General features: G+C 61.3%; 28 protein-coding genes, 1 tRNA gene and 1 pseudogene. 8 read left to right on the plus strand and 22 right to left on the minus strand.

Annotation, left to right across the window (positions count from 1 at the left end; all coding sequences use genetic code 11):
- Positions 1 to 689 precede the first annotated feature (689 nt).
- Complete coding sequence (locus AC0QUY_RS37510; RefSeq protein WP_161850254.1) at positions 690 to 1,232, minus strand: disulfide bond formation protein B; 543 nt, start codon at positions 1,230 to 1,232, stop codon at positions 690 to 692.
- A gap of 170 nt (positions 1,233 to 1,402) precedes the next feature.
- On the opposite strand from AC0QUY_RS37510, the gene AC0QUY_RS37515 reads away from it, so the two are divergent.
- A tRNA-Leu gene (locus AC0QUY_RS37515) sits at positions 1,403 to 1,487 on the plus strand.
- Between the two features lie 234 nt (positions 1,488 to 1,721).
- On the opposite strand, the gene AC0QUY_RS37520 is transcribed toward AC0QUY_RS37515, so the two are convergent.
- On the minus strand, positions 1,722 to 1,910 hold the full coding sequence (locus AC0QUY_RS37520) for a hypothetical protein (protein WP_475391012.1): 189 nt from the start codon (positions 1,908 to 1,910) through the stop codon (positions 1,722 to 1,724).
- A 336-nt stretch (positions 1,911 to 2,246) separates the two neighbouring features.
- Here AC0QUY_RS37520 and AC0QUY_RS37525 point away from each other — a divergent pair, with 336 nt between their 5' ends.
- Positions 2,247 to 3,881: an FAD-binding oxidoreductase gene (locus AC0QUY_RS37525; RefSeq protein ID WP_475391014.1), complete on the plus strand. Its 1,635-nt coding sequence runs from the start codon at positions 2,247 to 2,249 to the stop codon at positions 3,879 to 3,881.
- Between the two features lie 166 nt (positions 3,882 to 4,047).
- Here the strand turns inward: AC0QUY_RS37525 and ald are convergent, their stop codons facing one another.
- The 10 genes from ald to AC0QUY_RS37575 form a co-directional block, all read right to left on the minus strand.
- The gene (gene ald / locus AC0QUY_RS37530) at positions 4,048 to 5,160 is read right to left on the minus strand and encodes an alanine dehydrogenase (protein WP_475391016.1); all 1,113 of its coding nucleotides are present in this window, start codon (positions 5,158 to 5,160) and stop codon (positions 4,048 to 4,050) included.
- 385 nt (positions 5,161 to 5,545) lie between these two features.
- A complete protein-coding gene (locus tag AC0QUY_RS37535) occupies positions 5,546 to 7,003 on the minus strand; it encodes an aldehyde dehydrogenase family protein (RefSeq protein WP_475391018.1) in 1,458 nt (485 codons plus the stop codon).
- Positions 7,000 to 8,277: an NAD(P)/FAD-dependent oxidoreductase gene (locus AC0QUY_RS37540; protein WP_475391019.1), complete on the minus strand. Its 1,278-nt coding sequence runs from the start codon at positions 8,275 to 8,277 to the stop codon at positions 7,000 to 7,002. Before AC0QUY_RS37540 ends, AC0QUY_RS37535 begins: the two co-directional genes overlap by 4 nt.
- Before the next feature lie 72 nt (positions 8,278 to 8,349).
- Positions 8,350 to 9,519 carry an alanine racemase gene (locus tag AC0QUY_RS37545; protein WP_475391021.1) on the minus strand — a complete coding sequence of 390 codons (1,170 nt, stop codon included), beginning with the start codon at positions 9,517 to 9,519 and terminating at the stop codon, positions 8,350 to 8,352.
- Positions 9,520 to 9,546: 27 nt separating this feature from the next.
- Positions 9,547 to 10,419 (minus strand): GNAT family N-acetyltransferase, encoded by an 873-nt coding sequence (locus tag AC0QUY_RS37550; RefSeq protein WP_161850258.1) that lies wholly within the window; start codon positions 10,417 to 10,419, stop codon positions 9,547 to 9,549.
- Positions 10,420 to 10,600: 181 nt separating this feature from the next.
- The gene (locus AC0QUY_RS37555) at positions 10,601 to 11,911 is read right to left on the minus strand and encodes an NAD(P)/FAD-dependent oxidoreductase (protein ID WP_475391023.1); all 1,311 of its coding nucleotides are present in this window, start codon (positions 11,909 to 11,911) and stop codon (positions 10,601 to 10,603) included.
- A gap of 63 nt (positions 11,912 to 11,974) precedes the next feature.
- Positions 11,975 to 12,853 (minus strand): ABC transporter permease, encoded by an 879-nt coding sequence (locus AC0QUY_RS37560; RefSeq protein WP_475391025.1) that lies wholly within the window; start codon positions 12,851 to 12,853, stop codon positions 11,975 to 11,977.
- Positions 12,854 to 12,891: 38 nt separating this feature from the next.
- Positions 12,892 to 13,842, minus strand: coding sequence for an ABC transporter permease (locus AC0QUY_RS37565; protein ID WP_475391027.1), 951 nt, complete (start codon positions 13,840 to 13,842; stop codon positions 12,892 to 12,894).
- A gap of 72 nt (positions 13,843 to 13,914) precedes the next feature.
- Entirely contained in the window at positions 13,915 to 15,582 is a 1,668-nt protein-coding gene (locus tag AC0QUY_RS37570; protein ID WP_161850262.1) for a peptide ABC transporter substrate-binding protein, read from the minus strand.
- Entirely contained in the window at positions 15,579 to 17,270 is a 1,692-nt protein-coding gene (locus AC0QUY_RS37575) for an ABC transporter ATP-binding protein (protein ID WP_475391029.1), read from the minus strand. The genes AC0QUY_RS37570 and AC0QUY_RS37575 overlap by 4 nt, the downstream gene beginning before the upstream one ends.
- Positions 17,271 to 17,948: 678 nt before the next feature.
- Here AC0QUY_RS37575 and AC0QUY_RS37580 point away from each other — a divergent pair.
- Both AC0QUY_RS37580 and AC0QUY_RS37585 read left to right on the plus strand, forming a co-directional pair.
- Complete coding sequence (locus tag AC0QUY_RS37580; protein ID WP_161850263.1) at positions 17,949 to 19,274, plus strand: NAD(P)/FAD-dependent oxidoreductase; 1,326 nt, start codon at positions 17,949 to 17,951, stop codon at positions 19,272 to 19,274.
- A 115-nt stretch (positions 19,275 to 19,389) separates the two neighbouring features.
- On the plus strand, positions 19,390 to 19,866 hold the full coding sequence (locus AC0QUY_RS37585) for an Lrp/AsnC family transcriptional regulator (protein ID WP_161850264.1): 477 nt from the start codon (positions 19,390 to 19,392) through the stop codon (positions 19,864 to 19,866).
- 13 nt (positions 19,867 to 19,879) lie between these two features.
- Here AC0QUY_RS37585 and AC0QUY_RS37590 read toward each other — a convergent pair whose 3' ends face one another.
- A complete protein-coding gene (locus tag AC0QUY_RS37590) occupies positions 19,880 to 21,256 on the minus strand; it encodes an aminotransferase class III-fold pyridoxal phosphate-dependent enzyme (protein ID WP_475391031.1) in 1,377 nt (458 codons plus the stop codon).
- A gap of 341 nt (positions 21,257 to 21,597) precedes the next feature.
- On the opposite strand from AC0QUY_RS37590, the gene AC0QUY_RS37595 reads away from it, so the two are divergent.
- Positions 21,598 to 22,287 (plus strand): haloacid dehalogenase type II, encoded by a 690-nt coding sequence (locus AC0QUY_RS37595; RefSeq protein WP_475391033.1) that lies wholly within the window; start codon positions 21,598 to 21,600, stop codon positions 22,285 to 22,287.
- 134 nt (positions 22,288 to 22,421) lie between these two features.
- On the opposite strand, the gene AC0QUY_RS37600 is transcribed toward AC0QUY_RS37595, so the two are convergent.
- The 3 genes from AC0QUY_RS37600 to AC0QUY_RS37610 form a co-directional block, all read right to left on the minus strand.
- Positions 22,422 to 23,879, minus strand: coding sequence for an NAD-dependent succinate-semialdehyde dehydrogenase (locus tag AC0QUY_RS37600; protein ID WP_475391035.1), 1,458 nt, complete (start codon positions 23,877 to 23,879; stop codon positions 22,422 to 22,424).
- A 212-nt stretch (positions 23,880 to 24,091) separates the two neighbouring features.
- Positions 24,092 to 24,448 carry a cupin domain-containing protein gene (locus AC0QUY_RS37605; protein WP_475391036.1) on the minus strand — a complete coding sequence of 119 codons (357 nt, stop codon included), beginning with the start codon at positions 24,446 to 24,448 and terminating at the stop codon, positions 24,092 to 24,094.
- A gap of 12 nt (positions 24,449 to 24,460) precedes the next feature.
- Entirely contained in the window at positions 24,461 to 25,384 is a 924-nt protein-coding gene (locus AC0QUY_RS37610; RefSeq protein WP_475391037.1) for a 2-hydroxyacid dehydrogenase, read from the minus strand.
- Positions 25,385 to 25,779: 395 nt separating this feature from the next.
- Between AC0QUY_RS37610 and AC0QUY_RS37615 the strand changes: the two genes are divergently transcribed.
- Positions 25,780 to 26,658, plus strand: a complete 879-nt coding sequence (locus tag AC0QUY_RS37615) for a GNAT family N-acetyltransferase (protein ID WP_161850270.1) — start codon at positions 25,780 to 25,782, stop codon at positions 26,656 to 26,658.
- A 508-nt stretch (positions 26,659 to 27,166) separates the two neighbouring features.
- A complete protein-coding gene (locus AC0QUY_RS37620; protein ID WP_475391048.1) occupies positions 27,167 to 32,671 on the plus strand; it encodes a trifunctional serine/threonine-protein kinase/ATP-binding protein/sensor histidine kinase in 5,505 nt (1,834 codons plus the stop codon).
- Between the two features lie 70 nt (positions 32,672 to 32,741).
- Here the strand turns inward: AC0QUY_RS37620 and arfA are convergent, their stop codons facing one another.
- The 6 genes from arfA to AC0QUY_RS37650 form a co-directional block, all read right to left on the minus strand.
- On the minus strand, positions 32,742 to 34,286 hold the full coding sequence (gene arfA / locus AC0QUY_RS37625) for an arabinosylfuranosidase ArfA (RefSeq protein WP_475391039.1): 1,545 nt from the start codon (positions 34,284 to 34,286) through the stop codon (positions 32,742 to 32,744).
- Entirely contained in the window at positions 34,283 to 35,146 is an 864-nt protein-coding gene (locus tag AC0QUY_RS37630) for an ABC transporter ATP-binding protein (protein ID WP_475391041.1), read from the minus strand. The genes arfA and AC0QUY_RS37630 overlap by 4 nt, the downstream gene beginning before the upstream one ends.
- Positions 35,143 to 36,174: an ABC transporter ATP-binding protein gene (locus AC0QUY_RS37635; protein WP_475391042.1), complete on the minus strand. Its 1,032-nt coding sequence runs from the start codon at positions 36,172 to 36,174 to the stop codon at positions 35,143 to 35,145. The genes AC0QUY_RS37630 and AC0QUY_RS37635 overlap by 4 nt, the downstream gene beginning before the upstream one ends.
- Positions 36,174 to 37,037 (minus strand): ABC transporter permease, encoded by an 864-nt coding sequence (locus tag AC0QUY_RS37640; RefSeq protein ID WP_161850275.1) that lies wholly within the window; start codon positions 37,035 to 37,037, stop codon positions 36,174 to 36,176. The genes AC0QUY_RS37635 and AC0QUY_RS37640 overlap by 1 nt, the downstream gene beginning before the upstream one ends.
- Positions 37,037 to 38,041 carry an ABC transporter permease gene (locus AC0QUY_RS37645; protein ID WP_475391044.1) on the minus strand — a complete coding sequence of 335 codons (1,005 nt, stop codon included), beginning with the start codon at positions 38,039 to 38,041 and terminating at the stop codon, positions 37,037 to 37,039. Before AC0QUY_RS37645 ends, AC0QUY_RS37640 begins: the two co-directional genes overlap by 1 nt.
- 187 nt (positions 38,042 to 38,228) lie before the next feature.
- Complete coding sequence (locus AC0QUY_RS37650) at positions 38,229 to 40,130, minus strand: ABC transporter substrate-binding protein (protein WP_475391046.1); 1,902 nt, start codon at positions 40,128 to 40,130, stop codon at positions 38,229 to 38,231.
- 461 nt (positions 40,131 to 40,591) lie between these two features.
- Here AC0QUY_RS37650 and AC0QUY_RS37655 point away from each other — a divergent pair.
- Positions 40,592 to 40,892: pseudogene (locus AC0QUY_RS37655) on the plus strand (IS630 family transposase); the annotation flags it as partial.

Below are 40,892 nucleotides of genomic sequence, written 5' to 3' on the forward strand. Positions count from 1 at the left end.
GACACAGGCTCGGTCGCCTTTGGGCGCAACGGGCTCAGTTCCAGCAACGGGCGGTTGGTGCGCAACCGCCCGTTCGCACATTCTGACAGATTTCCTGGACACAAGGGCGCAGGGAAGACCGGGTGCTTGCTGCACCCGAGGTCTCGTGTGCCGTTGCGCATAGAGAAAAACGCACACGAGCATACAGGTACAGCGGGAGCATTCCGGCCTTCCCTGCGCAATGGCTTTACGGCTTACTTCGTGCTCTTCCCGGAGAACGGCTCTTTTGCCTCCGTCGCCCTTGAGAAGCTTCGCTTCTTAAGAACTTAACGCCAGCACCGCGGCGTCCGAACCACACGACTTCGCCGTACGCCTCACGTCACGTACGTCGTCGTGACATCAGCGTCCACCGCATCTCACCGCGCGTTCGTGACGATGGCCAACGCCCCTCATCTGCCGTGAGACAAGCGGAGTTATGCCGGTGATTTGCTCTCGAAGTTAAGCGGAATATTTTTGCTTCCCGGGCTTGACACGATTTCTGAAAATCAGAATTGAGTTGCCCGACAAGTCGATTTTTCAGCTCACTGCATCCACGTCGTCATTGCGAGCGGAGCGAAGCAATCCATAGCGCCGGCTGCTGAAGCATGGATTGCTTCGCGGAGCCCGTCATCGGGCGCGCGCGACCAGTTGGCTTTGCTCACCCTACGAAGCTACGAAGCTGTCCGCTTCGCCGCGACGATGCCCCACAGGGCGATCAGCGCCATCAACATCGAGATCAGAACGTTGTAGCCGGCGAGCGAGAGCCCGAGGAAACGCCACTGCACCTCGTCGCAGCGGATCACTTTCACCGTATCGAGCCGCTGCAGCAGCGTGCCGGCGTTGCCGAGATCGGCCAGGGGGCCGGAGCAATCGGTCGGGCCCTGCCAGAATTGCCATTCGACGCCGGCGTGATAGCCGCCGAGCCAGGCATTGGCCAGCGCCGCGAGCAGAAGCGCCGCGAAGCCGGCCACCACTACCTGCCGCGGCGCCCCGCGCGAGGCGGCAAACGCCACCAGGAGGCCGAGCGGGACCGCCAGATAATAGGCATAGCGCTGTTCGAGACAGAGCGGACAGGGGCGGATATCCAGCACGAGCTCGAAGAACCAGGCCCCCGCCAGCGTTGCGGCGGCGACCACGGCCACCGCCAGCGCCGCAATGACCGCCGGATCGGCGGCACGGCGCACGGGCGGTGAATGGGTGGCGGCTGATGTCACGGACGTTCTCCGGAGCACAATTAGTGCTCAAACAGGCAACAGCGTCCTATCCCGCCGCTAGCGGCCTGTCGAGACAGGTCAATGTCACATCCGCGCGGGTTGACCCGCAAGCGCCGCCCGCTATATTCCGCCGGCTTCGCCGCACCGGCCCCTTCGGCCCGCGACCGAAGGCCCCTGTGGCGGAACTGGTAGACGCGCTCGACTCAAAATCGAGTTCCGCAAGGAGTGCTGGTTCGATTCCGGCCAGGGGCACCAGAACGAAAATAGCAATAATAACAATAGTTTAATCGATTGGTTCGATTCCGAATTTCCCGGGAAACTTTTCGCGATACATTGAAAACACAAGCAAAAATTCGCTCCAGCTGTCCGTTTTGTTGGCATTTTTGTTGGTATCGCGAAACCAAACGTTCGCCGGAGGATTTGGATATTCCGAACAAGGGGCCGGCATGCCCCGTTCACCACTTTTCGCGTGACGTTCGGACGTCAACCTCAAATGACCAACCCCCGAGGTGGCTGGCCATAGAGGAACGCGAACGCGTTCACGATTGCTTCGATGCTGATCAGGCTTTCTTCCCGGCTGGCTGCGTCGGGGAAGCGTTTGAAGATTTTGTCCCCGGCGATTGCGCCATCGACGATGACATGACCGACGTGGATTCCATCCTCGGCGTATTCCTTCATGGCCTGCGCGAGCGTTCGAAGCCCCTTCGCTGAGTTGAGCGCGGCATAGTTCGGCCTGCCGCGAAGCGATGCGCAGTAAAGAGGATCGTGCCTCTTTTCTTTGGCGGCACGCGAGGGATTGCCTCCCGGCCGAACAGAAAAGCCGCCAAAGCAAACGATACGCCAGGCTACAGAAGAGAGGTGTGGCGTAGCGTGGCGGAGAGAGTGTCAGTCAATCCCCGTTGACATCTAAGCAGTCTTACATTCCAGCACGTGGCTACCTACGGTCCTGGCTACCGGAGTCGGCGACCTGGCGAACTGGCGACGCCACTTCGGCCGCTAGACTGGCTAGCCCCGATGGATTGCTCGACAACTCATCGACTGCTCCTGGGAAGTACGGCCCCGCATTGGAGACCTTGGACGAGGTTGCAATGGCGCAAACTGCCGACAATCCTGGCATTTCGGCATTGGCGTCTTCGAAACCGCCACCGAACGGCAAGCAATGCCGTGCAAACCCGCAAAGATGACCCGATGCCAATCGGGAGCCGAAGCATGTCCCAGTCAGTACACGTTCGGGCCTTTCGCAACCTTCTGGGCGGCGGGGGCGTTGTTGACGACCCAGAGCGGATCGCTGCCTACACAACGGATCAACGCCAGCTCTTCACGGGATCGACGTTTGCCGTGCTGAAGCCGGCGACGACGAAGCAGGTCGCCGATATCGTGCGGTTGGCAGCGCACCTGGGCATCGGAATCGTTCCGCAGGGCGGCAACACCAGCTACTGCGGCGGCGCGACGCCGGATGCCTCCGGACGGCAGATCATCGTAAGCCTGGAGCGGATGGACAAGATCCGCGAAATCGACCCGGTCTCCATGACCATCGCTGTCGATGCCGGCGCCATCCTGAAGAACGTACAGGACACCGCGGCGGACGTCGGACTTCTATTGCCGCTCAGCCTCGGCGCGGAAGGCAGTTGCCGGATCGGCGGCAACATCGGCACGAACGCCGGCGGACTGTCCGTCATCAGGTACGGGATGACCCGCGATCTGCTCCTCGGAATCGAGGCAGTGCTTTCGGATGGCACCGTGGTCTCCGACATGCGCAAGCTGCGGAAGAACAATACCGGCTACGACGTCAAACAGTGTTTCGTTGGAAGCGAGGGTACTCTCGGCATCGTCACTGGCGCAGTGTTGCGTCTCGCGCCCTTGCCGACTCGCCGCGCGACCGCATGGCTGATGCTTGCGAGGGACGCAGCGCTCGCTGAGCTTCTTGCACTGGTCCGTCGCGAATCCACTGACCTGCTGACCACGTTCGAATTTATGACGGCCCGATCGATCGCGCTCGCGACCGCAGCCATGACCGACCCGCCCGGCCTTCGCGCCGGCTCCGGGTGCGCCGTCCTCGTCGAGTTCGCCTCTTCCTCACGCCATCTCGATCTCGACGAACTGATGCAAGCCGTTCTCGCGGAGGCGATCGAGGCCGGATGGATCGAGGACGCGTTCCTGGCGCAGAGCGGATCACAGCGGACCGCGATGTGGCAGGTCCGCGAGGCTATCCCCGAGGGCGAGAAGCGCCGAAACGGATCGGTCAAGCACGACATTTCCGTACCGCTTTCTTCCATTCGGCGCTTTCTGGATTTAGCAGACACACAGGTGCGGTCGTATGACGCCGACCTTGAGCTGTCCGTCTATGGACACATCGGCGACGGCAATCTGCACTACAACGTGCTCGTTCCTCCCGACGCCGACCGTATGGAGTTCACCAGGCGGATCGAAAGCAGCCTGTCGCTGCAACTCTACGACACGGCCGCGGCGCTCGGCGGCACGTTCAGCGCAGAGCACGGCGTCGGTCGGTTCAAGAAGCACCTTCTGGAGCGGTACGGCGATGTCGGCCGCATCGCCGCGATGCACCGTATCAAGACCGCCTTTGATCCTGCGGATATCATGAACGCCGGCGCGATCGTTCGCCCTTTGGGGAAGGATTTCACCTCCTGAACGATCTGGCGGCCAGCTAGCGGATGCTTTCCCCCAGGCCAATCGGTACATCTCCGGCCGAGGCACCCCGATGATCCAAATCGCCTTGTGCTTGAAAAAAGAGCCACTCCGAAGGAGTGGCTCAAGTCGGGGAGGAAACGTCCCCGTAGGGACTGCTGCAATCGGATCAGGCCGCAACCTGTTCGATTGATGAACATGGCAGGCCGAGACTCTCCGCCACGGCCTTGGAGGTTAGCCGCCCGCGATGGACGTTCAGCCCCGCACGCAGATGAGGGTTTTCGAGCATGGCTGCGAATCCCTTGTTGGCGAGGGCCAACCCAAATGGCAGCGTGGCGTTATTCAATGCCTGACTCGATGTCAGCGGCACAGCTCCCGGCATGTTGGCGACGCAATAATGGATGACGCCATCCACCTCGTAAGTCGGATCGGCGTGCGTCGTAGGACGCGATGTCTCGAAGCAGCCCCCCTGGTCGATAGCTACGTCCACGATCACGGCTCCCTTGCGCATCGAGCCCAACATGCCGCGGCTGACAAGTTTCGGCGCGCTAGCACCTGGAACGAGCACTGCGCCAATGACGACGTCTGCGGCAAATACCTCGTTCTCGAGGACGTCTATCGTCGAGAACCTGGTACGAACACGCCCTCCGAACAACTCATCCAGTTCACGAAGCCGCGGTATCGAGCGGTCGAGAATCGTGACCTCGGCGCCCAGGCCTACCGCCATGCGTGCTGCATGCGTACCGACGACCCCGCCTCCGAGCACCACGACCCTCGCCGGTTGAACGCCCGGAACGCCGCCCATCAAGAGGCCTCGCCCACCGGCATGTCGCCTGAGGGCCGCACCGGCAGCTTCGATCGCCAGCCGACCCGCGACCTCGCTCATGGGCGCAAGCAACGGAAGTCCGCCCTGTGCATCAGTCACGGTTTCGTAGGCAACCGCCGTGCATCCGGACGTCAGCAGACCCTTTGCCTGTTCTGGGTCGGGTGCCAGATGGAGATAGGTGAACAGGATCTGGTTCTCTCGGAGCAGCGTCCATTCTGAAGGCTGGGGCTCCTTTACCTTCACGATCATGTCGCTCGATGCAAATACGTCGCGCGCTGAGTCCAGAATCGTTGCGCCAGCCCTGCGATAGTCGTCGTCCGTCGCGCCGACGCCGGCGCCTGCGTCGGTCTCGACGATAACGCCATGGCCTGCCACCACATATTCCCTGACAGCTCCAGGCGTTAGGCCTACGCGATATTCATGCGTCTTGATTTCCTTGGGCACACCAATTTTCACCGGCAACCTCCTTCGGGCAAGCTTGCGAAGCGGAACGCGAAATCGTGCAGAGCTTCAGCAACACCTAATGAGACAGCGCATGATCCAAGGACATTGCAATATCCATTTGACGACCTTAACGCTGACTACAAGGTATCTCGGGTCCGGCCGCATTGCGCAGTCGAAGTGAAGCAAAGTTCGGCACGATGTTGCATTGAAGATGCGTTAGAAGAAGTAATGTGCCGTGGGCCGCACGCTCTCGCAGCCATCGCATTTGCCCGGCCGCGGACATCCCTTCTTGATCTTCTGATTTCGGCGACGCCGGATCAGGCGCTGAAGGCACTACGCAATCTGCTGGAACGTGCCGCCAAATGCGGCACACGAAGACTTCATGCACTGTGGCGTTTCAGCGATAGAATCCGAGAACAGCCTTCGTCTCGAGATATTCCTCCATACCCTCCAAGCCGTATTCCCGGCCGTTGCCGGAACGCTTGTATCCGCCAAAAGGTGCATTGGGGTCCCAGTCGGGATGATTGAGATGTACTTGACCCGACCGGATCTGCCCCGCGACCGCCCGCACTGTCTCCATGTCCGTGCCCTGCACATGCGCCCCGAGCCCGTACACGGTATCGTTGGCAATCTCGATCGCCTCCTCCACTGTGTCGTAGGGAATGATCGACAGCACAGGGCCGAAGATCTCCTCCTGCGCGATCCTCATGTCACGATGGACGTTCGAAAAGATCGTCGGCCGCGCATAGAGCCCGATCCGCAGGTTGTCCGGCCGACCTCGCCCGCCGATGACGAGCTTGGCGCCTTCCTCCAGGCCGACACCGATCATGGCCTGAACTCGCTCGAACTGTGCCCGGTTGGCGATCGGACCATGGGTCGTGCTTTCCGCCACGGGATCGCCGACCACCATTTCGGAAGTAGCCGCCGCAGCGAGAACCTCGACCTCCGCCATCTGTGAGCGGGACACAAGCATGCGCGTCGGCGCGCTACAGGATTGGCCGAGATTGCGGAAGGCGGCGGCGACGCCGAGCGGGACAGCACGACTCAAATCGCCATCCGGCAAAATGATGTTCGGCGACTTGCCGCCGAGTTCCTGGGCGACGCGCTTGACGGTGGGCGCCGCCGCTTGCGCGACGAGGACCCCCGCCCGCGTCGAGCCGGTGATCGAGATCATGTCGACTTGCGGATGCGACGCCAGAGCGGCGCCCACGATTGGGCCTGTCCCGTTGACGAGGTTGAATACGCCGGGCGGACAGCCGGCGTCGTCCATCACCTCGGCGAACAGCAAGGCACTCAGCGGCGACAGCTCGCTGGGCTTCAACACCACAGTGCAACCGGCCGCGAGCGCCGGACCGACCTTGGCCGTGATCTGATAAAGAGGCCAGTTCCACGGCGTGATGAGGCCGCAGACGCCGATCGCCTCGTGCATGATTGCGGTGCTGCCGCGCGGGGTGATGAACGGATAGGTCGCGAGATTGTCGCGGGCGACACGGATATGTTCGGCGGCCAGCGGCACTTGGGCCTGGCGCGCGTAGGTGATGGCGGCTCCCATCTCGCATGTGAGTGCCTGCGCAAACATCTCCAGCCGCGCGAGCAGCAAACCATGGATGCGATCGAGCAGCGCCGCCCTCTCAGCGGGTGGCGCAATGGACCAACCGGCGAAGGCTTGTCTGGCGGCGGCGACGGCGCAGTCCACATCGTCGGCATCGCCGAGAGCGACTTCGGCGATCGGCTGCTCGGTGGCCGGATTAACGACGCTCGCCGCGGCCGATCCGATCGGCTTCCGCCATTCTCCGTCGATGTAGAATTTGCCGACGAAGCCGGCTTCCGACAGGTATCGAACCGGCGACATCATTGGAAGCGGTCCTTGATCCGGTAGTAGGCGCCAACCAGGGGGAGGAACCAGGGAGGACCGAGATGACCCGGAATGGCCGGCCAGGCAAAGTCTTTCCAGGGATTGAGCTCGGCGCGCCCATCCATGACCTCGGCCATGATCGTCCCCATCAGGGTCGACATCTGGGTGCCGTGGCCGCTGTAGCCCATGGAATAGTAGATGCCGTTGCGTTCGCCGGCGCGCGGCAGTCGGTCCCGCGTCATGTCGACCATTCCGCCCCAGCAGTAATCGATCCGCACGCTGCGAAGCTCGGGAAAGACATCGTGCAGCGCGGCCTGAAGGATCGCGCCGCTTTTTTCGTCTGACGCCGGATTGGAGATCGCGAAGCGCGCGCGTCCACCGAACAGCAGCCGGTTATCGGGCGTTGTTCGGAAGTAGTTGACCAGGTTCTTGGTATCGACCGCCATTCGGCGACGTGGAAGAAGCCGAGCGAGTGTTGCGCTCGGCAAGGGCTCGGTCACGATCAGGAAGGCCCCGACCGGCACAATCCGGCGTCGAATCCAACCCAGCGGTCCTGTCTGCGAGATGCCGCTCGCGAGCAGAACCTGCGAGGCCCGTAACCGGCCCTTGGATGTCTCGATCTCGTGGCCTCCACCGGCGGCGGGTCGAAGACCGGTCATCGGCGTCTGCTCGTGGATCTCGACGCCGCGCCGCGCCGCCGCTTCTGCAAGGCCGCGGACGAAGCGTCCGACATGCATGCCCGCGCTCTTGCGGTAGATCAGCCCGCCGTAATAGCGCTTCGATCCCACCTCGCCGGCGAGATCAGAACGGCTCACCATCATCGTGTCGGGATCGACATTGGCGGCGAGCAATTCCTGGCTGCGCGCCAGCTTGTCATAGTGCTCAGGCCGCGCCGCAAGCTTGATCTTGCCGACGCGCGCGAAGCTGCAGTCGATCTTCTCTTCGGCCACCAGACGCTCGACCGTATCAACGCCAGCGTCGAAGGCCCGATAGAGCCGGTCGGCGACGTCCTTGCCGAGCTTGGCCGAGAGCGTGCCGTAGTCCTGAGCGAACCCGTTGTTGCACATCCCGCCGTTTCGGCCGGACGCAGCGTGCCCGATTGTCTCGGCTTCGAGCAGCACGACGCGTGCGCCCTTCTTGGCGAGCGCCAGCGCGGCAGAAGAGCCCGTCAGCCCGCCACCGATCACTGCGACGTCGCAGGTGCCCTGCACCGGCCCCGCGGCGGCGCTTGTGAATGGCTGCGATGTGTCCAACCAGTAGGATGTGAGCTTCATATCGACCTCTGATTCTCGCGATCTGAATGCTGGGCATCCGCAAATCGTGACGGCGCAACTCTGTTTGACAACCTACCAGCCGCGCATTCGCGGCCACTGAGCTTCGATTGTGTCGCTCCCGGCGGAGACGACGTTGTACATCTCGTGTTGCGACGCCGTCGCGCAGGCGTGATTGGGCAGAATCCTGACTTTCGCGCCGATAGGAAGATCCGGCAAAGCTTCGGCAGATCCGGACCTGATGGCGAGGATGCCGTGCTCCTGGCTCGCCTGCGCGACGATGAGGTCGGGATAGATCTTGCCGGACAAATCGCAGACGAGGCCGTAACCTTGGTCGATCCGCTGCGCCGCGGTGCCGCGATCGCGTGACAGGGCCATCCAGCCGGCATCGACCAGAATCCAGCCCTTCTCCGGCTTCGTGCCGATCACGGTGGCGAGCACCGAAATCGCGATATCGTCGGTCGTGCAAACACCGACACCGAGCATCACTAGATCGAAGAACATGTAGACGCCCGCCCGCATCTCCGTAACGCCGGTCAGGTCTTCGGCAAAATGAGCAGTCGGCGTCGAACCGACGCTCACGACAGGGCATTCATGCCCCGCCGTGCGCAAGACCTCCGCCGCGGCGACCGCCACCGCTCTCTCATTCTCCGCAGCCGCGACAAGGGCCTCGGGCGTGCAGAGGCCGTAGGATTCGCCGGCATGGGTGAGGATGCCGGCGAGATTGACACCGGCCTCGACCAGGGCGGCCGCGACGACGATGAGTTTGGGATCGGCCGGGGTCAGCCCGCCGCGATGACCGTCGCAGTCGATCTCGATGAAGGCGGACGGCGCCACACCCGCGATGCGACCGGCCACGCCGAGCATCGTCGCCTGTTCGGCCGAATCGAGCAGCACCTTGAGGTCGATGCCTACTTTCCGTAGACGCATTGCTCTGTCGGCGGCGTGCGGTGCCAGACCCACGGCATAGGTCATGTCCCGGAAACCATGCCGTGCAAAGTACTCGGCCTCCGCCAAAGTGGAGACAGTAATTGGCCCCAACCCGGACCAATAGGCGCGCCGGGCGACGTCAATGGATTTTCCGGTTTTCATATGGGGACGCAGCACGACGCCTCGCGCGGCCATACGAGAGGACAGACGGGCGAGATTGCGATCGAGCCGGTCTTTGTCGAGCAGGAGAGCCGGAGTTGCCAACGTCCCCACCGTTGCGGCTGTCTCGCCGTTCTGGATATTTGGTCCGCGCATCTCCTGCCCTAGCACTTCGCTCTCCCCCTAGCCGAACGACTGGTTGGCGATCGCAAAGGTCCGCGCTGGTCCGGTCGACAGCGGCGGCGTTCCCAGAACCATGGTCGTGGCATCTCCGACCTGCTGCAGACCGATGCCTTCGAGCCACTCTCCGAGCTGCGATGAGGCAGAGGTGTCGATCCGGACGAAAGCACGCCCGAGAGCTGCGAGCGCAGCTTCGATCAGCGCACGTGCATCGGTCGGGCTCTCGGCCACGACAGGACCGATGACATGCCCGCGGCCGAAATGGCGGGAGATGGCGTAGCCGCGAGGCATGCCGTCACGCAGCAGGACATAACCGTCACCGCTCTGGACGAGCCGATCCAGTAGCCGACGCCTCTCCCAACCCGTGGCCTGCCGATCGAGACGTGCGATCGTCTCGAGATCCGATGCAGCCATTGCCCTGACGAGGCACGACTGTGGCGCCTCATGGCATTCCCCGGGAATTCCCTGATGCTGGTGGATTATCCCGATAGGGACGAAGCCGCGGCGCTGGTAGAGCGTGAAGCCTTCGGCCGTCGAATTCAGCACGATGGTTCGGGGATAGGCTGACGCCAGCAACGCATCCATAAGCCGCGCACCATAACCGTGGCCCTGAGCGGCTTTGGCGACGATGATCATCCCGGCTGAAGCATGGGTCTCGCCGTAGGGCCACCAGCCCGCGGTCCCAATCACCACACCGGCGCGCTGCAGAACAAAGCCCCGACCCAACTGCTGCGCGACTTCCCAATCCTCGATCCGATAGGGCCAGGACATCTCTTGCGAGAGCTTTAGGGCGCCTTCCAGATGCGCTTTCGCGAAAGGAACCAGGACCACGTCTTCATTGTCGTGATCTGCGGCCTGGTGAGCTGCGTTTGTCATGATCGGTCAACGTCTCTTCCTCGGGTTGCCGGGCTACTCGCCAGTGCCCGGCGGGCGAGGGCCTCCGACGATCCTCGCATGTCAGCAACGTACCTTGGGCCCGACAGCATTGCGCAATCAGACTAGAGCGAAGTTCGGCAGAGTATTTCATTGATGGTGCGCCAGAACGACCGATCTGCTGTCAGCGGCTGGCGCGCCACAGCGCGATCCGATCACGCATCCGATAGCCCTGGATGAAGGCAGGCATGAACCACGGATTGCCTCGATAGAACGGGATGAAAGCCGGCGGCCGGAAGTCGAAGGCAGTGCGCGCCCGCTCGTCGTGCCCCATGAGCTTGTGGGCCGCATGCATGCCGATCCACGGCGCCCAGACCACGCCCGAACCGCAGAAGCCGGTGGCATAGACGATGCCGTCCTTCTCGAAGATGCGAGGAATCATGTCACGGTTCATGGCCACATTGCCGAACCAGCTGTGCGAGAGCCGAACGTCCTCCAGTTCCGGAAATAGATTGACCAGGCCCTTGAGTAGAAGGAGCTTCGGAGCCACCGGATTGCCGACGCGGGAGCTGTCGCGGCCACCGAGCAAGATGCGTTTGCCGTCGGGTGAAGGTCGGTAATAGAAGCCGACCTCTCGATTCTCGGTGATCATCATGCGTTTCGGCATCAGCCGCGCCATGACTTCGGGCGCGAGCTCCTCGGTTGCAATGATCCGGCTGCGGACCGGGACCAGCCTGCGGCGCAGGAAGGGCACAGCCCCATCGGTGTACCCGTTCGTACAAACCAGCACCTGACGCGCCTGCACCGAGCCGGCTGCGGTCACGACGCGGAATCCGGAGCCATCTCTCTCTATCGAGACGACCGGTGTTCGCGCGTGGACGGTCAACCCCGAAGCGAGCGCCACCCGCAAGAGTTCGGCGTGGAATTTCGCCGGGTGCAGCCCACCGATGTCCATCCGAACCGTGCCGCCGCGGTAGACGTCGGTGCCGATATAACTGCGTTGCTCAGCATAAGGAACTGCATAAGCCTCGATCCCAAGTTTCTTTGCCAGTCTCTCCGCGCTGCGCGCCATCGTTTCGTATTGTTCATAGCCGAAGGCGCCTTTGAACTGCCCCACCGGCTGGAAGTCGCATGCGAGCCCTTCCGTCTTGATAAAATCGTACAGGAATTCGCGTGCCGTCTTGCCTTCCGCCTCGATCGCCAGCGCCTTCTCTTCACCGAACCGTCGCGTGAGCGTCGCGTAATCCGGCCGAATTGTTCCGCTCGTGATTCCACCGTTGCGCGTCGAAGCTCCCTCCCCTGGATCCATTGCATCAAAGGCAGCTACCGAACGTCCTTCGCGCGCCAGCACCAACCCGGCCGAGAGCCCGGCATAGCCCGCGCCCACGATCAGCACGTCGAGTTTCTTGGGCAACGGTTGCTGAGGTAGCGGCTTGAGCGGGGCGGCTTCCCACCAATAGGGCGTAGCCTTCTCGGCGACTCGCGGCGCGTGCATGTCGTTTGCTCCTCCTACTGCAGGCGTGGCTTGGCGCCGCGCCTCGGTCGCGCTGGCTCGGGCTCAAATGTGGTCGTCTCGAACGTCGAGGGCATCTCGCAGGCCGTCGCCGATGAAGTTGAAGCTCGTCACCGCAATCGTAATCGCGGCACCGGGGATGATGGCGAGCCACGGAGCGCTGGCCAGATATTGCTGGGCGCCATTGAGCATGTTGCCCCAGCTCGGCATCGGCGGCTGGATTCCGTAGCCGAGGAAGCTGATATAGGCTTCCAGAAGAATCGCGCGGGCGACCGCCAGGCTCGCGGCGACGATGATTGGGCCCATCGCATTGGGCAGGATCTCGCGGAACATGATATGCCTTCGGCTAAGTCCCACCATGCGCGCAGCCTGGACAAACTCGCGCTCCCGCAGCGAACGGACCTCGGCCTCGACGATTCTGGCGGTCTCCATCCAACTCGTGACAGCAATGATCACGGTGATCATAACCGGGCTGGGCCGCAGCGTTGCGGCCAGCGCCAGGACGAGGAAGATCGAGGGATAGGAAAGGAAGCCGTCCACCGTGCGCATCAGCGCCGCCCCGACCCAGCCGCCCCGATAGCCCGCCGTCACGCCGACCAGCGTGCCGATCAACGTCGACAGCAGCATCGCCGAGAATCCCACCAGCAGCGAGACGCGCCCGGCCATCAATAGCCGCGCCGCCAAATCGCGCCCTAGCGGGTCGGTGCCGAAGTAGTGATTACCGCTGAGAGGTGGAGCAAAGCGGGCGCGCAGATCGATTTGGAGCGAGTCGTATGGCAACACATAGGGACCGATGGCGCACGCTAACACAAGCAGGGTGATCATCGCGATCCCCACGAGTGCCAGATGATGGCGCATGAAGCGGTACACCGCACGGCTGTGCCACCAGCGGGTTGGAGTTGCGTGCACGGCAATGGCGGTCATGTCTGCTGTCTCCTGTAAACAGGCGTGAGTCGTCGGCCTCAGCCCAGGCGGATGCGCGGGTCGACGATAGCGATGACGATGTCTGCGATCAGGTTGCCCAACACGACCAGGATGGCCGAGAATATCAGTAGGCCCATTACGACCGGATAGTCGCTATAACCGAGGCTATCGAGAAACAACCGACCCATTCCCGGCCAAGTGAAGACCGTCTCGGTAACCAATGCGCCGGTCAGAATGCTGGGCAATTGCATCCCCGCCAGCGTGATCATCGGCAACAGCGCATTGCCGACCACATGCTTCAGCAAAATGCGGCGCTCGCTTACGCCCTTGGCACGAGCCGTCTTGATGAAATCCTGGCTTAGCGCATCGAGTGTCGCCGTGCGCATGTAACGGCTCCAGATCGCGACATGAACCAGCGACAGCACTAAGCTTGGCAAGATCAGGTGATGCAGATAGTCCAGCACCGAGCCGTCGCCGATCGTGTACATGTTGCCTGCAGGTACCCAACCGAGTTTCAGCGTGAAGATGTAGATGCCGATGAGGCCGAACCAGAAAGTCGGGACCGACAGCGCGACCATGGCACCGACCGTCGCGCAATAGTCGAAGAGAGAATAGCGGTGGGTGGCACCGCGGATGCCGATCCAGGAACCAATCGCGATCGCCAATGCAGTGGACGTCCCCATGAGCAGCAGCGTCGCCGACAGATGCCGACCAATCACCGCCAGCACCGAAGAGCCATCGCGGAAGGAGTGTCCCCAGTCGCCCTGAACCAACCGCCAAGCCCAGTCGAGGTACTGAATCCACAGCGGCCGGTTCAGCCCTAGCTGCTCTGCAAGTCGCTCCACGTCCTTCTGGGTCATGCCGGGATCGAGCCCGAATTGCGCAAGAGGACCGCCCGGCATGAGATTGAGAACCGTGAAGCCGATGATCGAGACGATCACCAGCAGCACGATGCTCTGCGAGAGACGATTGAGCAGGAATCCCGACATTCGAATCTCCATTCTGCCTTGATAGTGCCAGTCGGTCGCCGCCCGGCTATGCCGGCCTCGGGCGTCGGTACGTCAACTCGCCCAATGCCACGCCACCGCGTTCCAGGATTCCGTGCGCGTGTTGCCGTTTGGCACGACGCCCGAAATCCCCTTCTTTTGACCCTGGACCGCATTGCTCTGGTACAGCGGAAGGAAGGGCAGGTCCCGACGGACAAGCTCTTGAACGCGATGATAGATCGCGCGCCGCGCGTCCGGATCGAAGGTGCGGGCTCCCTTGTCGAGCAACGCATCGACTTCCGGATTGGCGTACTGCGCATTGTTCGAACCACGCCCGCCCTTTGCTGCGATCGAACGCGAGTGAAGGCGATTGGTAACATCCGGGTCGGCCCCGATCAGATACGTGCTGCCGACTATCACGGAATCGAATTGCGATTGCTGCCAGAACTCGCCCCACATCACGGCGGCAGGCAAGTTCGATATCTTCATCTCGACGCCTAACTGCGCAAATGTCTGCTGAAGGAACTGCTGCGCCTGCTCGCGAAGCGGATCGCCTGACGTGGTCGAGTTGGCGAAGGACAAGCGGACGCCACCTTTGGCGCGAATGCCATCCCGTCCAGGGACCCAGCCGGCCTTGTCGAGTATCTTGCGCGCGCGGTCCAGATTGTACTCGTGTGCCGGCAGGTTGGGGTTGTAGTACAAGGATTGCTTCGGCATGAAGGTCTCCGTCGGCATCGGCACTCCGTAGTAGAGTCCCTGGATGATCGCCTCCTTGTCGATCGCCGCGTAGAGCGCCTCGCGAACAGCAAGTTCCTTGAACTGGGGACGCTCGAGGTTCAGGTAAAAGGACTCGAATGAGGCCCTTGGGACCAGGGTCACAACGCGGTTCGGCAGCGTCTTGGCTTCCCTATAATGGTCAGGGGTAATGTAGGGCTGACCCACGAGATCCACATCGCCGCTCTTGAACTGAGTGTAGAGGACGGTGAGATCGGGAATGTATTTGAAGACCAGCCTCTCGATGTGAGGACCTTCACCGAAATATTCGAGGTTAGCCACGAGCTCAAGATGATCGCCCGGGACCCGCTTGCCCCACTTGAATGCGCCGGTGCCGACCGGGGCCTGATTGAAGGCGGCGTTGCTTGGATTGGCCTCCTTCTCGAGGATGTGCTTGGGGACGATGAAGGTTTCGGTCAGGAACGACAGGTATGGCGCAAAGGCCTCCTCCATTCGCCACGAGATCTCGGTGGGCGAGATCACCGTGATGTCGCGCACGAGCGCATGGCCGGCCGTGCGCCAACTCCGGAAATTGGGATTCATGATCAGTTCGAGGGTGAACTTCACATCCTCGGCGCTGAAAGGCTTGCCGTCATGCCAACGGACATCGTCACGCAAACGAATGCGCCATTTGAGACCGTCCTCCGAAATACCGCCGTTCTTTTGGTTCGGCACTTCCAGGGCAAGGTTGGGCTGAATGACGCCTTGGGGATCGATGCGGAAGAGCGCGTCGAAAACCGAGAAATGCACGCCATCATCGACTTCAATGTGTGCCATCAGCGGATTGAATACAGTCGGCTCTTGACCGAGTCCGACGATCACGCGACCGGTCGGCTTTGCCGTAGAAGTGCGAGCAAGGGCAGGCTTGCCCAAGAGATTTGGCGCGAAGAGGCTGGCAGCTCCGCCGATCGCCACCATTCGCAGAGCATCGCGCCGCGAGTAGTTCGAAGTCGCAGAACGCTTGGTCATAACGTCTCTCCTCCCTTGTGGTGTCCGACGTGGCCTTCATCTTGAGGCATGCTCCCGTGCTGCTCGCCGGGGATCGCTGCCACCAGTTCTCGAGTGTAGGTGGATTTCGGGTTTAGGAAGATTTGGGACGGCGGTCCGCGCTCGACGATCTGGCCTCGATGCATGACGGCGATTTCATCGCAGATCTGGCTGGCGACACGCAGATCATGCGTGATGAAGATCATCGAGACACCTGTCTCTCGCTGGATCTTGTCCAGCAGCTTTAAGATCTGGGCCTGGATCGACACGTCGAGCGCGGAGACCGCTTCGTCGGCGATCAGCAACTTCGGTTTGAACATCAGCGCGCGGGCGATGCCGATGCGTTGGCGCTGCCCGCCGGAGAACTCGTGCGGATAGCGGTCAAAGGCTCCTGAGTCCAAGCCGACATGAGACAGAAGCTCCCGCGCCCGCTCACAAGCCTCGCTATAGGGCATTCCATGCGCGACCGGGCCGACTGTGAGGATGTGCCCAACCGTCGACCGCGGATTGAGCGACGCAAAAGGATCCTGGAAGATCATCTGGATTTTTGGCCGCAGCGACCGAAATTCGGCTTCCGAAAGCCTGGCGATGTCGCGGCCCTCGAACACAATCGAGCCGCTGTCGCACGCCATGAGCTTGATCAGCAGCCGTCCGAGCGATGATTTTCCCGAACCGCTTTCCCCGACAACGCCTAGCGTGCGTCCCGGCGTGAGATCGAACGTCACGCTGTTGACCGCAGGCACGATGCGCCGCTTGCCGAACAGCGCGCTACCGCTGCGGTAGGTTTTTGCGAGGCGTTCAACCTTCAGGATGGACACGCGGTCCGCGGATTGCAAGGGAACACGGTCCTTGCCGGTCAGGTGCGGCACAGCCGCGATCAGGCGTCGCGTATAGAGATGGTTGGGCGACTTTAGGACCTGCTCGGCACTGCCCTGCTCCACGCAACGGCCCTTTTCCATCACCACGACGTAGTCGGCGATTTCCGCTACAACGCCGAAGTCGTGGGTGATGAACATGACGCTCATTCCCTTGCGGCGCTGGATGTCGCGGATCAATTGGAGGATCTGCGCCTGGGTGGTCACGTCCAGCGCGGTGGTCGGCTCGTCAGCGATCAGAATTGCGGGCTCAAGTGCCAGAGCCATGGCGATCATCACCCGCTGCCGCTGCCCACCCGAAAGCCGGAATGGGTACTGGTGATACATGAGCTGCGGATCGGGTAGGCCCACTTCAATCAACAAGTCTATGGCCCGGCTGCGACGGGATTTCGGCGTCCCGACGTCGTGCGCCGCCATCACTTCCTCGATTTGCGCACCGACGGTCATCAGCGGGTTGAGCGCCGAGAGAGGGTCTTGGAAGATCATCGACACGACGCGGCCGCGCAGGCCGCGGAGCTTGTCGGGCGAGAGGCCGACGATGTTGATCCCGTCCAAGTGGATCGCACCTGAAGAAATGCGGATCACCTTCGGCAGAAGTCCCATGATCGCATTGGCGGTGACGGACTTGCCCGATCCAGATTCCCCGATGATACAGAGGATCTGACCGCGCTTCAGATCGAAGGAGATGTTTTCGACGGCGTAGGCCCGCTCCATTCCTCCCGGCAGACTGACGCTCAGGTCGCGCACCGAAAGCGCTACATCGGCCGGGGCTATAGCGTGGATGCCAGAGGCCATAAGAATATCCTCCCCTTTCAACCGAGTTCGGTCATCCCGCTGCGGGCGGAATCTTTGGCTCCTTGCGTCGCCACGCTCCCTGGACAGCTCAACAATTCGCCGCTCAACCTGCCATTCCCTCATCGGAGGCTGCGACATGATTCAGGCCTCCTTGCGCAATAGGCAAGAGCTGCTGCTCAGACTGCAGCGCCGGCCGAATCGGCTACCTCCATCGAGTCGAAGCTCACAGTGCGTCGCCCTCATGGCTTGATCGCTTCCGTGAAGGTCTGTTCCTGGAAGGCTCATGCAGTTTGCCTCTACGGAGTTCGACTCGTCGATTGAGACTTATTCTCCTGAGTTTGACGACTTCAACTAACCTGGAGTCGCCGAATGGCGGCATCCGGGCAGCAGGAACTTCTGAAAACGAAGTCCGATTTGGCATTTCAGTCTGCGTCGCCAGGCCTGTTGGAGGGCGCGATGGACCGGTGTATGCCCCACGCGCGACGGAAGACCGATCCGATTGCGGAGGGTGTGCGTCGGGCTCCAGCGCTGCGAGATGCGGCGCTAGCGAAATATTCTCGCAATAATAGCCTATACCGAAGGCAGCAAACCGCAGGATATTCCGTCCGATCGCGAAAGTCCGCGGGAGCGTGCCGCAATTTCTCGGTTACGATCCAGCAGCAACCGGAGCTCCCCACAATGAGCGCGCCGCTCATGCATATCGAATCCACTCCATCCCTGCCTCAAGAGGCAGACGTCGTCGTCATCGGCGGCGGAGTGGTTGGCGTGTTCACGAGCTACTATCTCGCCCGTCGCGGGCTCAAGATCGCCTTGCTGGAAAAGGGCCGTGTCGCAGCTGAACAGTCCAGCCGCAACTGGGGATGGTGCCGCCAACAGAACCGCGACGCGCGCGAGTTACCGCTTGCGACCAAAAGCCTCGATCTCTGGGAGCGAGTTGCCCAGGAGACCGGCGAGGATACGGGTTTTCGCCGCTGTGGCCTGTTGTATTTGTCGAACGACGAAAATGAGCTGGCCGGCTGGGCAAAGTGGCGAGACTTCGCCAGGACCGCCGGCGTTACGACGCATATGCTGAGCGCGGAAGAGGCGAGCGAGCGAGGCAAGGCGACTGGTCGCAAGTGGAAAGGCGGCGTCTTCTCTCCAACCGATGGGACGGCAGATACTTCAAAGGCCGTACCCATCGCCGCGCTCGCGATCATGGCGGCAGGTGGCACGGTACACCAGCAATGCGCGGCTCGCGGCATAGAGCTCAGCGCCGGCCGAGTCAGCGGAGTGGTGACTGAAGCGGGCACGATTCGGACGAAGACGGTGGTCATGGCAGGAGGCGCATGGGCCTCTTCGTTCTGCAACCAGCTTGGAATTCGCTTCCCACAGGTTTCCGTCCGCTCTTCCATTCTCGCCCTGGCTCCCGGCGCGGCCGGCCTGCCCGATGCCCTGTACGCGGGGCTCGTGTCGCTCACGCGACGTGGCAACGGCGGATACACGCTGGCAATCAGCGGGCGCGCGCGAGTCGACCCCACGCCGCAGCAGTTCAGGTTCGGCCGCGAATTCCTGCCCATGTTCGCCCGCCGGTGGCGAAGTCTCACTCCTGGGGCCTTCGAGGGCTTGCGGCAAGGTCATGAGTCGCTGGCGAAATGGAAGCTCGACGAGGTGACCCCGATGGAGCTGAACCGAACGCTCGATCCTCACCCCGATATGAGGCAGATTCGGCTGACGTATCGACGAGCCAGCAAGCTCGTGCCGGAACTCGGGCACGTCGCAATCTCAAACGTGTGGGCCGGCTACATCGACAGCACGCCAGACGGTATTCCGGCAATCGGTGAAGTTGAGTCGATTCCAGGTTTCATCCTGGCAGCGGGATTCAGCGGCCACGGCTTCGGGATCGGTCCCGGCGCGGGACATATGATCGCCGACATCATTACAGGTAGCGAGCCGATCGTAGACCCCCGCCCTTACAGGCCGGAGCGGCTGAAAATGAGCGCCTGGGGCAAGGTCAGCGAGTTCTAGAAAAGCAGTTTCCGTCCCGGTGGGAAAAGATGCTGGTTGATGCTATGACAACGCGTATGACGCTGAAGGCTCAAGGCATTGACGCCATTTATCGCCCACCTCTCATGGCATTGCTATGAAGCTCGATAAGATCGACATCCGGATTTTATGCGAACTGCAGAAGAACGGGCGGATTTCCAACGTCGAGCTCTCGGAGCTGATAAACCTTTCGCCGAGCCCATGTCTGATGCGCGTCAAGAGGCTCCAGACGGAGGGCTTCATCACCGGCTATTCCGCCCAGATCGACGTGTCCAAGCTCGGGCAAACTCTGACCGTGTTTGCCGAAATCACCCTGAAGAATCATCGGCAGATCGATTTCGCTCGCTTTCTCACGACAATCGAGAAGATCGATTCCGTCGTAGAATGCCATCTCGTTTCGGGTGGGTACGACTATCTGGTAAAATTCATCACCGCAGGGATTAGCGAATACCAGGCGGTCATGGAACGCCTCGTGGAGATGGATATCGGCATCGACAAATACTTCAGCTTTGTCGTGCTGAAATCCCCCATCGTTAAATCACATCTGCCGCTCGAAAGCATCTTCAATAGCTAATGAACAGCAGTGATTATCCTTTCATCGCCGCGCGGACGTCCCTGTCTTCGAGCGTCTGGTCGAGCGTGGTCTTAGTCCGTTCAATGATGCCGTCGATGTCCGTAGCCGTGCAGCAGAGCGGCGGCGCATAGCCCAGCACGCCCTGGGCAAAGGCGCGGATGACGAGGCCGTTGTCCCATGCGCGGTCGAAAATGCGGCGCGCAGGGTCGGCCGCCGCCGGCAGGGGCGTCTTGCGCTCCTTGTCGGTGACAAGCTCGATTGCGGCCAGCATGCCACGACCGCGGACATCGCCGACAAGGGGATGATCGGCCAGCGCGCGAAGACCTTCCATCAGGCGGTGCCCGGCCTTCCGGCCGTTTTCCAGCAAGCCATTTTCGTAAAGGTCAAGGCACGCAAGCCCGACGGCTGCGCTGACAGGATGTGCGGAATAGGTGTAGCCGTGGCCGACGGCCGTCTTGCCGGCACCATTGGCAATCGTGTTGTAGACGCGGTCGGACATCAGGACGGCCCCCATCGGCACATAGCCGGAGGTCAGTCCTTTTGCCGTGGTCATGAGATCCGGCACGACGTCGTCTTCCTCACAGGCGAAGAGCGGACCGACACGGCCGAAGCCGGTAATGACCTCATCGGCAACGAACAGAATATCGTGCTCCTTGCAAACAGCGTGCATTTCTTTCAGCCACGACGGCGGCGGAACGAGGACGCCTCCCGAGCCCTGTATCGGCTCGACATAGAAGGCCGCAACGCGGTCTGCGCCCAGTTCGGCGATCTTGGTCTGCAGGGCCGCGACCGAAGCAGCAATGATAGCCTGGGGATGGGTACCAACCGGATTGCGATAGGCATAGTGCGAGGGAATTTTGTGCTGCCAGCTATATGGTACTCCAAAACCCGTATGAAACGCCGGCAGCGCGGTCAAGCCAGACCCTGCCGTCGACGATCCATGGTAGCCATACTCGACGGAAATGAACTGGTCCTTCTGTGGCCTCCCCTGGGCATGATAATAGTACCGGATGAACCGGATCGTGCTGTCGACGGCATCGGATCCACCCAAAGTGAAGTAGACATGGTTCAGGTCACCGGGCGCCAGTTCAGCCAGCCTTGCGGCCAGCCGGATCGCGGGCTCGGAACCCAACCCGAAATAGCCGGTGGCGTAGGGCAATTCGCGCAACTGCCTCGTAGCCGCTTCGATCAGGCTATCCTGACCGTAACCTGCATTGACACACCACAGACCCGCAAAACCATCGAGCAGTTGACGTCCCGAGACATCGGTCAGCGTCGCGCCCTTGGCCGATTTCAACACGCGCACGCCCGATGCTTCATGGCTGCGATAGGATGCGACCGGATGAATAAGATGCGCACGGTCGAGTTCAATCAGCGAGTTGCTCAACATGTTGTCCTCCGAACCACTCGATTGCGTGTCAGTCACTCCGATGCCTTCGGATCCAAAGTAGGACGCCGAGGACAGAAGTTCCTCCTGAGCTGCATGGGAATGGAGGGAGTTTTGACTTTCATCAACGATCGACCCGGCATCTTATGCGGGTGGTTGAGAAGCGCACGGCATTGACGCTCAAATTCAATACGCGCTGCTCCCAACACTCTGCCAAAGCTGCGATCCGATACAACAGAATCTGCTCCTGTCCGCCGCCACAGCGGCGCTTTATCTTGTTTGCTTCTCGCTACGATGCTTGTCGTACCGATAAGCGGTGCACCAGGATGACAAGGATTCGAGCCATGGCGACGTTTAGACCCAAGTACATCACCTTCGATTGCTACGGTACGCTGACGAATTTTGACATGGCCGGCGCGGCAAGGAGAGTCTATGGCTCCGAGCTCTCGTCGACGGCTATGGCGAAGTTCATCAAGGATTTCTCGGCCTATCGCCTCGACGAGGTTCTCGGCGCTTGGAAGCCCTACCTCGAGGTCGTGCACAACGCGCTAGAGCGCTCCTGCAAGCGCAATGGCGTCGCATTTCGGCCGGAAGATGCCCAGCGCATCTATCAGGAAGTGCCGACATGGGGCCCGCACCCCGACGTTCCGGCAGGCTTGGCCCGGGTTGCAAAGGAGATACCGCTCGTCATCCTGTCAAACTCCATGAAGAGCCTGATCATGTCGAATGTGGAGAAGCTCGGCGCTCCGTTTCACATGGTTATCACGGCGGAGGAGACGGGCGCCTACAAGCCGCAGATGAAGGGCTTCGAGTATATGCTGGACAAGCTGGGCTGCGGCCCGGAAGATATCACCCACGTCTCCTCCTCCTTCCGCTACGACCTGATGACCGCTTACGACCTCGGCATCAAAAGCAAGGTCTGGGTGAACCGGGGTCATGAGCCCGCCAACCCCTTCTATGAATACACCGAGGTCGCTGGCATCGACGGGCTGGCTGCGGCAGTCGGCCTGGAGCCCCTGCGCAAGAGTGCGTGAGCGCAATTTCTCTCAGGTTCTCTCGTCGCGCTTCACTCCTTCGAGAGCTTCAACAGGGATCGATGCGCTGTGAAGGAAAAAGGGGGCGTTCGACCGCCCCCTTTTTTTGTTTCGGCCACTCGTCCAATGGACGCTTATTCCAACCCGCCGACGTGAAGCGTTTTGGTTTCGAGATATTCCTCTATCCCGAGCTGGGAGCCTTCACGTCCCAGTCCCGACTGCTTTACACCGCCGAAAGGCGCGACCTCGGTCGAGATCAGGCCGGTGTTCAGGCCCACCATGCCGAATTCGAGCGCCTCGGCAACACGCCACGACCGCTTCAGGTTCTCCGTGTAGAAATAGGCGGCAAGGCCGAACGGCGTGCCATTTGCGATCGCAATGGCCTCGTCCTCGGTCTTGAATCGAAACAGCGGCGCGACCGGTCCAAACGTCTCCTCTGAAGCCAGGAGCATCTCAGTCGAGGCGTCACCGAGCACGACAGGACGGGCATATTGCCGATCTTCCGGCACCGCTTCACTTTGCGCGATGATCTTCGCGCCCTTGTCCAGCGCGTCCGAGACATGGCGATTGATCTTTTCGATCGCCGAGCCATTGATCATCGGTCCGATTTCGACCCCCTCTTCCGTACCGACGCCGACTTTCATTTTCGCGACCCGGTTGGCGAGCTTCTGTGCGAAGGCGTCGTAAATGCCTGCTTGCACCAGGATGCGATTGCAACAGACGCACGTCTGGCCCCCATTACGAAACTTCGACGCAATCGCGCCCTCGACGGCCCGGTCGACATCGGCATCGTCAAAGACGATGAACGGCGCGTTGCCGCCAAGCTCGAGACTGAGTTTCTTGATATTGTCGGCGGCGCCTTTCATCAGCAGTGCGCCCACGCGGGTCGATCCGGTAAACGAAATCTTGCGAACGGCTTCATTGGCCATCAGCTCCTTGCCGATTTCCGCCGGCATGCCGGTCACGATGTTGATCACGCCCGCGGGAATTCCCGCCCGCTCCGCCAGAACACCGATTGCAAGGGCTGAAAAGGGCGTAAATTCAGAGGGCTTGATGACCACGGTGCAGCCCGCGGCAAGCGCAGGCGCCACTTTGCGCGTAATCATCGCATTCGGGAAATTCCAGGGCGTGATGATCCCGCAGACGCCCACCGGCTCTTTCAGCACCAAAATGCGGCGATCGATAGTGGGTGAAGGGATCGTTGATCCGTTGATCCGCCGCGCCTCTTCCGCAAACCATTTGACGAAGGAGGCTCCATAGCGGATTTCCCCGAGCGATTCAGCAAGCGGCTTGCCCTGCTCCAGCGTCAGCAGAAGCGCCAAATCCTGCTCATGGCGCCGCATGAGCTCATACCAGCGCTCCAACAGCGCTGCACGTTCCCCATGAGCCTTGGCCTTCCAACGCTTGAACGCATCGGCGGCGGCGTTGATTGCTGCCCTGGTCTCGTCAAGCCCCATGTCGGGGATGGTGCCAAGCACTTTCTGACTGGCGGGATCGATGACATCGACGGTGGCTTTCGTACTCGCATCCCGCCAATTGCCACCGATCAGCGCCTGTTGGCGAAACAGTTCTCTGTCCTTCAATGCTATCATGGACTTATTCCTTTGCCTTTGGGCCAAACCCGCCATCGCTGCCTGGATTTGCAATTGGCGAGACAAGGCGGCTCATCCGAGCAATACAGGACCGCACGCCGCATTTTTCATTGAGAATGAATGGTCTGACGGTCGTTCAATCTGGTCAGACGCGGCCTCGAACGTCGATTGTTCTGACGGCTGCCTATTGGGGCCGATCCCGAGCATCGCGCTCAGTCGTAATGGCAGACGTAGATCTTTCGCACGGTCTCGATCGTACGCCAGATCCCGACGAAGCCAGGTTTCATCACAAAGCTGTCGCCGGCGCGGTAAGTCTTCGTCTCACCGCCCTTTTCCTCGATTTCGATAAGACCCGAAATGATGTGGCAGAACTCGTAGGTGGTGCCCTTGATGGAATGGGTCTCGCCGGGCGTAGCTTCCCAGACGCCGGTCAGCACCTTTTCGCCCTTCGAAGCGTCTTGCGCCCAGGTCTTGAATGATGGGTTGCCTGAAATGAGCCGTTCCGCATCGGGCACAGCGTTCTTCGGTGCGAAGTCCGGATTGGTGTCGATGCTGATCAGAAGTGACATGGCATTTTCCTGTTAGTAGCCGAGGGTTCGATCGACAAGGCCGACCGGATTTCTGCCGGCGCGGTGGCGCCGGATGTTTTCTATGACGGCTTCTGCTGCCGTATGCGGTTGCGTCACGGACGCGATATGCGGCGTGATGATCACCTTCGGATGGGACCAGAGTGGATGGCCTTCTGGCAGCGGCTCGGGATCGGTGACGTCAAGCATGGCTGCCGCAAGCTGCCCGCTGTCGAGCGCCTCGATAAGCGCCCGTTGGTCAAGGTGTGGGCCGCGGCCGACATGCAGCAGCCTCGCTCCCACTGGCAAAAGCGAGAAGAGCCTTGCGTTCAGGATGCCGCTCGTTTGCTCCGTCAGGGGAAGAAGACAGACGAGGATATCCGTTCCTTGCAGGAATTTCCCAAGCTGATCTTCGCCATGGAAGCAGGTGACACCCTCAACCACCTGCTTGCTTCGGCTCCACGCGGCAAGGGGAAATCGAAACGGCTTCAGACGATCGATCGCAGCTTGCGCCAGTGTGCCGAGGCCCAGGAAGCCCACGCGCCGGTCGGTCGCTTGGGACGTTGCAAGAGCTTGCCATAGGCCCCTTCTCTGCTGCTCCCGATATGCAAGCATCTCGCGATGAAGCGTCAGCACGCCAAGGACGACGTATTCCTGCATCATGCGTGTTATGCCATCCTCGACCATGCGCACGAGCTTCACGTGGCCGGGTATCGCCTCCGGCCTGAACTGATCAACCCCCGCGCCGAGGGAAAAGAGCACTTCCAGATTACGAAAGCGCGAGACATCGTCTGGCATGTTCCAGGTCAGCAGGTAGCGTACCTTTTCCGGGTCTATACATTCACTAGAATCGTAGAATTCCAGATCCGGAAGCTCGCGCGCAAAGGCCTGGCGAAAAATTGCACCCCGAGCGGTATCGGAATTGAAGAGGAACGCCATCGTATTCCTCTCATGTCCTCGCCGGGGGTGCCGGGCGCTGAATCCCTGCGGCAGCCTGGCAATAGTTGCGTACCCGACGGACCACGGCACGGCTTTGCATACCTCGGGGGGTCGGAAATGCGACGAGGCTTGCACGGAATCCTTCAACGTTCATTGCATTCACCCAACCTGTCCTATCCCCGGATATTCAGAGGTTAACTGCAAGCTGGAGCGTTCCCTGCTGAATTGGGTTGCGCTATAGGCTGAACATTCCGAATACCGGCCACCAAACAGGCGAAACCTGCTGGCCTTCCGCTCTATGCTGCTGCAAAACACGCCTTGTGCGGTAACGCAGCAGAAGATCTACGGAGCGATATGCCGTAGGCTTTGGCATGCTGAAGGAACGGATGATCTGAATGGGACGAACGGTACGTGTGAAGTCCTTTGAACTGGCCGCGAAGGACATCAACGACGTTGATGTGACACTGCTCCACGCGCTCTCGACTGGGGTGGGCTGGCCGCATCGACCCAAGGATTGGGATTTCTTGCGCCGCGCAGGTCATGGCATCGTAGCCGTTGACGGCATAGGACGCGTCTTTGGCAGCGCGATGTGGTTCCCACATGGCCCCGAATTCGCGACCATTGGCTTGGTGATCACATCGCCCCGCACCCAGGCACAAGGCACAGGGCGATGGCTCATGGAGCAGGTGTTCGAGCGGTGTGGCGACCGGAACTTAACCCTCAACTCAACCGATGCTGCCTATCATCTGTATCTTTCGCTGGGCTTCAGGAAGGAAGCGGTTGTGTATCAGTGGCAGGGAGAGGTCGTGTTACCATCCCCACCGGTGCCAGTTCTGGACGGGGAATTGAAGCCTCTGCCAGCCGAGAATGTTGATGAGATTGCAGCATTGGACGAGCGCGCGTTCGGAACTAACCGTCAGAAGCTGCTTGCATTGCTTTCGGATGGTGCGTCAATCTTCGTCCTGAGCCGCGGCGGCGAGACCGTCGGTTATTCCATGAAGCGCGAGTTTGGGCGCGGTCATGTGATCGGTCCCATCGTCGCTAGCAATGATTGTGACGCAATCCATCTTACAGCCGCGCATCTTAAGGAACTCAAGGGACGGTTCGCCCGCGTCGATACGCGGGAGCGGACGGGTCCCTTTGCCGACTTTCTTCAGCAAAGCCGCCTCGGGATGAACGACACCGTCACGACCATGTCCAAGGGCAAGCAATTCCTGAACCGAGAAGATGACAAACCGTGGGTTTACGGATTGGCCGGCCACGCGTTGAGCTGAAGCTGTGAAGCATGGGACGAGAAGGGGTCTGTAGTGATACGCATCCTATTTCCCGTCCGCAGTCAGCAGGAACTAGCTCCACTCCACTCGCAGTCCGCTTTGCTCCCATTTTACGACGGGCATCCGATTGATCCTCAGTGCCCGTCTTCATTCGTATGAAGCTACGCTCAAAGGTGTTACAAAGCTGCAAGCGGACCACTGCTACTGTAGGATACGCAGCCCGTCGCTGCTTCGAGTTTGATTTGCCTTGGCTTGCGACGTAGCAAGTTGACGTAATAGAGCCAAGTGATACGTTTTTGAATGCGCTGGCGATACAGCCAATTGAACCCGGACGGGATAAAGGCGCGCTCGTCCGGTATCTCCTAGCCAGCACGCGCGAATACAGAGATCTGCTGAATACAGAGATCTGCTAACGACGCAATGCCGCAAAGTGGCGGCTTCAAAAGGGGTGACGCGGAGCGACGGACGAGTCTGCTTCGGCTCGGGTCGGCGCGCATGGTTTACCGAGATGATCCCTTGCTCGTTTTTGGGCGCAGGCTGGGCCCATGGTGCGCAGGTCCTGCGTGAAGAGGAAGGCATTCTGCTGTGCCGTGCCTGCCGTGAAAGCGGCGACGACGAGCGCCAGATCGTGCTGGCCGTGCTGCCGGCAGCGGAGCATCCAAATCCGCAGAGCCTTGATCGCCTCACACATGAGTTCGGGTTGATAAACGAGCTGGACGGCGCCTGGGCAGCGAAGCCGCTGGAACTCTTGCAGGATCACACCCGGACCATTCTTGTGCTTGAAGATTTCGGCGGCGAGCTGCTCACCAGGCTGATGGACGCGCCAATGGAGATGGGGAACTTCCTGCGCGTCGCCGTCCAGATCGCAGCAGCGTTGGGTAAGGTCCATCAGCGCGGTCTTGTGCACAAGGACATCAAACCTGCCAACATCCTGGTGAATCGCACCCAGACGAGCGTGCGGCTCACCGGCTTCGGCGTTGCGTCGCGCCGGCCGCGTGAACGACAGTCTCCGGCGCCTCCCGAATCCATCGCGGGGACGCTTGCCTATATGGCGCCAGAGCAGACCGGGCGCATGAACCGCTCGATCGACTCCCGCAGCGACCTGTATTCGCTCGGCATCACGCTCTACCAGATGCTCACCGGCTCGCTTCCCTTCACCGCGACCGATCCGATGGAGTGGGTGCACTGCCACATCGCCAGAAAGCCGGCACCGCCATGCGATAAGTTTGAAGACATCCCACTCGTGGTTTCGCGAATTCTCATGAAGCTGCTCGCCAAGATGGCCGAGGAACGCTACCAAACCGCGGCCGGCGTCGAGCGGGACCTGCGGCGCTGTCTTGCAGAGTGGGAGCGTCAGCACCGCATCGACGATTTCCCGCTCGGACAGCACGATGCCCCCGACCGGCTGCTGATTCCCGAAAAGCTGTACGGGAGGTCGCACCAAGTCGAGACCTTGCTCGCCTGTTTCGGCCGCATCGTCGAGAGCAGCGTGCCGGAATTGGTGCTGGTCTCGGGATATTCTGGCATCGGCAAATCCTCGGTCGTCAATGAACTGCACAAGATGCAGGTCCCCTCTGGCGGCCTTTTTGCATCAGGCAAATTCGACCAGCACAAACGCGATATCCCGTATGCTACGCTCGCGCAGGCGTTCCAGAGCCTCGTTCGACCGCTACTTGGTAAAAGCGATGCGGAGCTGAGCAGGTGGCGCCGCGACTTTCTGACGGCGCTTGGCCCCAATGCACAGCTGATGGTCGACCTGATCCCCGAGCTCGAGCTCATTGTCGGCCAACAACCGCCGGTTTCGGAGCTTCCACCACAGCAGGCGCAAAGCCGTTTTCAGGAGGTGTTGAAGCGGTTCATCGACGTCTTTGCCTGCCCCGCGCATCCGCTGGTGCTGTTCCTCGACGATCTGCAATGGCTCGACGCGGCGACGCTCGACCTGCTTAAGGATCTTTTGACGCGGGCGGATCTGAAGCACCTCATGGTGATCGGCGCCTATCGGGACAACGAGGTCGACCTCTCTCATCCCCTGACGCGCATGCTCGACGTCATCAACACCGCGGGTGGAGCGGTCACGCAGATCACGCTTGCGCCGCTCGGCAGGGAGGACCTCGGGCAGTTGCTCGCGGACGCGCTTCGCTGCGCGCCGGAGCAGGCGGCGCCGTTCACGCAGATGGTGCTCGAGAAGACCGGCGGCAATCCGTTCTTCGCCATTCAGTTCATGTTCTCGCTCGCTGAAGAGGGACTGCTCGCCTTCGACCACGACACGGCCTGCTGGTCCTGGGATCTCGATCGTATTCACGCCAAGCGATACACCGACAACGTCGTGGACCTCATGCTCGGAAAGCTCACCCGCCTTCCGGCCGCGACGCAGACCGCCGTGCAGCAAATGGCCTGCCTCGGCAACATCGCCGAGACGGCGATGCTTTCGATCGTGCTTGGAATTCCGGAGGAGCAGCTCCATGCCACTCTGTGGCCGTCCGTTCATCAGGAATTTGTCGAGCCGCAGCCAGGTGCTTATCGGTTCGTTCACGACCGTTTCCAGGAGGCGGCTTATGCGCTGATTCCCGAGCACGAACGGCCGGCAGCCCATCTGCGGATCGGCCGACTACTCGCGGCGCGGACAGCACCGGAAGCCCTTGAGGAAAAGGTCTTCCAAATCGCGAGCCAGCTCAATCGCGGCGCTGCCTTGATTACCGAGGCGGAAGAGCGGGAGAAGTTGGCTGAGCTGAACCTGTTGGCCGGCCGGCGCGCCAAGGCGGCAACGGCTTTCGCCATGGCGCTCGCCCACTTCAGCGCCGGAGACGCGATGCTGTCGAAGGACCGTTGGGAGCGGCATTACACGCTCAGCTTCGAGCTGGCCTTGCAACGTGCGGAGTGCGAATTCGTGACCGGCGAGCACGCCGCCGCCAAAGCCCGCCTTGCCGAACTGGCGGGCCGTGCCGCTAGCCTTCCCGACTTGGCCGCCGTCACCCGACTGCAGATGGAACCAAATGACCGCGACATCGAAATCGGCCTCGCTTATCTGCGCCGTGTCGGCATCGCCTGGCCGACGCAGCCGACATCGCAGGAGGTCGCGCGGGAGTATGAGCGCATGTGGAGGCACATCGGTGGGCGCGCGATCGAGGCGCTGCTGGATCTGCCCCGGATGACCGATCCGATCGCACGCGGCACCATGGACGTCCTTACCGTGCTGGTGTCGCCCGCATGGTTCATCGACGAGAACCTGCGCCGCCTCATCATCGCGCGCATGACGAACTTAAGCCTGGAGTTCGGCAACTCCGATGCGTCGTGCCTCGCCTATATCCTACTCGGCACCGTGCTTGGGCCTGACTTTCACGACTACGAGGCGGGCTACCGCTTCACCCAGCTCGGCCTTGACCTGGTCGAAAGATACGGATTGGACCGCTTCAAGTCGCGCGTCTATCTCGGCTTCGGCAGCTGGACACGCCATGTCCGGACAGGGCGGCCGCTGCTGCGGCGGGCCTTCGACGCGGCGCAGCAGGACGGCGACTTCAACTATGCGAGCTTTAGCCGCCACCACCTCATGACGCATCTTCTTGCCTGCGGCGATCCGCTCGCCGAGGTGCAGCGGGAGGCCGAGGCCGGCATCGACTTCGCGCGCCGGGCGCGCGTTGACCTTGCCGTCGCCAGGATCATCGGGCAGCTCCAACTGGTCCGGATGCTGCGCGGCCTGACGGCCAAATTCGGTAGCTTCGATGACGACGATTTCAGCGAGGCGGAGTTCGAGCGACGTCTGGAGTCGGAGCCGCAGCTGGTGCATGCCGGCTACTGGTACTGGATCCGCAAGCTGCAGGCGCGCGTCCTTGCCGACGATCCGACCGCCATCGCGGCAGCGGCGAAGGCGGAAGGGCTGCTGTGGACGTCGAAGGCGCTGTTCGAGCGGGTGGAGCTGCATTTCTATGCCGCGCTGGCACAGGCGGCGCACAGCGATTCAGCTTGCGCCGAGGAGCGCGCCCTGCGTCTCGAAGCCATGGCACCCCATCACGATCAACTTCAGCAATGGACCCGCATCTGCCCGGGGGACTTCGCGGACCGTGCGGCGCTCGTGGAGGCGGAGATCGCCCGCATCGCAGGCCGCGAGCTCGATGCGATGCGTTGCTACGATCGGGCCATCGCCGCAGCGCGCACGAGCGGCTTTTTCCATAACGAGGCAGTTGCCAACGAGCTCGCCGGACGGTTCTATGCAGCGCAAGGGTTCGAAAAGATCGCGAATGCCTATCTGCGCGACGCGCACTACGGATATCTCCGCTGGGGTGCCGATGCCAAGGTGGCGCAACTCGAGCGACTTTACCCGCGACTGCATGTGGTGGAAGACGACAGCGCCGTCGCGAAGGCGAGCGGCCCGGTCCCGCAACCGGACGTCACTGCTGTCGTCAGGGCGTCGCAGGCCGTATCGAGCGAGATCGAGCTACCGAGGCTCATCGAGTCATTGATGAAGATCGCGCTGCAGAATGCAGGCGCGGATCGCGGCCTGCTGATCCTGTCACGCCAGGACGACTTCCGGATCGAGGCGGAGGGCCAGTCGAGCGGCGATGAGTTCACGATCGCGATGCGCGAGGCGCCCGTCTCTGGTCCCGATTGTCCGGAGGCGCTGCTGCGCTATGTCATTCGCACGCAAAAGCCCGTCATCATCGATGACGCGTCGCGGCCCGATCCGCTCTGCGACGCAGGCTATATGAGTCGCCGGCACCCCAGATCAATCATGTGCCTCCCACTGATCAAGCAGGCCAAGCTGATCGGGTTGCTCTATTTCGAGAATAGCCTGACCACGCACGCTTTCACTCCCGACCGTGTCGCGGTGCTGGAAATGCTGGCAGCTCAAGCCGCGATTTCGCTTGAGAACACCCTGCTCTACCGCGATCTGCAGGAACGCGAGGCGCGCATTCGACGACTCGTCGATTCCAACATCATTGGGATCCTGTTCTGGGATGCAGACGGTAACATCAGCTACGCCAACCAGGCCTTCCTGACCATGACCGGCTACTCCAGGGAGGAATTGGTGTCCGGAGCGGCCAGCTGGAAGGAGATGACTCCGGCGGAATACGAAATTGGCGACGTACAGCGGATTGATCAACTTCGTCTGTCGGGAGAGGTTGCGCCCCGCGAGAAGGAGTTCCTCAGAAAGGACGGCAGCCGAATTCCCGTGCTGGTCGGCTCAGCCGCGATGGCGGGTTCTCCTGATCAAAACGTCTCCTTCGTGCTCGATCTGACAGAACGCAAGCGGGCGGAAGCTGAAGCGCGCGAGAGCGAGCGGCGCTATCAGGAAATGCAGCTTGAGCTGGCGCACGCGAACCGGGTCGCAACCATGGGTCAGCTCACCTCTTCGATCGCCCATGAGGTCAGCCAGCCTATCAGCGCTGTTGCCATCAGCGCCAGCGCGGCCTTGAACTGGCTCCGCCGGAATCCGCCTGATCTCGAAGAAGCGCGAACATCATTAGAGGCTATCGTCAAGGACGCGTATCGCAGCGGCGAAGTGATTAGCCGACTTCGCGCACTCTTCAAGAAGGCGCCGCCGCGCAAGGAGCACCTCGATCTCAACGAGGCGATCGATGAGGTGATTGTTCTGACCGGTGGCGAGGCACTCAAAAACGGGATTTCGGTGAAGACGCAACTTGCGGACGGTTTGCCGCTCATCGAGGGCGATCGTGTGCAGCTACAACAGGTTTTGCTCAACCTCGTTGTCAACGCGATCCAGGCAATGGCCACGATCGCTGACAGGGCGCGAGACCTGCTCATTACCACCGCCTCGGTCGGATCGGACTCCGTGCTCGTCCGGGTTGCTGATTCCGGGCCCGGCCTCGATCCACAGATGCTCACGCATGTTTTCGATCCATATTTCACCACCAAGCCTCACGGCCTGGGCATGGGCTTGGCGATCTGTCGTTCCATTATCGAGGCCCACAACGGACGCTTGTGGGCGAGCGCCAATGAGCCCAGCGGCGCCGTCTTTCAGTTCACGTTGCCAGCGGATCCTGGCGGCGGACTCTGACCAGGCTCGGATGCGCAAGCACACTGCCCAAAACCACAAGCCGACCTGATGGACCGACTGTGATCTGCTTTCAGTTCGCCGACAGATGGACCACATTCCATGAGGCCGGCTTCAACGTCACTTGCATCCGCGTCCCATCGATGGTGACGCCCAGCAACGGCGCGGGCTTCACCCGCTCCGGCACGTCCCTGGTATTTGTCGCCTGCAAATTGTCGTGGCGCAATTCAAGCGCCTCGCTCATGGCGAGCGGGCCAAAGCTCCGCGCCTCGAGGTTCACCTCTATCTCCTGCGTCAGGTCGCGGTTGAGCATGAAGAGGGAAAGACTCCCGGCTCCTCCCGCAACGGCCGCGATCTTGAGATACGGCACGTTCGGCACCGGAAAGGTGAAGTCGTGGATACCACGCGGATCGTAATAGGACGAATCGTAGCTCTCCGACTCGACCTGGGTCCGCAGAACCTTGCCGCGGCCAAGACGGCTCATTTGCGCGAACGGAAAGAAGATGGTCTGGCGCCAGGCGCGGCCGCCGGTCTCGGTCATGATCGGCGCGATCGCGTTGACGAGCTGCGCAAGACAGGCCGTTCTCACCCGATCGGCGTGATTGAGCAGCGAAATGCAGGCGCCGCCGAAGGCGAGCGCATCCTCCATCGTGTAGACTTCCTCCAGGATCGGCGGCGCCACCGGCCACCCCTCCTTGACCCTGTCGGCCCGGTTGCGGCGGGTCCGATACCAGACATTCCATTCATCGAAACTCAGCATCATGCGCTTGGTGGAGTGCCTCTTCGCCGCCACCGCGTCGGCGAGCGCGACAACCTCTTCGATGAAGCGGTCCATCAGGTCGGGGCTGGCGAGGAACGATGCCGTGTCCTGCCTGTAGTTATTGAGATAGGTATGAAGCGAAATAAACTCGGCATGATCGAAGGTGTGCTGGATCACGGTGTCTTCCCACTGGCCGAAGGACGGCATATTTCGCCCGGACGAACCGCACGCCGCAAGCTCGATGGTTGGATCGACCCACCGCATCATCTTGGCGGCTTCGCGCGCCACCGCGGCATAGGCTTCGGCGCTCTTGTGCTCCATTTGCCATGGGCCGTCCATTTCGTTGCCAAGGCACCAGAACCTTACATTGTGTGGCTTCTCCCAGCCATGGGCGCGGCGCAGATCCGACCACACTGACCCGCCCGGATGATTGCAGTACTCGACCAGGTTGCGCGCCGCGTCCCCGCCCCTGGTGCCGAGGTTAACCGCCATCATCGGCTCGACCCCGGCGGCCTTGCACCAGTCCATGAATTCATTGGTGCCGAAGCTGTTGGGTTCGGTGCTGAACCACGCAAGGTCGAGCCGCGCTGGGCGTTTGTCCACCGGCCCGACGCCGTCTTCCCAATTGTACCCGGAAACGAAATTGCCGCCGGGATATCGGATGATGGTGGGGCCGAGCTCCCTGACCAGCGCCAGCACATCGCCGCGAAACCCGTTTTTGTCCGCCGTTGGATGACCAGGTTCGTAGATGCCGCCATAGACGCAGCGTCCCAGGTGCTCGATGAAGGCGCCGAACAAACGCGGGTCGGTATGGCCGATGGCAAAATCGCGATCCATCAGCACGTTTGCTCTTCTCATGTTCGCCTCTCGGATGCGCGGTCGCTGGTGAGATTGCTCATACGGACGGAATTGTCTGTCGCGACTTCAGCCAACAGCGCGGCTTCGCGCAACTGACGGGAATAGGGATGCTGCGGCGCATTCAACACCGTTCTCGCATCACCGCTTTCGACGACGCTGCCATTCTGCATGATCATGATGCGGTCGCTGGCATAATATGCCGTCGCCAGATCATGGGTGACATAGATGATGGAGATGTCGAGATCGTCACGCAACGTCTTGAACAGGTTGACGATGGATATGCGCAAGGACGCATCGATCATGGACACCGGCTCGTCGGCCACGATCAGCTTGGGGTTTGCCAGCAGCGCACGAGCGATCGCGACCCGCTGGAGCTGTCCGCCGGAGAGCTCGTGTGGGTATCGATGGCTAACTTCCTCCAGCGACAGTCCTACCTTGTGCAGCGCATCGTCAACGGCCGTCCGGGACGTGACCCGCCGATCGGCCGCGATGAAGCGGCGCTGTGTCATGAACAGATAGCGATCGAGCCGCTTCAGCGGATTGAAGGATTCGAACGGATTCTGGAAGATCGGCTGCGCCTTGTGCATGAAGGCCAGCCGCTGGGCTCCAGTGCGGATTGTCGCAAGGTCGACGCCGTCGAACAACAATTTGCCGCTGGTCGGCGTCTCGATATTCAGGATCATCCGCGAGAGCGTGGTCTTGCCACTTCCGGACTCACCGATGATTGCAAATATCTCTGGCCGCCCTGCGTCGAGCTGGAAGCTCACGTCCTTGACGGCAGCAATCCGCTGGCCCGACAGCAGTCCTCCCCGGGTGAAGGTCTTGCTGACCTGGCAAACATCAAGCAGCAGGTCGCTCATGCCTCATCACTCCGGTTGACAGCAAAGCAGGCGACGCGATGCGCGGGTGTGGTCTTCAGCGTCGCGGGGACCTTGTGCCTGCAAACCTCCATCGCCAGCGGGCAGCGCGGATGGAAGCGGCACCCCGGAGGCGGATCGGAGAGACTTGGCGGGCTGCCTTCAAGTCCCTCGCGGGGAACGTTATCGCCGATGCGAGGCAGGCTGGAAACGAGATGCCTGGTGTAAGGGTGCAGCGGGTTGCGGAAGATCTCTGCTGTTGTGGCCTCCTCGATCAGGCGGCCGGCATACATGATGCCGAGGCGGTCGGTCACATGCGCGTGGACGCCCAGATCATGGGTGACCAACACGACCGATGAGCCCATCTCGCGCCGAATGCCGCTGATCATGCCAAGCACTTCCTTCTGCACCACGACGTCGAGCGCGGTGGTGGGTTCGTCGGCTAGGATGACTTCAGGGCGGCAGATGGTGGCGAGCGCAATGGTGGTACGTTGACGCATGCCGCCGGACAGCTCATGCGGGTAGGCCGCCAGCACCGACGGGTCAAGCTTGAGGCGCGCCAGATGGGCGACCACCTGCTGTTCGAATTGCTTGCGGCTCACGCCGATATGCGGATATGCGAAGTCGACGAAGGCCGCCCGCAGCCGACGCAGCGGATTCAGCACGTTCATCGAGCCTTGCGTGATGTAGGACAAATGTCGCCAACGGATCCGCGCCACTTCCGCGGCCGGCGCGCGGTGCAGTCCGCCATAGCCAGGCAGGAAAGCGAATTCCACCCGGCCGCCGACCACCTCCAGTGGTGGCCTGACTGCCCCCGCGATCGTCTTGATCAGCGTGGTCTTGCCGGAACTGGATTCGCCGGCGATTCCGTAGATCTCGCCGCGGCGGAGCGCGAAACTGATGCCGTCGACAGCCTTGACGTCGCGCTTGACACCAAAGCGATCGGTCCGGAAATAGGCCCGCAGGTCGCGCACCGACAGGATCGGCTGCGCGACGTCGCCCTGCTGCGCCTGCGTCGTCTCGGCCGGCATCACGTGGCCCCTCCGAAGCTGCGGTGACGGTTGCGCGGATCGATATAGTCGTTCATCGACACCGCCAGCAGGAACAGCCCGATGAAGGTCATGATCACCGCGATCGTCGGAAACGCGATCCACCACCAGACTCCCGCCACCATTGCGGTGTGCTGGTTGGCCCAATAAATCATGCCGCCGATCGTCGGCGTGTTGATATCGGTGAAGCCCAGCACCGCCAGCGTCACCTCCAGCCCGATTGACCATACCATGTTGTTCATGGTCGTCGAGAAGACGATCGGCATCACATAGGGCAAGTGCTCCTGAACCAGGATCTCGCGCGTGCTCATGCCGGAGAACAGGCTGCTCTGAGTGAATTCGCGGGCCTTCAGGCTCATGGCCACCGAGCGGATCAGCCGCGCGTCATAGGCCCAGCCGAGGCCGGCCATGATCAGGGCCAGCAGCAGCCAGGACATGCGGTCACGCATCACGAAATAGAACAGCACCAGGATCGGCAACAGCGGGATGACGATGAAGGTATCGTTCACCGCCATCAGCGCCCGATCAATCCAGCCGCCCTTGTAGCCGCTGAGCAGCCCGATCGCGAGCGCCAGCAGGCGGCTGATCAATGCCACGGTGCATCCGAACAGCAGGGTATTGCGAATGGCAAAGGTCAGCTGCCAGAACACGTCCTGGCCGCGCGACGTGGTGCCGAACCAGTAGATCAGCGACGGCGGCACATCCGGCGGCACCAGATAGACATCCTGCGGGGGATAGGGCGAGAAGCTCGCCAGCACCGACAGCAGCAGCACGACGGCGATCAGCACGGCGCCGATCCGAAATTCGGCGTGGTAACGCCAGAGGTCACGCAGGATCACGACCATCAGCTGACCTTCACCCTGGGATCGAGCAGCGGATACAGAAGATCGATAACGAGCACACCGGCGGAAACCCCGAGGATGGAAACGGTGGTCACGCCGAGCACGAGCCCGTAGTCCCCCGCATAGACCGCGTCGACCAGCAGCGAACCGACACCGGGATAGCCGAATACCTTTTCGGTGATCACCGCACCGTTGAAGATTCCACCGAGCGAGATGGCGAGCCCGGTCAGCTGCGGCGGCAGCGCGTTGCGCATCACATAGGCTGACAGGACGCGCCAGGATCTGACGCCCGCCAGTTCGGCATAGACAACATAATCCTCGGTCACGATGTTGGACACCAGCGCGCGCATCCCGAGAAACCAGCTGCCCACACCGATCAGGATCAGCGAGAGCGCGGGCAGGATAGCGTGCTGCAGCACGCTGCTGACGAAGTCGAACGTCAATGTCTGCGGCAGGTTCATCGCCGAACCGCCGGTGATCGGCAGCACGGGCCAGAGGAAGCCGAACACGATCAGCAGCACGAGCGCCAGAATGTAGTAAGGGATCGGGTGCAGCCCCATTGCGATCACGCCCATCAGCTTCAGCCCGCGGCTTTTCTGATAGTAGCCGGCAAGTCCGCCGAGCAGGCTGCCGAGCCCCCAGGCGACGATAGTGGAGACCGCGAGCAGTCCGGCGGTCCAGGGTAGTGCACGGCCAATTAACGTCGCGACGGGCGTTGGAAACGCCGACATCGAGGGACCGAAGTCGGCGCGCAGGATCCGTTTCCAGAACGCCAGATATTGCTGGGCGGGCGAGCCGCCGAGTCCGTAGAGCTCGCGCAGCGAGGTGCGCATCTGCTCGATCGCATCCGGAGCCGTGTTGCCATAGGAGGTGACCGCCGAGATCGACTGTTCGACGGGATCGATCGGCGTGGAATGGGTTATCACATAAGCGAGATTGATGCCGATGAAGACCACGAGCACGAACTGCGCCAGCCGCCGGGCAACATACGCGACATATCCGCTCATCGATGCTCCCAGGATGCCGGACCGAGGGATTCGGACAGACGCGACCGGCCGTCCGATTGATACCGTCGCCGCCTCCTCTTCACGTCCTAAAGCGCAATGAGATTGGGTTGAATCGTCAATGCGCTTTAGCTCCTTGTTTGGGCATGATCTTTTCGGAAAACCGCTTCACACTTTTCCGGATCATGCCTTAGCCGGCCGGCTTGAGCTTAACGAGCATATAACGCGAATTGCCCCAGTTCGGCACCGGATTGGTGTAGGGGTTTTCCGACGTCGGAAATCCCGTCCAATAGGTCTGGTCCATCGCGGTGAAAACGTTGTACGCCATCAACGGAATGGTTGGCATCTCTTTCACCGCGAGCTTAATGTAGTCCTTGCCAAGCTCGATCGACTTCGGATCATCAAAGCCCACCATCCGGATGCTCTCGATGATCTTGTCGAGCGCGCGATTCGACCAGCGCTGCCAGTTGCGCAGTGGCTGCGATTTGCCGGGCTCCGCCACGAACTGCGAATGCCAACTGTCGAGGAAGTAGGACAGGTCGGGGTGGCCGCCCCAGGTTTCGACGCTCCAGCCGATGAATGTGTCGAAATCGCCGGCCGCCCGCCGCGTCGGCAGCGTCCCCTGCGCCACATCGATCCGTGCGTCGATGCCGGCCTGTTTCCATAACTGCACGATCATGGTCCCGGCCCGCGTCATCACCGGGCGCAGGTCGCCTTCCACCATGACGCGGATAGTGAACGGCCTGCCGTCCGGCATGGTCCAGGCGCCGCCGCGTTTGCTGAAGCCGGCCTTCTCCAGAAGCTCCTGCGCGGCCTGCGGATCGACCTTCCACCAGCCCATGCCGAAAGCACGGGCGATCTCCGCGGGATTGGACGGAATCTGCTCGCCCATCGAAGGTCGCAGCATGTCGGCGATCTGCTTGCCGATCGTCGGATCGTACGGCTTGATCTTGCGCTTGCCGGTGTCGATCTCGAATGCCTTCAGCCATTCTTCCATCGGCTGATGATACGTTGCCGGATGGGCGCCGGTCGGCGGCACGCCGATCGCCGATATGGTGGCGGCGCCGCGATAGGCTGCCATCGACACCGCCTTGATGTCGATCAGAAGCGCCAACGCCCATCGCACGTCAGGGTTCTTGAACAACTCGTTCTGGGTATTGAAGATCACCGCCGGCAGCGTCGGATCGGGATGGCCATAAGGGAAACCCTTGAACCAGGCCCGCGTCATCTTGCTTTGCTTGGCGAGAGCAAACATGCCCTCGGGCGCGATGTCGTGGATCACATCGAGCTCATGGTTGAGCTGCGCAATGACCCGCTTGTCCGGCGGGCCGGGATCGATGTAGGCGAGAAATTTCGGTCCAGGCTTGCCGTAGCGCCCGAGCGTGGTGCGCTGCCAATCGTCGCGCAATTGCCAGCTGTACCATTTGCCGTCGGGGTCGTAGCTGTTCAGCACATAGGCGCCGAGCGAAACCGGCTTGTTGAAATCGAACTTGACTGGATCGTCCACCTTCTCGAAAACATGCTTGGGTAGGATCCACACCGCCCCCCAGCGCACCGTGAAGTTGGCGTGAAAGCGTGAGTTTGGCTTCTTGAGCTTGAACTCCACCGTATAGGGATCCGGCGCCTCGACGGACGCCACGTTGCTCGCGAGCACCGCGCTGAAGCGCATCCCCGGATGCTTGATCTGGGTCATCACCGTCGCGACGACGTCATCTGCGGTGAACTCGATGCCGTCGCTCCAGAAGATGCCCCTGCGAAGCTTCGCCGTCATCGCGGTGAAATCGGCATTGTACTGCGGCTTGTCGGCGGCGAGCGAGTTGTCCCAGACGCCTTCGAGACCGCTTTCAGGGTCGATGTACCAGAGCGTATCGAGGGCAACCTGCTGCAGCCCGTTCGACTGGGATCCTGCATTGATAGCCCAGATGTTGAACCATCCGGCGTTCTTGACGGTCCCTTCCGGGTTTTCAAGGATCAGCAGTTCCTTCCGGGGAATGTTTCGCGAAGTGCCCTGCGCATGGCCTGAATTCGCTAACAGGAATGGCAGCGCCACGAGAGCGCACGCAACCAGCAGAAATGCACGAAAACAGCGCATCATCTTCCTCACGGGTGCAGTTGGCTCGACGCTTGTGCGACGAATGCTAGAGGCGTCAAAAAAGAGTAACAATAGAAATCTTGGACCAGAGGCGAAGATCGGTTCCCCGTTTACGCGCACATGTCTGGGCTGCTCGGGAGATAACTCTGTGCCAGAGCCTACAGTCGGCTATGAAGGCAGCCAGGAACAGAGCGCGCACCTCGGTAGAATACGTTTCAGAACAGCCGTCGTGCGAAAAAATCCACTGAATCGCAAGCGCATTCAGCATGGAATTAAGCCACCGCCCGGTACAGTTGGTTCGGTCAGGCGCCGGATGGAGAGCGCCCGTGAGCTGCCCCGGACGCCATGCGCTGAGGGGCGAGTGCCGCAGGAGAACTGCAGGTGGAGGTGACCGAGTGTCTCGACCGGTTGGTCGCATTTCAGTCGATCGTCGGTACCTGCAACCGCGCAATCGTCAACTGCTCGTTGCCGAGCTTGCCGGACGCGGCCTGAAGGTCGACTACCACTCGGTATGGGACTTCGTGCATGCCGAGAAGCTCAGCTTCAAAAAAAGCGTGGTGGCTGGCGAACGCGATCGTCCCGACGTGGCGCGTCGGCGCGCCCAGTGGACAAAGTAACAAGGTCGCGTCAAAGCCGAACGGCTGGTCTTCATCGACGAGACCTGGACCCGGACTGATATGGCTCCCTTGCGGGGATGGGCGCCACGCGGGCAAAGGCTTCCCGCCAAGGTTCCTCACGGCCGCTGGAAGACCATGACCTTCC

It is taken from the genome of Bradyrhizobium sp. WYCCWR15520 (genome assembly GCF_056174665.1).

Coding starts and splice junctions, on each gene's coding strand:
- AC0QUY_RS37520 (WP_475391012.1), bottom strand. CDS start 1,910: ATGAAGGAATACGCCGAGGATGGAATCCACGTCGGTCATGTCATCGTC.
- arfA (WP_475391039.1), bottom strand. CDS start 34,286: ATGAGAAGAGCAAACGTGCTGATGGATCGCGATTTTGCCATCGGCCAT.
- AC0QUY_RS37590 (WP_475391031.1), bottom strand. CDS start 21,256: ATGTTGAGCAACTCGCTGATTGAACTCGACCGTGCGCATCTTATTCAT.
- AC0QUY_RS37560 (WP_475391025.1), bottom strand. CDS start 12,853: ATGACCGCCATTGCCGTGCACGCAACTCCAACCCGCTGGTGGCACAGC.
- AC0QUY_RS37555 (WP_475391023.1), bottom strand. CDS start 11,911: ATGCACGCGCCGCGAGTCGCCGAGAAGGCTACGCCCTATTGGTGGGAA.
- AC0QUY_RS37640 (WP_161850275.1), bottom strand. CDS start 37,037: ATGGTCGTGATCCTGCGTGACCTCTGGCGTTACCACGCCGAATTTCGG.
- AC0QUY_RS37575 (WP_475391029.1), bottom strand. CDS start 17,270: ATGGCCTCTGGCATCCACGCTATAGCCCCGGCCGATGTAGCGCTTTCG.
- AC0QUY_RS37565 (WP_475391027.1), bottom strand. CDS start 13,842: ATGTCGGGATTCCTGCTCAATCGTCTCTCGCAGAGCATCGTGCTGCTG.
- AC0QUY_RS37570 (WP_161850262.1), bottom strand. CDS start 15,582: ATGACCAAGCGTTCTGCGACTTCGAACTACTCGCGGCGCGATGCTCTG.
- AC0QUY_RS37600 (WP_475391035.1), bottom strand. CDS start 23,879: ATGATAGCATTGAAGGACAGAGAACTGTTTCGCCAACAGGCGCTGATC.
- AC0QUY_RS37545 (WP_475391021.1), bottom strand. CDS start 9,519: ATGCGCGGACCAAATATCCAGAACGGCGAGACAGCCGCAACGGTGGGG.
- AC0QUY_RS37540 (WP_475391019.1), bottom strand. CDS start 8,277: ATGAAGCTCACATCCTACTGGTTGGACACATCGCAGCCATTCACAAGC.
- AC0QUY_RS37620 (WP_475391048.1), top strand. CDS start 27,167: ATGATCCCTTGCTCGTTTTTGGGCGCAGGCTGGGCCCATGGTGCGCAG.
- AC0QUY_RS37550 (WP_161850258.1), bottom strand. CDS start 10,419: ATGACAAACGCAGCTCACCAGGCCGCAGATCACGACAATGAAGACGTG.
- AC0QUY_RS37615 (WP_161850270.1), top strand. CDS start 25,780: ATGGGACGAACGGTACGTGTGAAGTCCTTTGAACTGGCCGCGAAGGAC.
- AC0QUY_RS37635 (WP_475391042.1), bottom strand. CDS start 36,174: ATGCCGGCCGAGACGACGCAGGCGCAGCAGGGCGACGTCGCGCAGCCG.
- AC0QUY_RS37535 (WP_475391018.1), bottom strand. CDS start 7,003: ATGATGTCGCCGGTTCGATACCTGTCGGAAGCCGGCTTCGTCGGCAAA.
- AC0QUY_RS37630 (WP_475391041.1), bottom strand. CDS start 35,146: ATGAGCGACCTGCTGCTTGATGTTTGCCAGGTCAGCAAGACCTTCACC.
- AC0QUY_RS37585 (WP_161850264.1), top strand. CDS start 19,390: ATGAAGCTCGATAAGATCGACATCCGGATTTTATGCGAACTGCAGAAG.
- AC0QUY_RS37525 (WP_475391014.1), top strand. CDS start 2,247: ATGGATTGCTCGACAACTCATCGACTGCTCCTGGGAAGTACGGCCCCG.
- AC0QUY_RS37595 (WP_475391033.1), top strand. CDS start 21,598: ATGGCGACGTTTAGACCCAAGTACATCACCTTCGATTGCTACGGTACG.
- AC0QUY_RS37645 (WP_475391044.1), bottom strand. CDS start 38,041: ATGAGCGGATATGTCGCGTATGTTGCCCGGCGGCTGGCGCAGTTCGTG.
- AC0QUY_RS37650 (WP_475391046.1), bottom strand. CDS start 40,130: ATGCGCTGTTTTCGTGCATTTCTGCTGGTTGCGTGCGCTCTCGTGGCG.
- AC0QUY_RS37580 (WP_161850263.1), top strand. CDS start 17,949: ATGAGCGCGCCGCTCATGCATATCGAATCCACTCCATCCCTGCCTCAA.
- AC0QUY_RS37610 (WP_475391037.1), bottom strand. CDS start 25,384: ATGGCGTTCCTCTTCAATTCCGATACCGCTCGGGGTGCAATTTTTCGC.
- AC0QUY_RS37605 (WP_475391036.1), bottom strand. CDS start 24,448: ATGTCACTTCTGATCAGCATCGACACCAATCCGGACTTCGCACCGAAG.